The sequence below is a fragment of the Aquimarina ulvae genome, from assembly GCF_053613295.3.
In genome coordinates this window covers 346,029-403,699 of the sequence record NZ_JBSIBP030000004.1, presented here as the reverse complement: position 1 = coordinate 403,699, position 57,671 = coordinate 346,029, and the positions used below count along the sequence as shown (strand labels likewise).

Annotated in this window: 55 protein-coding genes (1 of these 55 only partly in view); 24 read left to right on the top strand and 31 right to left on the bottom strand. The window is 32.7% G+C overall.

What is annotated here, in order from left to right; all coding sequences use genetic code 11:
- Nucleotides 1-86: 86 nt before the first annotated feature.
- The 4 genes from ACWGOQ_RS11540 to ACWGOQ_RS11525 all read left to right on the top strand — a co-directional run bounded on the left by ACWGOQ_RS11540 (nt 87) and on the right by ACWGOQ_RS11525 (nt 2,330).
- Nucleotides 87-488, top strand: coding sequence for a TerB family tellurite resistance protein (locus ACWGOQ_RS11540; protein ID WP_452058046.1), 402 nt, complete (start codon nt 87-89; stop codon nt 486-488).
- Between the two features lie 210 nt (nt 489-698).
- Nucleotides 699-1,130, top strand: coding sequence for an Hsp20/alpha crystallin family protein (locus ACWGOQ_RS11535; protein WP_452058047.1), 432 nt, complete (start codon nt 699-701; stop codon nt 1,128-1,130).
- A 165-nt stretch (nt 1,131-1,295) separates the two neighbouring features.
- Nucleotides 1,296-2,150 (top strand): SPFH domain-containing protein, encoded by an 855-nt coding sequence (locus tag ACWGOQ_RS11530; RefSeq protein WP_452058048.1) that lies wholly within the window; start codon nt 1,296-1,298, stop codon nt 2,148-2,150.
- Nucleotides 2,151-2,153: 3 nt separating this feature from the next.
- On the top strand, nt 2,154-2,330 hold the full coding sequence (locus ACWGOQ_RS11525) for a type II toxin-antitoxin system antitoxin (RefSeq protein ID WP_452058049.1): 177 nt from the start codon (nt 2,154-2,156) through the stop codon (nt 2,328-2,330).
- 67 nt (nt 2,331-2,397) lie between these two features.
- Here ACWGOQ_RS11525 and ACWGOQ_RS11520 read toward each other — a convergent pair whose 3' ends face one another.
- On the bottom strand, nt 2,398-2,868 hold the full coding sequence (locus ACWGOQ_RS11520; protein WP_452058050.1) for a hypothetical protein: 471 nt from the start codon (nt 2,866-2,868) through the stop codon (nt 2,398-2,400).
- Between the two features lie 382 nt (nt 2,869-3,250).
- Between ACWGOQ_RS11520 and ACWGOQ_RS11515 the strand changes: the two genes are divergently transcribed.
- Nucleotides 3,251-3,703: a DUF1569 domain-containing protein gene (locus ACWGOQ_RS11515; RefSeq protein WP_452058051.1), complete on the top strand. Its 453-nt coding sequence runs from the start codon at nt 3,251-3,253 to the stop codon at nt 3,701-3,703.
- 73 nt (nt 3,704-3,776) lie between these two features.
- Here ACWGOQ_RS11515 and ACWGOQ_RS11510 read toward each other — a convergent pair whose 3' ends face one another.
- The 5 genes from ACWGOQ_RS11510 to ACWGOQ_RS11490 form a co-directional block, all read right to left on the bottom strand.
- Nucleotides 3,777-4,280 carry a DUF7079 family protein gene (locus ACWGOQ_RS11510; RefSeq protein WP_452058052.1) on the bottom strand — a complete coding sequence of 168 codons (504 nt, stop codon included), beginning with the start codon at nt 4,278-4,280 and terminating at the stop codon, nt 3,777-3,779.
- 745 nt (nt 4,281-5,025) lie between these two features.
- The gene (locus ACWGOQ_RS11505; protein WP_452058053.1) at nt 5,026-5,952 is read right to left on the bottom strand and encodes a M28 family metallopeptidase; all 927 of its coding nucleotides are present in this window, start codon (nt 5,950-5,952) and stop codon (nt 5,026-5,028) included.
- A 152-nt stretch (nt 5,953-6,104) separates the two neighbouring features.
- The gene (locus ACWGOQ_RS11500) at nt 6,105-6,254 is read right to left on the bottom strand and encodes a GNAT family protein (RefSeq protein ID WP_452058054.1); all 150 of its coding nucleotides are present in this window, start codon (nt 6,252-6,254) and stop codon (nt 6,105-6,107) included.
- Nucleotides 6,241-7,317, bottom strand: a complete 1,077-nt coding sequence (locus tag ACWGOQ_RS11495) for a ligand-binding sensor domain-containing protein (protein WP_452058055.1) — start codon at nt 7,315-7,317, stop codon at nt 6,241-6,243. Before ACWGOQ_RS11495 ends, ACWGOQ_RS11500 begins: the two co-directional genes overlap by 14 nt.
- An 89-nt stretch (nt 7,318-7,406) precedes the next feature.
- Nucleotides 7,407-8,627, bottom strand: coding sequence for a permease (locus ACWGOQ_RS11490; protein ID WP_452058056.1), 1,221 nt, complete (start codon nt 8,625-8,627; stop codon nt 7,407-7,409).
- A gap of 293 nt (nt 8,628-8,920) precedes the next feature.
- Between ACWGOQ_RS11490 and ACWGOQ_RS11485 the strand changes: the two genes are divergently transcribed.
- Both ACWGOQ_RS11485 and ACWGOQ_RS11480 read left to right on the top strand, forming a co-directional pair.
- Nucleotides 8,921-9,676, top strand: coding sequence for an SDR family oxidoreductase (locus tag ACWGOQ_RS11485; RefSeq protein WP_452058057.1), 756 nt, complete (start codon nt 8,921-8,923; stop codon nt 9,674-9,676).
- A gap of 81 nt (nt 9,677-9,757) precedes the next feature.
- The gene (locus ACWGOQ_RS11480; RefSeq protein WP_452058058.1) at nt 9,758-10,339 is read left to right on the top strand and encodes a TetR/AcrR family transcriptional regulator; all 582 of its coding nucleotides are present in this window, start codon (nt 9,758-9,760) and stop codon (nt 10,337-10,339) included.
- Nucleotides 10,340-10,664: 325 nt separating this feature from the next.
- Here ACWGOQ_RS11480 and ACWGOQ_RS11475 read toward each other — a convergent pair whose 3' ends face one another.
- The 12 genes from ACWGOQ_RS11475 to ACWGOQ_RS11420 form a co-directional block, all read right to left on the bottom strand.
- Entirely contained in the window at nt 10,665-11,072 is a 408-nt protein-coding gene (locus ACWGOQ_RS11475; protein WP_452058059.1) for a DUF6326 family protein, read from the bottom strand.
- 72 nt (nt 11,073-11,144) lie between these two features.
- Complete coding sequence (locus ACWGOQ_RS11470) at nt 11,145-11,996, bottom strand: helix-turn-helix domain-containing protein (RefSeq protein WP_452058060.1); 852 nt, start codon at nt 11,994-11,996, stop codon at nt 11,145-11,147.
- A 204-nt stretch (nt 11,997-12,200) separates the two neighbouring features.
- Complete coding sequence (locus ACWGOQ_RS11465) at nt 12,201-12,782, bottom strand: pyridoxine/pyridoxamine 5'-phosphate oxidase (RefSeq protein WP_452058061.1); 582 nt, start codon at nt 12,780-12,782, stop codon at nt 12,201-12,203.
- Nucleotides 12,783-13,052: 270 nt separating this feature from the next.
- Nucleotides 13,053-14,537, bottom strand: coding sequence for an alpha/beta fold hydrolase (locus ACWGOQ_RS11460; protein ID WP_452058062.1), 1,485 nt, complete (start codon nt 14,535-14,537; stop codon nt 13,053-13,055).
- Between the two features lie 5 nt (nt 14,538-14,542).
- Nucleotides 14,543-14,935: a hypothetical protein gene (locus ACWGOQ_RS11455; protein ID WP_452058063.1), complete on the bottom strand. Its 393-nt coding sequence runs from the start codon at nt 14,933-14,935 to the stop codon at nt 14,543-14,545.
- Between the two features lie 117 nt (nt 14,936-15,052).
- Nucleotides 15,053-16,015, bottom strand: coding sequence for a helix-turn-helix domain-containing protein (locus ACWGOQ_RS11450; RefSeq protein ID WP_452058064.1), 963 nt, complete (start codon nt 16,013-16,015; stop codon nt 15,053-15,055).
- Nucleotides 16,016-16,370: 355 nt separating this feature from the next.
- The gene (locus ACWGOQ_RS11445; RefSeq protein WP_452058065.1) at nt 16,371-17,780 is read right to left on the bottom strand and encodes a hypothetical protein; all 1,410 of its coding nucleotides are present in this window, start codon (nt 17,778-17,780) and stop codon (nt 16,371-16,373) included.
- Nucleotides 17,781-17,987: 207 nt separating this feature from the next.
- A complete protein-coding gene (locus tag ACWGOQ_RS11440) occupies nt 17,988-19,004 on the bottom strand; it encodes an adenosine deaminase (protein WP_452058066.1) in 1,017 nt (338 codons plus the stop codon).
- 99 nt (nt 19,005-19,103) lie between these two features.
- Entirely contained in the window at nt 19,104-21,110 is a 2,007-nt protein-coding gene (gene uvrB / locus ACWGOQ_RS11435; protein ID WP_452058067.1) for an excinuclease ABC subunit UvrB, read from the bottom strand.
- 79 nt (nt 21,111-21,189) lie between these two features.
- Nucleotides 21,190-24,642: a T9SS type B sorting domain-containing protein gene (locus ACWGOQ_RS11430; RefSeq protein ID WP_452058068.1), complete on the bottom strand. Its 3,453-nt coding sequence runs from the start codon at nt 24,640-24,642 to the stop codon at nt 21,190-21,192.
- 26 nt (nt 24,643-24,668) lie between these two features.
- Nucleotides 24,669-25,508 carry an ABC transporter permease gene (locus tag ACWGOQ_RS11425; RefSeq protein ID WP_452058069.1) on the bottom strand — a complete coding sequence of 280 codons (840 nt, stop codon included), beginning with the start codon at nt 25,506-25,508 and terminating at the stop codon, nt 24,669-24,671.
- A gap of 4 nt (nt 25,509-25,512) precedes the next feature.
- Nucleotides 25,513-26,412 (bottom strand): ABC transporter ATP-binding protein, encoded by a 900-nt coding sequence (locus ACWGOQ_RS11420; protein WP_452058070.1) that lies wholly within the window; start codon nt 26,410-26,412, stop codon nt 25,513-25,515.
- A gap of 255 nt (nt 26,413-26,667) precedes the next feature.
- On the opposite strand from ACWGOQ_RS11420, the gene ACWGOQ_RS11415 reads away from it, so the two are divergent.
- Nucleotides 26,668-27,735 carry a hypothetical protein gene (locus ACWGOQ_RS11415; protein WP_452058071.1) on the top strand — a complete coding sequence of 356 codons (1,068 nt, stop codon included), beginning with the start codon at nt 26,668-26,670 and terminating at the stop codon, nt 27,733-27,735.
- 66 nt (nt 27,736-27,801) lie between these two features.
- Here ACWGOQ_RS11415 and ACWGOQ_RS11410 read toward each other — a convergent pair whose 3' ends face one another.
- The 7 genes from ACWGOQ_RS11410 to ACWGOQ_RS11380 all read right to left on the bottom strand — a co-directional run bounded on the left by ACWGOQ_RS11410 (nt 27,802) and on the right by ACWGOQ_RS11380 (nt 34,721).
- Nucleotides 27,802-28,860: a nucleoid-associated protein gene (locus ACWGOQ_RS11410; protein ID WP_452058072.1), complete on the bottom strand. Its 1,059-nt coding sequence runs from the start codon at nt 28,858-28,860 to the stop codon at nt 27,802-27,804.
- Nucleotides 28,861-28,950: 90 nt separating this feature from the next.
- Nucleotides 28,951-29,460, bottom strand: a complete 510-nt coding sequence (locus tag ACWGOQ_RS11405) for an IS1096 element passenger TnpR family protein (RefSeq protein ID WP_452058073.1) — start codon at nt 29,458-29,460, stop codon at nt 28,951-28,953.
- A 56-nt stretch (nt 29,461-29,516) separates the two neighbouring features.
- Nucleotides 29,517-30,545, bottom strand: coding sequence for a COX15/CtaA family protein (locus tag ACWGOQ_RS11400; protein WP_452058074.1), 1,029 nt, complete (start codon nt 30,543-30,545; stop codon nt 29,517-29,519).
- 27 nt (nt 30,546-30,572) lie between these two features.
- On the bottom strand, nt 30,573-31,997 hold the full coding sequence (locus ACWGOQ_RS11395; RefSeq protein WP_452058075.1) for a CCA tRNA nucleotidyltransferase: 1,425 nt from the start codon (nt 31,995-31,997) through the stop codon (nt 30,573-30,575).
- An 8-nt stretch (nt 31,998-32,005) separates the two neighbouring features.
- Nucleotides 32,006-32,575: an L-threonylcarbamoyladenylate synthase gene (locus ACWGOQ_RS11390; protein ID WP_452058076.1), complete on the bottom strand. Its 570-nt coding sequence runs from the start codon at nt 32,573-32,575 to the stop codon at nt 32,006-32,008.
- 105 nt (nt 32,576-32,680) lie between these two features.
- On the bottom strand, nt 32,681-33,790 hold the full coding sequence (locus ACWGOQ_RS11385) for a glycosyltransferase family 4 protein (RefSeq protein WP_452058077.1): 1,110 nt from the start codon (nt 33,788-33,790) through the stop codon (nt 32,681-32,683).
- 1 nt (nt 33,791) lies between these two features.
- The gene (locus ACWGOQ_RS11380; protein ID WP_452058078.1) at nt 33,792-34,721 is read right to left on the bottom strand and encodes a glycosyltransferase family 2 protein; all 930 of its coding nucleotides are present in this window, start codon (nt 34,719-34,721) and stop codon (nt 33,792-33,794) included.
- A 210-nt stretch (nt 34,722-34,931) separates the two neighbouring features.
- Between ACWGOQ_RS11380 and ACWGOQ_RS11375 the strand changes: the two genes are divergently transcribed.
- The 3 genes from ACWGOQ_RS11375 to ACWGOQ_RS11365 all read left to right on the top strand — a co-directional run bounded on the left by ACWGOQ_RS11375 (nt 34,932) and on the right by ACWGOQ_RS11365 (nt 37,469).
- On the top strand, nt 34,932-35,582 hold the full coding sequence (locus ACWGOQ_RS11375) for a class I SAM-dependent methyltransferase (protein ID WP_452058079.1): 651 nt from the start codon (nt 34,932-34,934) through the stop codon (nt 35,580-35,582).
- A gap of 5 nt (nt 35,583-35,587) precedes the next feature.
- Nucleotides 35,588-36,385: a lipopolysaccharide kinase InaA family protein gene (locus tag ACWGOQ_RS11370; protein ID WP_452058080.1), complete on the top strand. Its 798-nt coding sequence runs from the start codon at nt 35,588-35,590 to the stop codon at nt 36,383-36,385.
- A 61-nt stretch (nt 36,386-36,446) separates the two neighbouring features.
- On the top strand, nt 36,447-37,469 hold the full coding sequence (locus tag ACWGOQ_RS11365; protein WP_452058081.1) for a glycosyltransferase family 4 protein: 1,023 nt from the start codon (nt 36,447-36,449) through the stop codon (nt 37,467-37,469).
- Nucleotides 37,470-37,828: 359 nt separating this feature from the next.
- Here ACWGOQ_RS11365 and ACWGOQ_RS11360 read toward each other — a convergent pair whose 3' ends face one another.
- On the bottom strand, nt 37,829-38,605 hold the full coding sequence (locus ACWGOQ_RS11360) for a glycosyltransferase family 2 protein (RefSeq protein WP_452058082.1): 777 nt from the start codon (nt 38,603-38,605) through the stop codon (nt 37,829-37,831).
- Nucleotides 38,606-38,672: 67 nt separating this feature from the next.
- On the opposite strand from ACWGOQ_RS11360, the gene ACWGOQ_RS11355 reads away from it, so the two are divergent.
- Nucleotides 38,673-39,494, top strand: a complete 822-nt coding sequence (locus ACWGOQ_RS11355; RefSeq protein WP_452058382.1) for a glycosyltransferase family 2 protein — start codon at nt 38,673-38,675, stop codon at nt 39,492-39,494.
- Here the strand turns inward: ACWGOQ_RS11355 and ACWGOQ_RS11350 are convergent.
- The 3 genes from ACWGOQ_RS11350 to ACWGOQ_RS24105 all read right to left on the bottom strand — a co-directional run bounded on the left by ACWGOQ_RS11350 (nt 39,491) and on the right by ACWGOQ_RS24105 (nt 41,925).
- On the bottom strand, nt 39,491-40,555 hold the full coding sequence (locus tag ACWGOQ_RS11350) for a glycosyltransferase family 9 protein (protein WP_452058083.1): 1,065 nt from the start codon (nt 40,553-40,555) through the stop codon (nt 39,491-39,493). The genes ACWGOQ_RS11355 and ACWGOQ_RS11350 overlap by 4 nt on opposite strands.
- Nucleotides 40,556-40,640: 85 nt before the next feature.
- Nucleotides 40,641-41,456, bottom strand: a complete 816-nt coding sequence (locus tag ACWGOQ_RS11345; protein ID WP_452058084.1) for a 2,3,4,5-tetrahydropyridine-2,6-dicarboxylate N-succinyltransferase — start codon at nt 41,454-41,456, stop codon at nt 40,641-40,643.
- A 250-nt stretch (nt 41,457-41,706) separates the two neighbouring features.
- Nucleotides 41,707-41,925, bottom strand: a complete 219-nt coding sequence (locus ACWGOQ_RS24105; protein ID WP_518515942.1) for a hypothetical protein — start codon at nt 41,923-41,925, stop codon at nt 41,707-41,709.
- A 432-nt stretch (nt 41,926-42,357) separates the two neighbouring features.
- Here ACWGOQ_RS24105 and ruvX point away from each other — a divergent pair, with 432 nt between their 5' ends.
- The 5 genes from ruvX to yidC all read left to right on the top strand — a co-directional run bounded on the left by ruvX (nt 42,358) and on the right by yidC (nt 47,759).
- Nucleotides 42,358-42,768 carry a Holliday junction resolvase RuvX gene (gene ruvX / locus ACWGOQ_RS11335; RefSeq protein WP_452058086.1) on the top strand — a complete coding sequence of 137 codons (411 nt, stop codon included), beginning with the start codon at nt 42,358-42,360 and terminating at the stop codon, nt 42,766-42,768.
- Between the two features lie 46 nt (nt 42,769-42,814).
- Complete coding sequence (gene def, locus ACWGOQ_RS11330; protein WP_452058087.1) at nt 42,815-43,405, top strand: peptide deformylase; 591 nt, start codon at nt 42,815-42,817, stop codon at nt 43,403-43,405.
- Between the two features lie 112 nt (nt 43,406-43,517).
- Nucleotides 43,518-43,937: a DUF5606 family protein gene (locus ACWGOQ_RS11325; protein ID WP_452058088.1), complete on the top strand. Its 420-nt coding sequence runs from the start codon at nt 43,518-43,520 to the stop codon at nt 43,935-43,937.
- Between the two features lie 205 nt (nt 43,938-44,142).
- Nucleotides 44,143-45,786: a CTP synthase gene (pyrG, locus tag ACWGOQ_RS11320; protein WP_452058089.1), complete on the top strand. Its 1,644-nt coding sequence runs from the start codon at nt 44,143-44,145 to the stop codon at nt 45,784-45,786.
- Between the two features lie 89 nt (nt 45,787-45,875).
- Nucleotides 45,876-47,759, top strand: a complete 1,884-nt coding sequence (gene yidC, locus ACWGOQ_RS11315; protein ID WP_452058090.1) for a membrane protein insertase YidC — start codon at nt 45,876-45,878, stop codon at nt 47,757-47,759.
- A gap of 73 nt (nt 47,760-47,832) precedes the next feature.
- Here the strand turns inward: yidC and ACWGOQ_RS11310 are convergent, their stop codons facing one another.
- Nucleotides 47,833-48,825: a fasciclin domain-containing protein gene (locus ACWGOQ_RS11310; RefSeq protein WP_452058091.1), complete on the bottom strand. Its 993-nt coding sequence runs from the start codon at nt 48,823-48,825 to the stop codon at nt 47,833-47,835.
- Nucleotides 48,826-49,081: 256 nt separating this feature from the next.
- On the opposite strand from ACWGOQ_RS11310, the gene ACWGOQ_RS11305 reads away from it, so the two are divergent.
- The 3 genes from ACWGOQ_RS11305 to ACWGOQ_RS11295 all read left to right on the top strand — a co-directional run bounded on the left by ACWGOQ_RS11305 (nt 49,082) and on the right by ACWGOQ_RS11295 (nt 52,105).
- Nucleotides 49,082-49,768, top strand: a complete 687-nt coding sequence (locus tag ACWGOQ_RS11305) for a toxin-antitoxin system YwqK family antitoxin (RefSeq protein ID WP_452058092.1) — start codon at nt 49,082-49,084, stop codon at nt 49,766-49,768.
- Nucleotides 49,769-49,918: 150 nt separating this feature from the next.
- Nucleotides 49,919-51,106 carry a tRNA 2-thiouridine(34) synthase MnmA gene (gene mnmA / locus ACWGOQ_RS11300; RefSeq protein WP_452058093.1) on the top strand — a complete coding sequence of 396 codons (1,188 nt, stop codon included), beginning with the start codon at nt 49,919-49,921 and terminating at the stop codon, nt 51,104-51,106.
- Nucleotides 51,107-51,160: 54 nt separating this feature from the next.
- Complete coding sequence (locus ACWGOQ_RS11295; protein WP_452058094.1) at nt 51,161-52,105, top strand: NAD(P)H-dependent flavin oxidoreductase; 945 nt, start codon at nt 51,161-51,163, stop codon at nt 52,103-52,105.
- Here ACWGOQ_RS11295 and ACWGOQ_RS11290 read toward each other — a convergent pair.
- The gene (locus ACWGOQ_RS11290; protein WP_452058095.1) at nt 52,102-53,400 is read right to left on the bottom strand and encodes a glycosyltransferase; all 1,299 of its coding nucleotides are present in this window, start codon (nt 53,398-53,400) and stop codon (nt 52,102-52,104) included. The genes ACWGOQ_RS11295 and ACWGOQ_RS11290 overlap by 4 nt on opposite strands.
- 120 nt (nt 53,401-53,520) lie before the next feature.
- Between ACWGOQ_RS11290 and mazG the strand changes: the two genes are divergently transcribed.
- From mazG to ACWGOQ_RS11270, 4 genes are all read left to right on the top strand, one after another.
- Nucleotides 53,521-54,294 carry a nucleoside triphosphate pyrophosphohydrolase gene (gene mazG, locus ACWGOQ_RS11285; RefSeq protein ID WP_452058096.1) on the top strand — a complete coding sequence of 258 codons (774 nt, stop codon included), beginning with the start codon at nt 53,521-53,523 and terminating at the stop codon, nt 54,292-54,294.
- A gap of 273 nt (nt 54,295-54,567) precedes the next feature.
- Nucleotides 54,568-56,085, top strand: coding sequence for a helix-turn-helix domain-containing protein (locus tag ACWGOQ_RS11280; protein ID WP_452058097.1), 1,518 nt, complete (start codon nt 54,568-54,570; stop codon nt 56,083-56,085).
- A 338-nt stretch (nt 56,086-56,423) separates the two neighbouring features.
- A complete protein-coding gene (locus tag ACWGOQ_RS11275) occupies nt 56,424-56,636 on the top strand; it encodes a hypothetical protein (RefSeq protein WP_452058098.1) in 213 nt (70 codons plus the stop codon).
- A gap of 656 nt (nt 56,637-57,292) precedes the next feature.
- A protein-coding gene (locus tag ACWGOQ_RS11270) for a hypothetical protein (protein WP_458202772.1) crosses the window boundary here: on the top strand, nt 57,293-57,671 show its 5' portion. 77 nt of this gene lie beyond the right edge of the window; the window shows 379 of its 456 coding nt (coding positions 1-379); its start codon is at nt 57,293-57,295; its stop codon lies off the right edge, out of view.

The window sequence follows — 57,671 nt, the reverse complement described above, 5'->3', positions numbered from 1 at the left end:
TTAAATGACATGAGGAAAAAAATATCGTTTCTGTTCCATAACAAATATGTTTATATGATATTTGTAAATGTTAAATTGAATAATTAATGTATAGTAAGGAAGAGAAATTGAGTTTGTTATCCGAAATGATCGAATTTGCAAAGGCTGATAAGAAGATAAAAGATGAAGAGTATAATTTTATTTTGGCAGTAGCTTCGCAATTAGGAATAACAGAACAAGAGATCGGTCATCTTGTACGCAACGAAGCAGAGAAGAAAAGCCTGAAATCAGAATCGGAAAGAATATTACAGTTTCATAGGTTGGTTCTTTTAATGAATGTCGATCAGGAAAACACACCATCTGAATTACATAAAATTAAAGAAATGGGATTACGTATGGGCTTGCGGTCAGAAGCAATAGATGCAGTGTTAAAAGAAATGCATAATCACCCGAATAGAGTAATTCCACCACAGGAATTGATTGCTATCTTCACCAGGTTTTACAATTAAGGTGTTAAAGCCCAGCGAATAAACATGTAGCCTTCAGAATTTTATCGAAGGTTTTTTTATGCGATTTTGTCATTAAAACAAAGAATTTTTGACAAAATGTCATTTATTCAACTCGTAAAAATGACAAAATGTCTCATAAGTAGTAATGGAACTTTAATTGCTATATACTCATTGAATTTGAATTATAGAATAACTTAAAAATATAAAACAATGAGTTTAGTAAAAAAAACAGACAGATTACCATTTATTTTTGAAGACATTTTTAACACGGATTGGTTTGGTGGAATTACAAACGAGAACAAGTTAGGTTTTAGTACTCCAGCTGTAAATGTAAAAGAAAATGACAATAATTTTGTTATCGAACTTGCTGCACCTGGATTGGTAAAAGAAGATTTTAATATAGAATTGGATAATGATGTATTAATAATTTCTTCTGAAGCTAAAAATGAAACCACAGAAGAAAAGGATAGTTACACCAGAAAAGAATTTAGTTACAGTACGTTTAAGCGTTCATTTACCTTGCCGGATACTGTAAACAGCGGTGATATTCAAGCTTCTTATGATAACGGAATTTTATCCGTTACACTTCCGAAAAAGGAAGAGGCTAAAGTACAACCCAAACGATTAATAGAGATTTCATAAGTTGATTTGAAGTTAGAGTTAGTTAATGTTACGAAAACGCCCTTATTAAGAGGGCGTTTTTTTTAGGAATCAATGGTATCAAAATATTTTTTTGATTTATTTTTTAAATACTGTATGAAATTTAATTTTTATTTTGTATCATTATGATATCAAAATGATATTATTATGAATAAAGAAAAAAATATTAAATCGATTAATGGATATGTAATGCTATTGTTTCTTTTATTGTTATTAGTAGGTACAGTTGGGGGAGTTATAATCACAAAGAACTTTCTATTCTTGATCTTTATAATAGCTGTGATTTTTATTATGAAAGGTTTTTTTATAGTAAATCCAAATGGTTCTAAGGTGCTTGTGCTTTTTGGAGATTACAAAGGAACTGTTAGAGAAAATGGATTCTTCTGGGCAAATCCTTTTTACACTAAACAACGAGTTTCATTAAGAGCACGAAATTTCTATAGTGAACGTGTAAAAGTAAACGATAAAATTGGTAATCCAATATTGATTAATGTAATTTTGGTTTGGAAAGTTAGCAATACCTATAAAGCGGCATTTGATGTAGATCTTTATGAGGATTTTGTAAGAGTACAAACAGATGCAGCTGTTAGAAAATTAGCAGGTTCGTATCCTTATGATAATTTCAATGAAGGAGAAGCAGAAGTAACATTACTCTCTGGTTTGGATGAAGTTAATGAAGCATTAGAAACTGAAATAACAGAACGGTTGGCAATCGCCGGAATAGAAGTTATGGAGGCCAGAATAGGATATCTAGCGTATGCACCAGAAATTGCGAATGCCATGCTAAAAAGACAACAGGCAACTGCTATCGTTGCCGCGCGTAAGAAAATAGTCGAAGGAGCTGTAGGAATGGTTGAAGATGCTTTAATTCAGCTTTCTGAAGATAAAATAATTGATTTTGATGACGATAAAAAAGCTTCTATGATAAGTAATTTAATGGTCGTTTTATGTGGAGATAAAGATGTAACTCCCGTAATCAATACAGGAACTTTACATTCTTAATTTATGAGTAAAAAAAAATCATTTGTGCTACGATTATCTCCAGAAACTTTCAAATTGATTGAAAAATGGGCAGATGATGAGTTTCGTAGTGTGAATGGTCAGTTAGAGTGGATGATCCATAAAAGTCTTAAAGATGCCAAGCGACTTAAGCCTAAGCATAAACTTGATAATACAGAATAAAAGATAACAATATTAAAATTAATCATCTTTTGAAAAACATCCTTTTGCTAAGGTTGATTTATAAGTGTTACAGTGTATTTCCGTAATAACAATCTTCCGAAAGTGCTTTAGAATAACTAGTTTTAGTTTTTAGATCCATAATAAGATATGTTTCTTTTTTGAGTTTGATCTCTATACTATTTTGTTTCCAGAATACTTTTATATCTTTTGATTTAAGGTTTTTGATATAACTATACTTGTTTGCAAAAGCAGTGGTAAGCGGTGGTGCATTTCCATTTTTGGTAGCTTCTTTTGGGCTGATTGTAATGGATTCAGGATCAACAACAGAACAAAGAAATCCATCAAAATCAATACCTTGCATATCCTTATTTAAAACATATACCCATATAGAATATTCATCCTCTTCGATCATTAAAGTTCTTCCTGATACAGGGTCAGTAGAGGTAATAAAAATACCATCTACAGTTCTTGGAGATCTTGTTTTTGGTGTGCCAATAGCAAACACACTAGTGAATAGTGATAATAATATTATTTTCATTTGGACGTATTTCATATTTAATTATGACTATTTCAAGTGATATACTTGTAAGTCATAAATCTATAAGCCCAAAAAAATAATGAAAATCCGGATGGCGAGTTTTTTATATTAACAACATATCCGGATGAAATGTGATAATGTGCGAAAATAAGAAATTAATGTACAAGTTCCCTCAATTATCATCTTAAAAATTTGTGAGATTTCCCCTTCGTTTCTTGTCAAAGCTTACAGTATTTTTGAGAAAAGTAATTAATGTGGTGTTTTTTTTAGTTAAAATTTTGAGCGGATACAATGAAAACAGTTTTTTAGCGTTGTTTGTTATTTGTAACTTGACTTTCTGGGGTATGGACAAGGAGATAATAAGGATGATACGAAAGTGTTTATGGATACCCAATTATACGATATTGCTTATTTGATTCAGTTTAGAGACCATTTAAATATGAAGGTGTCCAGCGTATCGGTGGCTTGGCATCTGGATCATAGTCTTAAGGTTATTAATAAAATTCATAATGTGCTTGAGAATTCTGATCCTTCTTTATATGAGAAAAATTTTAGTATAGCACGTATTTTTTCATTTACTTTTAACTACATTCCCAGAAGTCGTGCAAAGTCTCCGGCAGCAGTATTGCCGCCTAAAGTGATTAAAACGGAAGATTTATTAACGCAATTAGAAAATGCAAGAAAAAACTTGTCTAATTTATCAAGTTTAGGTGCTAATGTTAATTTCCTTCATCCTGTTTTTGGCCAGCTGAATAAAAAACAAACTAAACGTTTTTTACAAATACATACCAAACACCATTTGAAAATTATTCGTGATATTTTGGGAAAGGAATAATTTGTAAATTTTCAACGCGAATTAAAGTCGTATTTGTGCAGAGAAACTCTTGGTTTATAAATGACTTTTTTTATCATTTTTCAAGTTTTTTGGTACGTTTTTCTATTTCGATTGCGTGCTTATAAAAATTTCTAAATTTTTCTTGGTTATATTTTGCACGCATTGCCGATAAAACATCAAAAAGAGACAAGCTACACCACTCCCATAGCATAGTATCAAAGTTATACTTGTGCATCTGTTTTTTAACTTCATTTCTAATGTTATAAACCTCTGTTTCCTCGAAACCGTTTTGAAGAAGCCTATCCATAGTCAAAGCATCGTTTTCTTTTGTAAATTCGGTATCAAGATATGGTTCCAGAATCCAATCCCAATTCCAACAATATTCGGATAAAGGGATATTATTTCTTTCTGCAAATATTTTTAACGCTTCTTTTTTGTCGGCTGACATTAAAACAATATCGTTTTTTAAGTGAATTTTTAGGGTACCAACATCAATACAGATAGTATTAATTTCTGTAGCTTTAATTAGTTTTGTTGGATAAACGGTAGAAGGCTCAAAGGGGTAATTAAATATCAATATGGTATTTTCAAGGATTTTTGAATCACCAAGTTTGCAGAGTAGACTACGGCACCTTGGGAGATTATTCTTGAATTTAAATATGTTTTTGAAATACATCAAAATGTGTTATTGGTTTAAAAAAGTAATTGATGAAAACAATCTAGTAATTTCTAAGTTTTCATATATATTGTCTTCGTCTGCTGTTTTATACTCTGGTGATCGCTATGATAATATAACATCTTCCTATCAAATAGTTCCCGCGAGTAATTACCTTCTGTAGTGTTGGCTTTGATACTAAAAACAGAAATAAGAGTAGGTTTTCTTAATAACACTGTTGTTTTTTTAATATTATAAAACATTCTTTTTAGTTTGTTCTAAAACCCAGTTATCTCTTTGCGTTTTCTTCAGGAGAAAAAATCCCAAAAATAAGATAAACACACTAATTAGTATTCCGAGACCTCCCAAGTTTTCTTGTAGATGGTTTTCCATTAACTCTTTTCCAAAAGTATCAGTAATTAGGATAAGGAATCTAATGAGAGACCAACAAATAAGCAATATCGCCCAGGTTTTTAGCACTAGTTTTAAGAGTTTTTCTATTTTTCGTATAAAATATAAAATGAGAATTATTGAGATGGATAGTATTAATGGTACATAACTACCTAATATTGCATATTGAATACCTTTAAACAAAAACAGGGATAAAGACCATGCTAGTATGATAAAATATATTCGACTATTTTTATATAGTTTGGTGCCTTCCATATTAATTATCGGTTACTAATTGTTGTATGACTTCAAAAACAAGTTGCGTAGTGGATGCTATATATTCAAAATTCACTGTGTCAAAAGTATCCTCTTTAGTGTCTTTAAATGGTGAAGTGTCTCCATGTGCATATTCTTCTGTAATTCCGACTGCGGTAAATCCCAAGTCCCTGAATGATTGATGATCTGTAGAGTTTACTTTGGTAATGTGAATCGGAATATTCAATTGATCCGCCTGAATTTTGTACAATTCTTCTATTGCTAAGGTTGGTAGTTCTAGTTCTACTGCTTTGTCGCCATCTTTGTCCCACCCGATTTGATCAAAAGTATGTACAGAATGCACATTAAAATTGTTTTTTGCTAAGTATTTAGCAAATGCACTGCTGCCAACCAGATCTTCTTCTTCCTGATCAAAAAACACAATGATCAAATTTTTATTTCTGGACGGGATCTCTGTTAACTTTTTTATAACTCCATAAAGTACTGCAATGGCAGCCGCATTATCATTGGCTCCCGGACAATTACGAGCGGTGTCATAATGCGCTCCCAATACTATGTATTCGTCAGAGCCTGTTTCGGAAGGTACGATAGTAAATAGGTTCGTTCCATTAAATGGACTGACTAATAAATCAATAAATGGATTTGTATTTGGTTCTTGGTAATGATGTTCTACTGGAGTTAAATTTAATTGTTTGATAATCTCAGAAATATACACTCTTGCGATTAGCTTTTCTTTTTGGGTTGTTCTGCTGTTTATGAAATACTTGGTATTACCTACATTTTCATTTCCGGTAAGAACTGAAACTATGTTGATTTGCGCATCTATCGTTTTTAAGGGTAATTTATTAGCGGTAAGCTCTATTTGGGGAGTAGTATTACAACCAAATAAGATAATTAAAAGAATCTGGAAATAAATTGGCTTTATCATAAAGGTTTATATTATTTCTTGTCGTTATTCGTAAAGATCCATGCAGCGGTTAAAAATAATTAATTACAATTGAAATCTGAACACTATAATTAGATTAGGGACAGTTTTTGATTGGTTAATTTTCTGTATCAACTTTTATTTAGCTGCTCCATTTAATATAAGTCAAAACCATCTACCCAAAAGTCTTTTTCAATTTTTACAAGCGCAAATCCCATTTTTTCATAGAACTTACTTGCAAATTGAGAGGTTCTTACCACGTGCGTTTTTTGTTCTACAACCGTATACCATTTACCAAGGTCCATTCTTAGTAATATTTAGAAACTTTCCATTTTCTAAGCGATATGCACCTCCAAAGCCAACGAACCAGAGTCTATTTACTTGATCTTTATAGATTTTGAAAATTGTGGGTCCTTTATTTTCTTTAGACGTTTGATATTCGATTAATTTTTCTCTATTGAAGGTGTATAAAAAATGTTGATCGGAAACAAACCATATGTTTCCATCTTTATCCTCCGCAATACTTCCTATACCTTTTCCATCTTTAATTCTACCTTCAGTTATATTACTCGTCTTATTTCCTCTTAGATTATATAATCCTTTTTTTGTTGAAACCCACAAATCGCCTTGTTTATCTTCAAATACTTCATTGATGAAATTAGTTTGAATACCAGCTTTAGCAGAGATGTTGATAAGCTTATTATTTGCATATGAAAAGAGACCTGCATTAGTGCTAAACCACATATTCCCGTTATTATCTTCCATAATGTCGTGAACTATCTTTGTACTGGAAACCCCACGAGTTGTATCTATTTTGCCTTCAGGAATTTCAAAAGATGTAAAATGGCTTCCATCAAATACACAAACTCCGTCTATGGTACCAAACCAAATATTCTCCTTAGTATCGGAAGTGATGCACCAAACATCGTGGCTTATTAAACCATCTGATTCGTAATAATTTGTAACGAGTTCTCCATCGATACTACTAACACCTCCTGTATGTGCAAACCATATTTTACCGTCTTTACTTTCTGCAATATCTTTTATTGTTACTCCTTTCCCTGATGTACTCTTAATGCTATTGATTTGAATCAATGATTTACCATCAAATTTCAATAGTCCACTTTCAGTTCCAAACCAAAAATTTCTTTTACTGTCTTGAAAAATAGTTCTTACTACTTGATCAATCTGATTATCAAAATCCAAAAATAGCGATGAGTTTTTAAAACTATTTTTATTTGATTGGATGTGCTCCAAATCTTTTTCTGGAGTTATATTTTGTAATGTATCCTTGCTTCTTTGTCTACTACAAGAATATATGACAAGAGATAGAATAATTACTATTAATAGTTTAATTTTAATTATCATTTTTTTGGACATAACAATTATATAAAAGATGATTTTAATACATATTATGCTTTATTGATAGATTATATTTTGGTCAATCCTCAGAAATCTTAAAACTTATATTTCAAAATGATTCCTATTAACAACCATAAATAACACGTAATAGCTGCCCATTTTAATACTTTTTCAAGTATTGGACTTTTTGGTGCCATCTCTTTATGATGTTTTACATTTTTTCCTTTAAAGAAACCTAAGTAGACTAGAATTCCGGATAAAGCAAAGAGTACAAGATTTAGAAAGAAGGTATAATCTATCTTAAAATGTTCTTTTTCAGTTATATTTTTTGAAGCTACCTCAGGAATCAGGTTTAGTAAATCAAATCCATAGTGTAGCAACAATGAAGTGGCAATAAGTGAGGTAAATAATAAAAACAGTATAAAGAGAGACATTCTCCAGCCGTAATATTTAGCATTTATACGTAAAACAGGGAAGATTACAAGATCACTAAATATAAATGCCATTACTCCTGCAAAACTAACTCCTTTTCCTAAAAGTAATGCAGCAAGGGGGATATTACCCATCGAACCAATAAAGGTTAAAAATGCGGCTATAGGCCCTACAACGACGTGTTCGAGTAATGTTAAAAAATCAAAAGATTCCTGTCCACTGCCTGTATTAATGAATAGTGTTCGAAAGAATGAGTTTGGTACAAAAACGGTTACAATTCCTGCTATTGTAAATCCTACTGTTATATCTTTCCATACCATTTTCCACTCCATAACATACTGTTTTCCAACTTTAGCCCAATTCTCATTTGACTTCAACTTTTCACTTAATGGTGTATGTGTATGCTGCTTTTCTTGTTCAATTTCATTCAATCTGTTTCGAGCATTTTTTATGAGTTTATGTGGGTTAAGGATTCGAATAAGAAACCAGCTTATGAGAATGAGTAGCATTCCGCCGACATATTCACCAACAACAAATTGCCAACCTAAAAATATTGAAATTATAATACCCAGTTCAATAACCAGATTAGTCGAAGCCAGTAAAAATGAAATAGATGAAACGAAACTAGCACCTTTTTGAAATAGTGACTTTGAGGTAGCTAGCGCGGAAAAACTACAGGAACTACTTATAAAGCCAAAAAAAGTACCCAGCAAAACACTTTTCCCATCTTTATCACCCATAATTTTTTGCATCCGTTTTTCAGTAACAAAAATCTGTATTAGGGAGCTCACAATATAACCCAAAATAAAAGCCCAGGTAGCCATCCAGAAAAACCCTAAACTGGTATAAGCGGCTTCACTCCATTTTTGTAGAAATTGATCCATTTAATTCTTATTTATTTTGGATATAGATTTTTCCTTATCTATCCTACAGATCATGTAGAGATAACATATTGGCCGTTAATTTTTATTTTTTGTAAGTATTGAGCTGTTATAAAAATACACAAACTATTTGATTAAAACTCTAACTGCTTGCTGTGATTATGTAGGGCATCTTCATTGATGTACTTTTTTATTTGAAATTAACATAATATTTTTTGGAATGTTCGTTCTGTTATTTTTATATTTGAAAACGGAACGAACGTTCTGTTATTATTAATAATTTAAAAATTTGAAGAATGACTAAATTAAATGGCAAAATAGCCATAGTTACAGGCGGTAATAGTGGTATTGGTTTTGCATCTGCCAAGGAATTTAAAGACCAAGGCGCAAAAGTGATCATTACAGGAAGAAATCCAGAAAAGGTAAAATTAGCAGAACAGGCACTTGGTGTAAAAGGTATTGTAGCAGATGTTAAGAATATTTATGCCATAGAAGACTTGGTTAAACAGGTGAAAAGTGATTATGGAAACGTTGACATTTTATTTGTAAATGCAGGGGTTTTCCAACCTGCTCCAATAGGTCAAATTAGCGAAGAATTGTTTGACAATCAGATTGCAATTAATTTTAAAGGTGCGGTTTTTACGACAGAAAAATTCCTTCCCATTTTAAATGATGGTGCATCAATTATTAATCTATCCTCTATTAATGCGTACACAGGAATGCCTAATACGGCAGTTTATGCTGCCACAAAAGCTGCATTAAATTCCTATACACGTACTGCAGCCACAGAATTAGCTCCAAGAAAAATTCGAATTAATTCTGTAAATCCAGGTCCGATTGCTACACCAATATTTGAAAAAACGGGTTTGGGTGAAGAACAATTGAAAGGTCTTGGTGACGCTATGCAAAATCGTATTCCTTTGAAACGTTATGGAAAACCTGAAGAAATTGCTAAATTGGTTTCTTTTTTAGCATCTGATGATGCTTCTTTTATAACAGGAAGTGAGTACAACATAGATGGAGGTACTAACATTAATCCACTTTTGACTTAATTTTTTTGTAAATATTTGGAATGATAATTCCGAAAAGATATTTTTGTGGAAGCGTATTTTTACGCTTCCATATTTTTTATTATGCCAAGAGTAAAATTATTTGATGAAAATGAAGTGCTAACCAAAGCAATGAATTTATTTTGGAAGCAAGGATATTCAGCAACATCTATACAAGATTTGGTTGTTCATTTAGGTATAAATAGAGCGAGTTTGTATGATACTTTTGGGGATAAGGAAAAACTTTTTAAAAAATCCTTTGCGCTTTACCGTAAGCAAAGTATTGATAAGATTGGTCAATTATTTCAAAAACAGTCAAATGTTAAAGAAGGGTTCTCTGAACTTTTTAATAAAGCAGTAAATGAAGCTTTAATCGATAAGGATAGAAAAGGTTGTTTTGCTGTAAATAATACGACAGAACTTATCCCTAATAATCAAAATTGTCTAGAGGTTTTGTCAAACAATAAGCGTGATTTTGAAAATCTATTTTACGAATATCTAAAAAAAGGCCATAAGAATGGTCAATTAAAGGAATGCATAGATTTACAGTCATTAGCATCTTTTTTATATATAATCTATAATGGTATTCTAGTAGTTGCTAAAATCCAAACTAGTAAAAAAGAACTAATGGCTTCTGTCAATTTAGCCCTGTCTTTATTAAAGTGACAAAATATGATGCAATAGGAATAGTAGTTTAATCAGTACGACTACTTTTATGAGAGAGAGATACTGAATTAAATATTGAAACGGTTCGAGTTTAAACCCGAACCGCTGTTATTTATTCTTTTTTCCATATGTCACAGTACCAAACTATAAACAGTATGGTCAAAGCTCCAATAGTTGAAAAGAATATATATGATAGAGAATATTATTCCTAGCATTGGTTTTTATTAATAACTTGTGCTATATAAACTGCTGTAGTAAAGAAGTTTAGATACAGTTATGTTATCTACTCAGAATCCCAGAATGTTATATATAAGTTTTATAATAACTATATTTTTGTATCCTTTTTCCAGTTAAAGCTTGTTGTGACAATTGATATAAGTGCTAATATCTCTATCGTTAGATGGAAAATATCGTCCATATCTGTTGGAGTTGTGGTGAGTAGGATTAACGGCATAAGACTACCTGCTATTATGTTGATTCTTTTATTGATATGCTGTTTGGTAAAAAGAGATACCAAAAGCATACTAATCGGGATATTGACAATAACAGCACCCAAAAGCATAATTGTTTCCGTAACTTCCATGCCATTGTAGTAGCCTGTAAGTAGCATTTCAAGATGCGATTTTAGAGTCATTTGATGGATATCTCTAAAAATGATATTGAATATGATAAATAACCATAAAGAGAAAAGTTTATATCTTTCATTTTTCCAACTGAGCGTGATTTGTTCCATAATTAAATTTTAAATTGTTTATGTAACAAAATTGCCAAAACGAGCAGAGAGAACCTTGACGCCAATAGTCAATTACTTGACTAAAAAGTTCAATCTATATTGAGAAGGAGAAAGTTTATGTTGCTTTTTAAACGCACGGCTAAGATGTTCCGGAGACTCAAAACCACATTCATAACCAATACTACTTATTGATTTATCTGTAGTTTTAAGAAGATCGGCTACTTTTTTTAATTTGACTTCAAGTCGATATTTGGCAGGAGTTGTATTGAAAGATTCCTTAAACTTTCGCTTAAAGGTAGAAACAGAACAGTTGGTGACAATTGCAAGGTTTTCTATAGATTCAGTCTGTTCAATATGAGCCTCTACCAATTCTTTAAAAGAGAATGCTCTTTCTGAAAACAAGCTCTTGATTATTTGTCGTACATAATCTGAATTGTCAGTTTGAAGAAGAAAAAGAATAATCTCCTTCAATTTTATTTTAAGGATGGACTCTGTAAGCGCATCCTTATTTTCAAAAAACTTTATAATCGTATCAAAATAATGCCTTATAAGTTCTGAAGCGGCAGACTGCACCACAAATTGAGTTATTGGTTTTTCTAATTCTTCCCAAAGCTCAGGTTTTTCATTTTCAAAAACGTTATTCAAAACTTCCCTATTGAAATGCACTATAATTGAACTTAAATTGCCAATGGGTTGATTAGAGAGCATACTTCCCAAGGTTAGTCCACATAAAGAGGTAATGGTATGACCGGTTTTGGCTATAATATTTTCAGATTCAGAAAACACCTGATTATCTCCTTCAATGATATACGCTACACAAGCATCAGAAGGCATGTTTAAGTTTTCTTCTACAGGAGTTTCTAAATTCACCATAGTGAACAATGGGTACTCAAATAGTAATATGCTGTCTTTTCTTTTTATCATTTTTACACGTAACATTTGAAACTATGTTGCCTTTATTCAAGAAAAGGGTAAATTAGTATTAACGTTCTGTTGTAACGGTTATTTATGAGTCTAAAGTTACTCTTTTTCGATTTGATAGAGGCTTTAACAATTTCAGGTAAATTTGTATATCATCAACTCTGTTATAATTATAGTTACGTATTATTTGTTGGCTGACTTTTCATCTCAGGGCTGTATTTGTTTCATATTCCACCTACCATTTTCAAATTCAAAAAGTTTTCTATCGTGAAACCTTGTTTCTCTAAATTCCATGAATTCAATTCGTATAGGGTTAATTGAAAATCCACTCCAGTTTCTCGGTTTGCTTATTTTTTCGTTCTCAGTGATTTTGTCTAGTACTTTTTTGTTGAGTAACTCCAAATCATTAGTTTCTTCACCTTGTTCACAAATTGATGAAACGGCTTTTGAATTTATATTTCTACTGTCAAAATATTTTTTTGCCAGTTTTTCTGAAATTTTACTTGCTGTTCCTTGAATTCTAATTTGACGTTCAGTCGCTGTCCACCAAAAAGTCAATGCAACTCTATGGTTTTTGCTTATTTCTATGCCTTTTCTTGAGTTTAATGGCCCAGTTATAATGAACGAGTCATTTATTATTTCCTTAAAAGAAACAAATCTGGCATTTGGAAAGTTATCAATTCCAATAGTTGATAAACAGACTGCTGTTGGAATCTGAACCTTAGTCAAATTCAACTCTTTATCAAACCATTTTTTGAAAAGCATTATTGGTTGTTCAGTTTTATTCATTTCTTTTATTCAAATAGCCTTAAAAAATTTAATGCAAAATGCGTTTTTCTTATCGTTTGTAGTGTATCATTAGTACGTACTCAATTTAGCAATCAGGTTTTCCAAATGCTGTTTCCACTTATTATAAGAATCTAATTCTTCCAACAATTCTACAATTTCTCTTTTTCCGTTTTATTTGGTTTTTCAATTTCTGCCAGCCTAAAAAGTAAGAAAAAATCTTCAGATTAATCGCTTAGCATAATGAATAATACACACATTGTCTCAAGTTATTTATTCAGTTTTAAACTCAGGACTTTTTATTTGTCTAAAACAAACAGGATTTGGTTTCTGTTTTGGATCGTTAAAAAAATCGTTCACTGCTTGCATTGCACAAGGATTGCTCCAATTTACGGTAGGACCGTGTTTCCAGCCTCTAAAGATTAAATGATGACTATTTTCTAAGTTATTGTTCATTAATGAGGCCCATTTTACTGGCGTTAGTTCGTCATATTCTCCATTTATTAGTAATACAGGAATAATACTTTTTACCGGCAGATTTTCAATATCAGAGACTTTTTTGACACCCCAAATGTTACAAATCTCTTTATCATAAACAGCTGGTGATAATCCTATTACTTGAGGATACCTTAGTGTTTCTGTTTCTATTTTATTTTGAGAGTTGAATGGATATTCTTCTGCGCACCAGACAGATAGTCGCATACCAATACCAGCACCAATACCAGGTTTCTGGAATAGATACGATAGTTGCTCTTTTATGGATGTCAAATCATTGTTCAATAGCTTATTTATTTCAAAAGGAACAGTAGGAATATCGTTAGTTGATGAAGAAGAGAAAACTGTTATCAAATCTGACCCATCTAGATAGAATGTTTCGGTTTTACCATTATTTGGATTTTTCACATCAACTTTAAGCGGATTTTTGGTCTTTTCTGTCAGGTAATCAAAAAATCGATTCTTTATATTAGGGAAAGCACTGTTGCACTTTTGATCATACGCACAATCAGAAAGTAATTTGTTTACTGCTTCCAAAAGGTTTTGCACACTTTCTTCATCATAACTCGCTTCCAAAGGCAGTGGAGAATCCATGACGACGCTTCTAATTTTTTCAGGATAATCGCGCAGCAAAACCTGTCCTATTTTGGTGCTGTAAGACATGGTTAATAAATTGTACTCTTTTATTTTCAGAACTTGGATCAGATCATCGATGTCCGCAGCAACTTCATTAGTGTTATAACGATTGAGGTCTATCCCTTTTTTTACCAGTTTTTCTTTACATTTTGTAGCGGCTTCTTCAAAAATTGAATCGTAGTTTTGTGAATCGAAGCTTGGTAGGTTTGATTTGTAAATTGCACTTGACCATTCTGGGCAATCTAAACTTGGTTTCGCATATTGAGTGCCACGCTGCTCAAACAAAATGAAATCCCGATCGTCAAGATATTTGTAGTATTCCATATACTGAGATGCTCTCATAGAGGTGTAGCCTGGCCCGCCAACAGTGTATAAAATTGGATCGGGTTTTGGATTTTTACTTCTACTTTTAAAAATGTAAACAGGTAATTTTATGGTTTTACCATTTGGTTTGTCTCTGTTCTCCAGAACTTCTAAATAACCAAAAGTAAATTCTTGTTCTTTTGAAATTTTATGAGTTGTTTTCTTGGAAACTGAAAAGGATGGAACAAATTCCTGTAGTGTGTTTTGTGCAGATGTACAGCCAAACACGATACATATTGCAATTGCTAATAGGTTAATTCTCATTATATTTAATTGCTTTTGGTTGCTGTCCAAACAGATAAAAAGTTTCTGTTTAGTGCGTGAGTGGTGCCGTGTATAATACCATCATCATAATAGAAAGTAGTATTATAAGTTCCCGTTCCATCACCTGAAATTAAAGCACCGTAAATAATCCCTAATTGTGTGTTGATATTTGCATTTTTGATATTAACACCTTCACGATAAAAATAACCTTCAAATGAATTATCGGTTGCTTTTGTTATCTCCATGAACGCAAAATTGTCATCTGTTTTATCTTGTGGACTCATATCTAATTTCCACTTTCCAACTAATACGTTTACATCTAAATTCGATGATTTTTTTTGAATATCACTTGAAAGTAATGTTATTAGACAACACGATAGTAAGTATAAAGTTTTCATTTTTTAATATTTTTAAATTTTGAAGTAAACTTATATTTTTGAGTTGAAAAATTCGCTTCAATTAGGAAGTTGACACCAGTTTTTTAAAAATAAGTAGTTCAATTTTGAAACTGACTCTTATATATTTTTTAATTCGTTAGGAGAAATACCAAGTTGTTTTTTTATTGCCCGGTTAAAGGAAGACTTTGAATTAAACCCAGCTTCAAAAGCTAAACTAAGTAACGTATATTTTGAATTATCTGAATCTTTAAGCAATGCCTGAATTTCTTTTACACGATACTCATTTACATAATCATTAAAGCGCTTGTTAAAAACTTCACTAAGAGTTCGCGAAATGAGGTATGGCTTACTATTTACTTCTTCTGCTAAACTATGAAGTGAAAGCTCTGGGTTTTTATAGAGTTTACTATTTTCCATAGTATCTTCTAGTGTTTTGGCGATGCGCTTAAGACGTTGTAAGTCATCCGAACTGGGAACCTGTTTTATTGAGGTTTCCGGGTCATTTCTTCTGGAAAAACCTTCTATTCCTATCCAGTATGTTAAAATTGCCATACCGATAAAGAATGGATAATAATAAAACCTAGTAAAGTAAAAATACGAGCTTTCATTTACCGATTTGTATAGTATTAAGTCAACTAGAAGTACTAATAAAACCAAAGAGAAATAAACTAAAAAGGAATTAATTATTTGCTTGATCCATTTCAGTTTGATGTCGGTGATTTTATACGATTCCTGTATGGAATTTAGCATACTTCGGGATTTATACGCATAATAAATAATAAGAATGCTTGCGATGATATAAATCGTTGCATTGTTCATCCAAACTACATAACCATAATATCCCAACCACGACAAGCTTTCTCTTGTGCCATCCCAATATAAATTTTGAAGTCTTACAAAGACACTAACAAGAATTTGAACAACTACCGGAAGGAAATGAAACCAGTCTTTCTTCTTAAGTTTTAAAGAGGGTTGTGTTTGTGCTTTTGTGTAAAAATATAGTAGTGCACCGTGAATCCAACTTAAATCGATCATGATATAATACCAACCATCATAATAGCCCAGGCCAAATAATCTCATGATTTGTACTAAAAGACGGTAAGAAAGTAGAATTAAAATGGTTGCTAAAATTCGATTAGCGACCTTATTATATTCAGTAGATCTAAATAAAGTAAAACTATAAATAATGCCTTGAATTGAACCAATAGACAAAAGAAGTATGATGAAAACCGTACCTACCTCCATGAAATTTTAAATATTCTGTATGTCATGATAATTAAAGTATTAATAAGGTCGGAGCCGATGTGACAACTTTTTTTGTACCGACGTAGTGAGGAATTTGTAAACCTGTAGCCTCAATAACTTCTGTAAATACAAAAATAGCTTTAGTTCAAGGCTTAGAACCTTAGTATGTTGATAGGTTGTAGCTTTGCTATTACTCTTCTTTTTTTTTCATTATTTCAATTCTTACATTATTTTTTTTAAAGGATTTTAAAGGATAATAATTTTTATCTAATTCTTGTAATTCCATATCACTTAAATTGTAAACATTAGAATAAAACACATAAATTTCATTACCTGAAAAATTCTTAAAAGTCCGCATGTCTCCATTAAGGTCAATATGATCGATTGATGTATCATTTGGAAAAAAGGATGCCGTTTTTATAATAGGTAATTTATGTTGATCCATATAATGAATAGCTTCTTTACGAATTCCCCAATATGATAAATGAGCCAAAGAGGAATCCCACCCTTGTGCAAATGAATCAGGATATACAATAAAGTTACCTAACACTAAACTACCTAACATACCTGAAAAAATAATTTTTTTCATTTTATATTCTTTAATAAGAATAAATGATAATAGCGCAAAAGAAAGATATGAGATTATGTAGTATCTATGTCCCATTGTATTTCTAAGTATTAAACTAGTTGAATAAATTGTGATAGTTGAAAAAATAGAAATAATTAATAAATAATTATATTCTGCCCAATTTATTTTTTTCCTTTTAATGTAAAATGTGATAAGTATAAAAAGCAATAAAACAATTCTTCCAAAATCAGTAAATTGATATCCTAATACGAGAATATTTCTTCCAAAATTTCTCAAAAAATCATTAATTGAGGAGAATTCTAGCGCATTGCCCCATATTTCCAAAGGATGGGAAATTATCCAGCCCTTCGTAAGATATCTCCAAAAGATATACACACAAGCAGGTATCGATGCGATTAAATATGTCAAGATGATTTCTTTTGAAAAAAAATGTTTAAGTTTTTGTTTCTTTATCAAAGTAAATAGTAATATATCAATAATAAACAAACCTGAACAAAGCATCATCCCCCTAAATGTTATAATCCCTAAAAAGGAAAGACCAATTATTTTTAGATAAGTATTATTCCTCATTATTGAATTTAAAGCTAAAAAAAAGAAAAATAATTGAATTATTTCAGGACCTACTAATACAAATTGAGATAATAATGTTGGGTCAGCAATGACAAATATGAAGGCTATTAATTTTAAATATTTTCCTTTAATGAAAAAACAAATAAAATAATATAGTTGAGATAATAATCCAAAAATAAATGGTAACATGATCCAATGAGAAGTGGCTAATGATTTCCCAAATAATTCCCAACTAATTGCTAGTAAGGTTGCAAGAAAAGGAGGATGCCCATTATCAATATAAAGTGGAATAGACTCCCAATTAAATGGGCTCTCTTGAAATAAATGGTCACCTATTTTAGAGCCATAAAGTACATTATCCCAAAACATGCCTATGTCAAGGCTAAATAAAACTATGAAGACACTTAAAGTTAATAAAAAACCTAATTCTCTATATTTCATTTTCTATTTAATTGCCCACGAATTGGTTATATTTGAATTGGTATTCATCCTTCTACTATGTATTCAACTACAACCATTTATAAATGTCTAATTAACGTTTAATTTTACGGTTATTAAATTAAAATTTAAATATAAGAGAAAAATCCTTTAAATAACTGATAGGTCAATGCACTTTATTAAAGAAAAAGTAATACTTACAAAAGTAAATTATGAGTAGTTTAAGAAGTAGCGATCAATTTCAAGGATATTGTTTTCTTTTTCCCGATCTGATAGCCAACTTGCTTTAAAACTGTTTTTTACTAAAGTGGTGATCTGTTTTTTTGAAAGGTGAAGAGCCTTAGCAATTTTCACGTAATTTTCGTTCATATATCCACCAAAATAAGCTGGGTCATCAGAATTAACAGTGACCAACAGATTTTTATCCATCATTTTTACGATAGGGTGCTCTTTTAAATCCTGTATTACTTTTAATTCTAGATTGGACAAAGGACATAGGGTAAGTGGTATTTGTAAATCAACGAGTCTTACCACTAATTTTGGATCATCCAGGCAACGATTCCCATGGTCAATTCGCGTAATTTTTAGTAAATTTAAAGCTTCCCAAATATATTCCGCAGGACCTTCTTCACCAGCATGTGCTACGGTTAGAAATCCTTCTTCGATCGATTTTGTAAAAACCCGTTCAAACTTTGATGGGGGATTGCCCACTTCTGAAGAATCGAGCCCCACAGCACTTATCCAGTCTCTATAAGGTAGTGCTTCTTCTAATGTTTTAAAGGCCGAAACTTCATCCAAATGCCTTAAGAAAGACATAATTAATTTATAGGTGATACCCAGTTTCGATTGTCCATCTTCTAGGGCAGCATGAATTCCGTTGATAACCGTATCAAAAGCGATACCTCGATCTGTATGTGTTTGTGGATCAAAAAATATCTCAACATGTATTACGTTTTGTTCGTGTACTTTAGTAAGATAAGCCCAGGTAAGATCATAAAAGTCCTGTTCTGTGATCAGTACATTAGCTCCTGCATAATAAATATCCAGAAATTCCTGAAGGTTATTAAATTTATAAGCATTTTTTATTTCTGTAATAGAATTATATGGAATCTCTTTTTTATTTCTTTTGGCAATTTCGAACATCAATTCAGGTTCAAAAGTTCCTTCTATATGTAAATGAAGTTCTGCTTTGGGAATGCCTTCTATGAATTTCTCTATGGATATCATATATATTAATTTTGCGTTCTTTTTTATCTGGAAAATACCTCAATAAGCCAGGTGTGTGACTGTTGGAAGTGATTATACGTCTTAAGTCTTTTATAAGAGTTACACTTTCTGATCTTGTACTTTAGCCTGTAACATTTTGATTTCATCGCGTAATCTGGCAGCAGTCATAAAATCAAGTTCTTTTGCTGCTTTCTCCATTTCTTTTCGTACGTTGCGGATACGAGTTTCTAACTGATCTTTAGTGAAATAAGCTGTTTCTTCTTCGGCTGCTTTTAGTGTCGGAGCCGTTTCAAACTGATAAGGCTCTACTTTTTTACCAGCCAACGCATTATCTAAGGATTTTTTGATGGCCTTAGGGGTAATTCCGTGTTTGGTATTATACGCTATTTGTTTTTCGCGACGATAATCAGTTTGATCAATCGTCTCTTGCATACTTCGAGTAACTTTATCTGCATACAATATGGCCAATCCATTTACGTTTCTTGCAGCTCTACCAATAGTTTGTGTTAGAGATCTATTATTTCGTAAAAAACCTTCCTTGTCAGCGTCCAAAATAGCTACTAGAGATACCTCAGGTAAATCAAGTCCTTCACGAAGTAAGTTAACTCCGATCAATACATCAAAAAGCCCTTTCCGTAAATCTTGCATAATCTCCACGCGCTCCAGTGTATCTACATCACTATGGATATATCTACATCTGATATCAATTCTGGTTAGGTATTTGGTCAACTCTTCTGCCATTCGTTTGGTAAGTGTCGTTACGAGTATACGCTCATCTTTTTCGATACGCTTCTGCATTTCTTCAATCAAATCATCGATCTGATTAAGACTGGGTCGCACCTCTATGATAGGGTCCAGTAGTCCTGTTGGACGAATGATTTGTTCCACATACGTCCCTTCACTTTTCTGTAATTCGTAATCTGCTGGTGTAGCACTGATATAGATGATCTGGTTTTGAAGCGCTTCAAACTCTTCAAATTTTAATGGCCTGTTATCCATTGCTGCGGGTAACCTGAAACCATATTCTACCAGATTTTCTTTTCTGGAGCGGTCACCTCCATACATCGCGTGGGTTTGTGGAATGGTTACGTGACTTTCATCTACAATCATCAGGTAATCATCAGGAAAGTAGTCTAATAAGCAGAAAGGCCTGGTTCCTGGTTCTCTCCCATCCAGGTATCGCGAATAATTTTCTATTCCCGAACAATACCCCAATTCCTTGATCATTTCCAGATCAAAGTTAGTACGCTCTTCTAGTCTTTTGGCTTCCAGGAATTTCCCTATTTCTTTAAAATATTCGACTTGTTTTCCTAAGTCCAAAGCAATTTGATCAATAGCTCCGTGTAATACATCAGGAGAAGTTACAAACATGTTAGCGGGATAGATATTTAGACGATCATATTTTTCTAAAATTTCGTTAGTTTGAACATCAAATGCCTCTATTTCTTCGATTTCATCACCAAAAAAATGAACCCTAAAGGCATCGTCCGCATAACTAGGATAAATATCAACTGTATCTCCTTTAATTCTAAAGTTACCGTGATGGAATTCTGCTTCAGTTCTTGAATACAAACTTTGTACCAATTTTTGAAGTAACGCGGTTCTGGATACAAACTGCCCTTGCTGGATGGAGATAACATTCTTCTGAAACTCAACTGGATTTCCTATACCATATAAACAGGACACGGAAGCTACGACTAATACATCCCTGCGTCCCGAAAGTAGCGAAGAGGTGGCACTTAACCTTAATTTTTCAATCTCATCGTTAATCGACAAATCTTTTTCTATATAGGTTCCTGTATTAGGTATATAGGCTTCAGGTTGATAATAATCGTAATAAGAAACAAAATATTCTATAGCGTTTTCCGGGAAAAACTGCTTAAACTCTGAATATAGCTGGGCTGCGAGGGTTTTGTTATGTGCTAATACTAATGTGGGGCGTTGCACCTGCGAAATCACATTAGCCGCTGTAAATGTTTTACCTGACCCTGTAACCCCTAAAAGTGTTTGATATTTTTCTCCGGCTTCTATAGCATGAACAAGTTGTTTTATAGCTTCAGGTTGGTCTCCGGTAGGTTTAAAATCTGACTTGAGTTCGAACTTCATTGTATGCGGTATCTTTTCTGAATAAAGATACTGAATACTGATATGATTTTTAATAATAGATATAACTTTTAGGGAAAGTTTATCGTATTAAAGAAAAGCTTCCTGTACGAATTCTACCATCACTTAGTTCTACACGAAACCAATATTCACTGGATGGCATTAGATTTCCTCCATAGGTTCCATCCCAACCGGTTCCTGATGGAATTAATTGTTTTAACAATTTACCGCTCCTGTCAAAAATATAAATGGTAGAATTACCAAGTACCTGAGCTGATATTCCTTTTACATTCCAGGTTTCGTGAAAACCATCTCCGTTAGGCGTAAAATATTTAGGAAAACCTACCACAGAAATATCTTGAGTAGTTTCTGGACCACATCCATTTATATCTCTTACGTACACCGTATGGAATCCAGGAGGGATATTGGTAAATGTTGAGTTATCTTGGTACGTTCTGATATTACTTCCGTTAAAGGCGATGGCATATTCGTAATCGCCAGCTCCGGTTACATTAATAGTAACCGTATTATTATCTGAAGCGTCCATAATCTCTATAGGTTGTATAATTGTTGCTGGTGAAGAAGAAATCACTGTAATTGTGCGGTCTTTAATACAGTCAGTTATTTGATTTGTTACTGTTACCGTATAAACCCCTTCTTGTAACACAGTGATACTCTCTGTAGTTTCGCCATTAGGCGACCACAAATAATCAAAATTATTAGAGTTACCGGATTGTAAATCGGTGCTGATCACAACACTACTGCCTTCACATAAAAAAGCTTCGGCTTGTTCCTCTATATCCGGCAATGGATTTACAAATAGTGCTACCTGGTTGATGCCATAACATTGATTTAAATTGTCTTCAACACGCGCATATACCACATCTTGCCCCTGTGTGCCAACGATAGTATTCGTGTAAGCTGTAATTGGGTTGATTTCGCTAAGTGCATTTTCGATAGTTTCATAATAAGAAACAGAAAGGTTTGGACTTACAATTCCTAATAAAACCTGATTGTCTGCTTGAGCAAGATCAAACTCTCTAAAACCATCCTCAATACCATCATCATCACAGGCTTCTAAAACTGCATCGCTAGCAGATGTTGTACTTACCAATAAATCCAGGCTAGAGATTCTAAAACAGCCTGTTAGATCATCCGTTACACGAACTAAAAGTTGTTGATTGGATGCTGTATTTTGATAGGCGTCAGTATTAGAGATCGAAGGGGTTCCTGCGTCTGCAGAAATCATATTTTCGAAAAATAAAACCGAACGATCGGTTGTTCCTCCTGTAATTTGGTCTATCGCTTCATCGAGGTTGAACAAAGTAATACCGTCATTGGTATTCATAAATTCATCACACTGGGATAAAGATGTATCGTTAGCTACTGGCAGTAAATTAATGGTTACAGGAATTTCTACGGTGTCAAAGCAATCCGTATTTAGGTTGTTTTCGAGTCTTGCAAACACTGCGGTCATTGTATTGGATACTATTGCATTTGTAGGATCCACAATTGCATTCGTATTGTTTTGGGCATCCAGAAGTGTTGTATGATATGTAATTGAATAATCAGCCATATTCTGACCGTTATAAATATCAGCATTAGCCAATGTTAAATCATAGGTTATCATACCATTAGTATCATCTCCATCATCCGCATTATCACATGAGGCTATTGGGGTTGTTGGAAAAGCAGTAGGATTATCAAAAACTTCTATTTGAAAACTAGTCGTATCATAGCAATTGATGTTTCCTGTGTTTTCAATTCTTGCTGCAATAGTTTGTGGATTGCTTTCAGTAGTGAAATTTTGAGGTAAATCATTGATAGCTGCATTTGCATCCGCAATTGATCTAAAATATCGTACCTGAAATTGAGTTGGATTTTGTGTTCCTAATATTAGCGCATCATATATGGAAAGATCCAGATCTGTATTTCCATCATTATTATCATCACAAATGATTTGATTGAAAGGAGTGCTTTGAACCGTAGGCACTTCAAAAAAAGTTACATTGGCAACACCAATCAAAGGGCAACTACCGTCATTAAGATCTACTTCTAATCTATAATTTCCGTTTGTAGTAATATCCAGAAAAAAAGAATTGTCAGTAATCTGTACATCATCTACGTACCAGATATAGGTAGCCGTTGGGATATCTTGATATTCTAACCTATAACTATCGCCTTCACATAATACAAGATTCACATTATTTGGGTCTCCACTATTAATAATATCAATAGTCTGAGCAAAAATAGATTGTATGAATGGAGGTAAACCGATCCGGGAGCCTCTTCTTCCGTCTACATTAATGGACAATGCTCTATCACTGTAATTGATATTTGCTACTAGCGCCTCTGGGTTTTCTATAACTCCAAGAAAGTTCCCCGTATTTGAATTAAAGTCGAATAACGCTCTATAAATTTTTCCATCTGGGCCAAGTTGCAATGCGCCTGCACTAAATATTGAAGTGTCTTCCCCATTTTCATTCATAATCCTTGTTCCACTGGCAGCAATCTGATTATCTGGTAATGAAAGGTCAAATTGCATTAAAAAACCATTGCCTTGACCGCCAACCCCTAGACCTACTGTGGTATATAAACGTTCACCACTTTGGGAGAATTCAATTCCGTAAGGTGCATCACCATTATATAACTCTATTTCATTACTTACAATACCTGTACTATTATCAAAATCATACAACAGCACTTTTCCAGGGCCATCGCCTCCAGTTACATTGGTTAACCCAAAATGCACTACAGCCAATTTATCACCTTCTGGAGATGCCTTTAAGTACCCCAATGCATTTCGTCTATAGCCAGAAACAGGAACGGTAACACCAACTTGAGAAGTTACCGGAGTGGTATTTACGCCCGTTTGATCTACACTAAATGCATAATAAGTATCTATAAAATGGGTAATAACCCAAAAGGAATCACAATCATCACTTTTTACAGCTGTTATTTTTTCAGAGCATTTGTAAGAACTTTCAGTATTATCCGAGGTGTTGTATGTGATTAGTGGAATATTTTTTTCACTAACGACAACATCTCCTAAGCCTCCATTTAAAGTCATATCTACAACAGAATAGGTAAAGCCGTTATTAAAACCATCATCTTGGCTGACAGGAAATCCGGTATTTTGATTAGGATATGTAGCTGCGTTTTCATGATGAGGTTCATCTACTGCAAAGATGAAGTACCTATTAGGAACATTGGGTTGGGGTACAATCAGCGCACTCGATGTACTTGATGGATCTCCTAAAAGGCCAGTCCCTGAATCATAGTCCGCATTGGGCATAACCTGACCGTTTCGATTCCATGCAGTTCTTCCGTCAGTGTAGAATAACAAAGCACCCGTAGCATCCGATATTGTAGTACAGCCCTCTAGTGTATTTATTCTTCCATCTGTAAGCGGAGTAGGAGGTGTTGTGCTAAAATTTATTCCGGCATTTTGACCAAAATACCAATTGTTAGCTTCTCCTTGGGCAAATAATGAATAGCCTAATAGGAATACAATGAGGATTGATGTGTATTTCATGAGTTGAGTTCAAAAACTCAAAGATATCATAAATCTCTCTTTTTAAGAAGATAATATGAAAGTCTCACAAATATTGCGGTCCAAATTAAAACAATCAGTATCTCATACCAGTGTACAGCATAATCCCTTTGGAAGTTTTCTCCTAATTGATTAGCAGCGGATTGAATAACATTTAATCTGCTTACAGGCTCATTAATTAAATTGGCCATACTGTCCAAAGGTAAAAATGGTATTATTTTATCTATAACATCTGAGTCGAACTTCCACTTTATTAATCCAGAAAATAACCTAAAAGCCCCTTCTATAAGTTGCCAAAAAATTAAAAAACCAAGAGCGAAAGCAGAACGTTTTATGAGTATGCCCAGAAACATACAGAACGAAAAGAATCCAACAAGCTTTATAAAATACGCTAGAATAAATTCCAAATCAGAAAATATTATAGAAACCTCGTTATAGTCAGAAAAAACAAGACCAAGTATTAAAGAAACTATAAATAAAAAGAGGGTCGATACTAATGAGAAAACGATGACGGTAAGAAATTTAGAAGCTAGGAACTCTTTTTTACTTAAACCATCTATAAGATTTTGTTTCAATGTTCTGTTAGAGTATTCATTGGCCATCATAGAAACGATGACAATAGCCAAAAATAATTTTAGCCAAGCAGCTATCCATGAGTTTACATGCCATATATACGGGAAATTGAAAATCCCTTGATCTGCTAATCTAAAATTAACTCCACCAAAACTAAATTCGTAAGAAGCGATGAGTGATATAAGGAGAATTAGTACAAAGTATGTAATTGTAAGTACTTTGGCAGATTTATTATATCGTAATTTCTGAAATTCTATATTGAGTAATCGTAACATTGCTTTAGTTTAAATTGTTGGTTAATTGTAAGAACTGTTCCTCTAGGCTTTCTTTTCGTTTTACCAGATGGGTGAGTGTAATGCCAGCTTCATACAAATGTTTGTTTAAACTTTCTGCATCTAACTCACTATTTAAAAAAGCAATTAGTTTTCCTTCTTCTTCTTTGATCATACCAAAAGTGCTCTGTTCTGACAACCACTTTTTAAGTACACTATTTTGATTACTTTTTAATTCAAAGAAACCGTGACTAGCATTCATCTCATCAACTGGTCCCGAATATAGCTTTACACCTTTACGGATGATCACGACATGGCTACATACTTTTTCAACTTCATCTAGTAAATGAGAAGCCAGAAGAATGGTAGTTCCCTGAGAAGCAATAACTTTGATGATTTCTCTAATTTGATGGATCCCTTGTGGATCTAAACCATTGGTGGGTTCATCCAGAATTAAAATTTCCGGGTCATTTAATAAGGCAGAAGCAATGGCCAACCGTTGTTTCATGCCCAGAGAGAAGGTTCTGAATTTACTATCTTTTCTGTCTAAAAGTCCTACCAGCTTTAGTTTTTCATCAATTTTCTCTGTAGACACACCTTTAATCTGACAAACAAGTTTCAGATTTTGAGCAGCAGTCATATAAGGATAAAAATTAGGACGTTCTATAATAGCACCTACTTTTTTCAAAGCTTCGTGGGTAGAAGTTGCTCCATCAAACCAAGTAAAATCTCCCGTAGTTTTATTTACTACATTGAGGACAATACCAAGCGTTGTTGACTTACCACTTCCGTTGGGGCCTAAAATACCATATACATTACCTTTTTTTATAGTAAAGGAAAGATCGCTGACAGCGGTTATGGGTCCGAATCTTTTAGTAAGATTTTTAAGGGTTAGAATGGTTTCCAATTGTTATTATTTTTGGCGGTTATAATATAGTAGACGACTGGACTCAATTTTTGTTACATAATAAACCTGAAGATTGGAGTTTGTTTAAAAAAGTATTCTACTACAGACAATCAACATAGGATATTGAGCAGAAAGTGAAGAATATTATATTAAAAGCATCATATTTTTAAGAAATGAAGCTTGGTAATAAGCTGTTGTCTTCTAATACAACTTCCAGCATTGTTTTGTAACTTACCAACCGAAAAGCTGATGAATATGGAAGAAAAGTTAATGTCCAAAAAAAAACCTACATATCCGATTAATGATGGTTTGGATAGTTATTTAAAAGGATGTAATCGTAAAATTAAAATCCCCGTATTTTATGATGATTTGTTGAGGTTTTCTGGTTCCATAGTTGTATATGATAGTAACGATGAAGATACATTATGGGTTCGGGTGTATTATGAAGAACACGAACGGCCAGAATTAGAGTCGAGCTTAAAGAAAGTGTATACTATATTACATTCTGATGGTAATGAGGATGCTATAGAATTTCTTAACATTGATGCGATCGATTACTGTACCTTTGGAAATTCAAAACCATTTAGGGTTAGAGTTAGAAATATTCTGAATGATAATTACACCTATATATATATTAAGAAAGCAGATGCTTCTCGAATCTATGGGTTGGAGTTAGAGCACATGTTCTCACCCAATAGAATCAATTTTTTAGTTTATAAAAATACATTGATAGAGGAACATATTGCTGGAATTCCGGGAGATGTATTTATTAAGGATTTTCTACCTGATTTAAGTGATCAAGCAAAATCTCAGATAGCTAAAGAATTTGTAAAGTTTAACGAACGCTGTCAGATGCGCCTATTAGGAGACATGCGTTCTTATAATTATGTGATTATTCCGATTCATGATTTTGATCATGTAGAGTATAAAATAAGGGCCATAGATTTTGATCAACAATGTTTTGAGGGAAAATTAAAAGTATACCAACCTCAATTTTTTAAAGAGAATTTTGATATGGTTGATATTGTTATGCATAAGTTACAATCTAGTTCTATAGAGCAATATAAAAAAGAAGAACGCTCTGTATTGGCAAAGCGAATGTTAAATTCTAGAGCTCGATATGAGACCTTGATAAGGTGTATGTGTAAGGATACTATTTCTACAGAAGAAAATCTTCAGGAATTAAGAGAACATTTATATAATTTCACTTTAGACTTAAAATTTAGGAGAAGCCGATCAATGGGAGAAGTATTAAAAACCGCATTGGATTTTGTTCGAAGAAACTACGAAAATGTTAATATGAAACGATTATTGGAAGGATAGCACGTGAATGGGTGAGTTTTCGTTAGCTCAAAACACTTACATAACCAATAGATAACCAGTCACTTACTAATCTTTCTGCTCCTTGTTGAAATATACCAGATAATAATACATCTGTTTCTCTTCATCCCAGCCTTTCTCTACAAATTTTTCTGCAGATTCAGGATTGATAAAATCCATTTTAATCTGAATGTTTGTATCTAAGTTAATAGTGTTTTTCATCTTTTTTCTGGCAGCAGATACAGCAGTATTGGCAATAGGAAACTCGGTCAGATCCTCTATATGGTATTTCGGAGCTTTTTCTGTTTTGTAGTGTTTAAACTCAGGAATTAGATCAGGATTATCGATAACTTCATTTAGAAAAGCAGATTCTTCGAAGTTGTCATTTTTAGCAAAGTGGTTTACAGCACGATTCATAAACATCACTTGTTCTTTTTTATCTTCTGCCGGCAGTACTACATCTTTGGCAAAGTCCTGACAGAACTTCATGTACTTTTTAGTATAAAAATTCTCATCTTCAAAAGCTTCAACTCCTAAAAAATGTTCTAACCAGTATTTCGTATCATAACGGTTAGAATCTACAGAAAGAATTTTATATCCTTCTTCTTTTTTATGATTAAAAATCAGACAGCCTTTATCTAGCTTGTTAAGATTTACTCCTTGTTGGTGTAGTAATTCTAAATTCGTTCCTTTTTCTTCAAACTGAAGGAAATCATATTTTAATTCTGATTTAAAAATTCCTATAGCAGCAGTCTTTTCGTTATCGATTGTTAGGTTATCTAAATATGTTATATAAACTTCACCACTTTTAATATGAGGATGTTGCGACTGTTCGTACAATAAAGAAGCAATTCTTTTGGATTTTTCGTGAGCAGAAGATGGATTGTTAAAAATTTCTGTTACAATTTTATACAGTGGATTAAACTCTACATCCACTTCATTTACAAACTGAAAATAATTTTCTTCTTTTTCTCTAAATGGTTTAAAAAAGTATTCTTTTAGCAATGCTGTTAATTCGTCATTCAATGCATAAGGAGTGTCCGAAAGAAATATATTTTCGTTTCTACTTTTATTTCCTATTCTGTGAATGGAAAGAGATTCTATTTGGGTACTGTATAAGTTGATCATAACATGTGGGTCATCCTGACGCAGGCCGGAATCGATTTAATTTTAGTTATAATTATATTTTTGTGTTTTAGAAACTTAGATTCTATGAAATCAATTCCAGTTTTCGTCAAACCCTAGTTCATCATAATCATCCAGATCCAGAAAACCTTCTTCATCATCGTTTTCCTCTGGATCGTCAGCTTTAAACTCTTTATCGGGAGCATCATCCGGTATCTGACCGTGTGTATACATTACATTAGGGTATTCTCTTCCGGTTTCATATTCGGCAATTTCTGCTAGTTCTACCAAAAAAGTCCACATACTAAGAAAATCATATATGTAAATCAATCGAGGAGAGGCTTCATGTACAACGTCATTCAGCGATGTTTCATTCATCAGTCTCACAGGCTGATTACCATCACTCATATCGAAAAGAGAAATTTCTTCTCCTTGATTCCATTGCTCATTACTTGTGTAAAAAGAAGCCATTTCCATCCCATCAAAGCCAAACGATTGATTGATAACGTTGTGAAATTGCTCTAAGGTAGCATCTTGTTCGATTTCTATATCTCTAAAAACATCTTCTTCTGTATCCAGGATAATTCTGAAGCGGTAAATCATTCTTGATTAATTTGGATTGGCAAAGATACGAACTTGTTCGTGACTATTTTAAATTTTCAGACTTCAATAGCTTTATTTTTAAATACCTCCAATACAATATAAAATTGTACTCCAAACAAGAGCGAGGACACGACTAAGTGTAATGGTTGTGATAAAAAAGGAAAATCCAAATAGTACATTAGGATACCTGTAAGTACTTCTAAGCCAATTAAAAATAAAACCCAATTTAGTTTCGTCACTCCTAATTGCATTTTTTTATTGTACCATAGAAGCCAAACATTGATCAAGACCACTACAATAGAAAAGGATCTGTGGATATAAAACGAAACAGTAGGAGGATGTAACCACACTGATTTGGCGATCCCCCCCATTATTTTTATCTGCTCATCTATATATTGTCGAACCTGAGTTCCTAATGCTACCTGAATTAAGGTAAGAATGACAGAAAAAAGTATTATGTTTTTGAATGCGGCTCCAGATATGACAGGTTTTGCTTTATCCCTAGTTAAGAATAGGATATAAAGTAATATAGCCAGAATAATAAAAGCTACCAACATGTGTACTGTAATTCTTAGCGGAAGCAAATTAGAATCTACCACAATTTTACCCAACCAGGCCTGAAAGCCCATAGCCAGAATCGTAAAACCTGCTAATATGGTAATCGTTCGTTTTTCTTTCCAGAACCAAAATGATAAGATAAACATTAATAAAATTGGTATTCCAGAAAGAACTGTAACCAATCTGTTGATATATTCGATCCAGGTATGCCATACATTAAATTCGGCATAATCGTGTTTGGTATACGACTTCCAATTACTTTGGTCGTATTTTGCTGAAGATGTGAAATCTCTAGTCGCGATTCTCAATTCTTTATTTAAAATAACAATAAAACCTTCCCGATACTCGTGATTGGGTTTCCATTGAATTTGAGCTTCTTCTGTAGGAGGGATATAGTATCCAAAGCACTTTGGCCAATCAGGGCACCCCATTCCGGATCCTGTCATTCTCACTATAGCTCCCGCGATAATAATTAAATATATCAATACTATAGATGTGATAACCAGTGGCCTGAAGTATTTTTTCATTTATTTAATTTTCAAAGTCTTTGTTACTTAACAACTCTTTAAGCCCAGTTCTTCCCCTTTATGGATCATAAATTGATATGCGGCTTCATGTTCATTGGGTATTTCTCCTTCTAAAATAGCTTCTTTAATAGCTTCCTTAATAATTCCAATTTCGCGAGAGGGTTGAATGTTAAAAGTTTTCATAATTTCTTCTCCACTTACAGGTGGTTGAAAATTTCGAATATGATCACGTTCTTCTACTTCTACCATTTTCTGACGAACTATTTTAAAATTATTGTGATATTTTTTAAAGCGTTTAGGGTTTTTGGTAGTAATATCTGCTTCGCATAGTGTCATTAACTCTTCAATATAATCACCGGCATCAAAAACTAATCTTCTTACTGCAGCATCTGTGACATCAGATGCAATAACGATTGGTCTTGAACTCATTAATACCATTTTTTGAACAAACTTCATCTTGTCATTCAATGGCATTTTTAAACGTTTAAATAACTTAAATACCATTTTGGAACCTACAAACTCGTGACCATGGAATGTCCATCCTACTTTTTTGCTAAACCGTTTGGTAGGTGCCTTACCGATATCGTGTAATAATGCTGCCCAGCGCAGCCATACATCATTTGTGTTTTCTGAAATATTATCGACAACCTCTAGGGTGTGATAAAAGTTATCTTTGTGTTTTTGACCTTCTACTTCGTCGATTCCTTTTAATGCTACTAATTCAGGTAATATATACGATAATAAACCTGTTTTTTCTAACAGTAGAAAGCCTATTGATGGTTTTTCACTCAATAAGATTTTATTCAGTTCATCTACAATACGTTCTTTAGTGATGATCTTAATGCGGCTTTTATTTTTAGTAATTGCTTTTAGCGATTTTTCTTCAATTTTAAATTTAAGTTGCGTAGCAAATCTAATAGCACGCATCATCCTAAGTGGATCATCAGAATACGTGATATCTGGATCTAGCGGAGTACGAATAATTTTAGATTTAAGGTCTTCAAGTCCGTTAAAAGGGTCTAGAATCTCCCCAAAAGCATTCTTAGAAAGATTTAACGCCAGTGCATTAATTGTAAAATCTCTTCGGTTCTGATCATCCTGCAGGCTGCCATTTTCTACCACTGGATTTCTGCTATCTTCGCTATAGGATTCTTTTCTGGCTCCAACAAATTCTACTTCGATATCATCAGCCTTTAGCATGGCCGTCCCATATGTTTTGAATACTTGAATTTTTGGATTTCCCGGCAATAGTTTTGAAACTTCTTTTGCCAATTCAATCCCACTACCAACAGCTACAATATCAATATCCTTGGCGGTACCTCTTTGTAATATATGATCTCTTACAAAACCTCCTATTACATAGCTGTCTAATTGGAGGTTTGCTGCAGCTTTGGATATGATTTTAAAAACAACGTGTTGTAAGGCTTCTTTGTAATTTTTAGCTTCCGACATGAATCAATTTACTTCCTGATAATTTTTACAGTGCTATCCCCGCCAATTTTAATGATGGAAGAGGGTTTCGCATCTTTATTTTTGAGCGGTAAATTTACAACATAGTCAACGCCTTCCAAAATCTCTTTGCTTATTTCTTTTAAGTTTCGAGGAGTAGATTTTCCGCTGATATTAGAAGAAGTAGAGACAATCGGTCGTTTAAATTTTCGAATCAGTTTACTGCAGAATGGATCACGAGCTACTCGAATTCCTAACGTATTGTCTTCGGCAATTAGATTTTCTGCTACTCGCAATGGTCTGTCATAAATAATCGTGGTAGCTTTTTTAGCATATTTTAATATATCGTAAGCAACTTCTGGTACCTCCTCTACGTATTGCTGAAGCATTTTAAAATCACTTACCAGACACAGCATCGCTTTGCTATCTGCTCTTTGTTTTAAAGCGTATATTTTATCAACAGCCTCTGCATTGGTAGCATCACAGCCAATTCCCCAAACGGTGTCTGTTGGGTATAGGATAAGTCCACCTTTTTTAAGTACCGTTATTGTTTTTTGTATTTCTTCTCTATGATCTTCCATTCTAGTTGAATTTTAGAATTGTATTTTCTACATCAATACATTAAGTTAATTCTTGTTTATAAATATTTTAGTCTTACTGTATTAACAATTATAATTAGATGACACTTATTTATCCAGCATCATATCTTTATAAACTTCTAAAGTTTGCTTAGCCATATTAGCTGTTGTGAATTTTGTAATAAGTTTTTCATACCCTTTATCAACAAAACTCTTTTGCTTTAAAGGGTTTTTCGAAAGACCTGTAATATGCTTTGAAATACTTTCAGGAGTATGCATAGGACTTAATAGGCCATTAATGTCATGGTCAACAATTTCTGGAATGCCACCGACATCGGTACTTATTACTGGAGTTTTATGATAAAAAGATTCGTATATTACTTGAGGGACACCTTCACTTTGAGAAGTTACAAGGCTAATATCAAATTGTGGTAAAAAATTAGAAGCGTTAGGAGTATATCCTAAAAACCTTATATGGTTCTCTAAGTTTAGTATTTTAATTCGCTCTTTTAAAGCTTCAGTTCTGTCAGTAAACGTTCCAATTTGTACAAAGAAAAACTCTTTTCTCTTGTATTTGTTAATAATGATATCTATAACATCTACTAGGGTGTCTAAATGTTTCGCTCTAATATGATTGGCTATATTTCCTATGATAATTTTGTCACTTGCTAGATTGTATTTCTCCCTCAGTAAGAAAGGTGTTTCTGTACTTTTAGTTTTTAGATTGGTCCCGTGATAGATGGTAATCAATTTGTTTTGATCCTGAATTCCTTTAGCACATACATTTTGAGTTTCCTTAGATACACATAATATTTTTTTTATTTTAGGGTAGTTGTACTTGAATAGCGTTTTTTTGCGCTGTTTAATAGGAAAGGAAGTTTTTTTACTAAATACGAAAGGGGGTAATTTATAAAACTTGTCGGCTAAAATGGCTAGCAGTATGGCGCTAGGATCATGAATGTGGATAAGGTCTATTTTTTGTTTTTTGCAAATCCGACCTAGTTTTATAAAAAACCTAGGATCAAATTTTGGCCATAAAGTAGCAGGGATAAAACTTAATTTAGTTTTTTTTAATCTTTTATGGAAAGCACCGTTTCTTACACAAAAAATCGTATTCTTAACTTCAGGATTTGATAAAGCTAGTTCAGAGCATAAGTTTTCTATATGGTTTTCACCACCACCCCAGTTTTTAACAGCAGATAAATGTAGAATATGCATACTATTTCCTTGCAATTGTTTGTTTTAATTTTAATGATTTCGACAAAGGAGCGCCTTTCCAAAAAAGTATAAAAAGAGACCAGTTTTTGGGTTTTATAAGAGATTTAAAAAAGAATTTGCAGGTCAACCAACATCGTAATATTTGATAAGCTAGGTATCCTGAATTTTTTCTAAGAACATATAATAATGAGATTTTCAGTTCTTTTTTTATGGCTATACTTTTTTGGGTACTTTGTCCCTTAAAATGAGTGTAGCGACCTTGTGGAACTAGATAACAAAGACCTTTAGATGTGCTTTTTGAAATTCTATAGCAAAGATCTGTTTCTTCGTAATATAAAAATATGTTAGTATCAAAGCCTCCTACTTTTTCAAAAGCATCTGCCGAAATCACCAAAAATGATCCAGGAACACTTTGTACTTTAATGGGCGTGTCGTAGATTTTTTTTCTTTTAGGATATTTTTTCGGATTAGTTTTTTCTAATATCTTTCTTCCAAACAATTCTCTGCGTAAAGAAAGAAAATGATCAAATGATTTTTGTACTTCTCCTTGTTCATTATATTGTTGAGGTGCACATATTGATGCATCCTCAGTTTTTTCTAAAAAATCAATAACAATATTTAGGCAATCATTCTGTAAAAGAGTATCATTATTTATAAAAGCATAATATTTTGCATTAGAAAATTGTATTCCATGCATATTTCCTCCTCCAAAACCAGTATTATACTTACTCCGTATTAGTTTCAAATTTGAAACTTGTAATTCTTTAATTTTTTTATCCAGTAATAAGTAATCGTCTAATTCAGAAGCGTTATCAACTACAATAAATTCATAAGATAAATCATTTGATGTCTTCTCTATAATAGATTTAATACAATTTATAGTAAAAGAAGAAGAGTTGTAATTGATCAGTATAACCGAAATGTCCTTCATAATAATTTATGCGCTTATGGATCAAAAGTAAAGGTTGCATTTCGATAAAACAAACAATTGGAATTTGTTAAATTTTTATTTTCAGAATGTTCTTACTAATTAGTATAACAAGTGGTCGCGATAATACCATTAACAATAATCGTTAAATAGGTTTTTTTGATCGAAATTTTATCTTTTAATTTTAAATACCTTTGCAAAATAACTTGACAAATGGATTACGAAAATAAACCGAGTGGTTACTACGACAATATTAGATATGAAATGATTCAATATTTGTCGAAAAACCCCAAAACTATTATTGATGTTGGTTGTGGAAACGGAGCTTTTGCAGAAGTATTAAAAGAAACTACAGGAGCTGAGGTGTGGGGCATAGAATATATGGATAAAGAAGCTCAGGTAGCCAAAAGCAAATTACATAAAGTTTATTCTGGCAGATGCGAGGATTATATAGATGAATTACCAGATGGATATTTTGATGCAATTTATTTTAATGATGTGTTAGAGCATTTGGTAGATCCTTATTCAGTTTTGGATAGGATTAAGTATAAATTGACTGCAAAAGGTGTATTAATTAGTTCTATTCCTAATGTTAGATATCACAATACTTTTATGAAAGTTCTTATTCAGAAAGATTGGAGGTATGAAGATTTTGGTGTTATGGATAGAACACATTTACGTTTTTTTACAAGAAAGAGTATTAAAAGAATGTATGAAGATTTAGGCTATAAGGTTTTGGTGCATAAGGGTATTAATCGAAGTAGATCGATTAAGCCATACCTGTATAATATTCCAGTATTATTTACTCAGCTTGATATTAGATATCCTCAATATGCTACTGTGGTAAAATTTGAAAACACCTAATGACTATGAAAAAAAAATTGGTTGTACATCCAGGTCATAAAAATTTGACTCCAGATATTGAAAAGGTAATTGTTGAGTTTGATGATCATAAAGAAATATTAGGAGCAGCTGAGCGAAATGTCATAAAAATAGTTGCAATAGGAGATAAAAAATACGCTATTAAATCTTTTAAAATCCCTAATATTGTTAACCAAGTTGTCTATAGGTTTTTTAGAAAATCAAAGGCAGAACGTTCATATAGCTATGCTAATAGATTATTAGAACTAGAGATTAAAACCCCTTTCCCGATTGCCTATGAAATAAGGAACACTTCCTTTTTATTTAAAAAGAGCTTTTATATCAGTGAATTGGTAGAAGCTGATCTTACATATAGGGAATTAACTACTGATTTTAATATTTCCGATCATGAAGAAATATTAAGAGCATTTACTAGATTTACGTATACTTTGCATATGAGTGGAGTGAATTTTTTGGATCATTCTCCTGGAAATACACTAATTAAGAGAAAGGAAAACGGTTATGATTTTTATTTAGTAGATCTTAATCGCATGGAGTTTGGTACTATGAATTTTGAAACTCGTATTAAAAATTTTGCACGTTTAACAATTCATAAATCCATGATAGAAGTTATGAGTGATGAATATGCAAAATGTGCAGGAGAGGATAAGGAAAAGGTGTTCCATCTTATGTGGGGATATACTAAAGATTTTCAACACCGGTTTTATCGTAAAATACGTATTAAAAAGAGAATGTTTTTTTGGAAAAAAAAATATAAAGAAAGGGTGTCTAAGAGTCCTATTTAATTGATTCATAGTATAGAAATAGTTGTTTTTTTGAAGTGAACAGAAGATTAAAAAAGTAGTTATGGCGGGGAAAAGAGACCTAAAAGAACAATTGTATTTTTCATTAATCCATAAATGGAAATATAGTATCGTCATATTACTTTCTGTTTTAAGAAAAAGCAAATCTGGACGGGTAATAAACAAAGTAGCCTATATTGCTAGAGAAAAGGATAAAGATTGGATTTTTGGAGCCAAAGTAAGACGTTTGTCCAAGTACTCATCTTTAAATGCAACAGCATTCTATCATAATAAGTTGAAGAATTTGCCAAAAGCAGATGCATATTATTTTATTTATCAAAACTATTTTTGTCGATGCTTGCGAAGTACTCCAAGTATTTTGTTTAAAAAAAATATAGTGATGTTTACCCATCCTACTTGGTCTAAAAAATATTCTAAAGTCCATGTAGTTTGGTGCCTAAATAAAGCGGACTATGTTATTTGTCTAAATTCTGAAATTAAGAAGTATTTGATAGATTTGGGAGTAAAACCTGATATTCTTAAAGTTATGCATATAGCTACCTCATCTTCGTTCTTTTATTCACACAAAAGGGGTTTTGGAGGTATAGGTTTTTGCTCAACATTTAGTGCTCGTAAAAATCCGGACTTGATTCTTGATTTAGTAAAAAACATGCCTGACAGACAATTTTATCTAATTGGTCGTAATTGGCAACAATATGATAGGTTTTATGAGATCTCTGATTTGCCTAATTTTAAGTATTTTGAAGAAGAACCTTATGATTCTTATCCAGAGTTGTATAGTAAAATAGATGTTTTTGTATCTCCATCTTTGATTGAAGGAGGTCCTGTGCCTGTGCTAGAAGCAATGATGTCTAATTGTGTCCCCGTGGCATCAAGAACCGGTTTTTGTCCAGATCTTATCACAGAAGGCGAAAATGGTTTCTTGTTTGATGTGAATGCCGATTATAAAGAAGTTATTCCATTAATAGAAAAGGCATTTTTAATTGAAACGGATGTTAGAGAAACTGTATTGCCTTACACTTGGGAGAATTGTTCAAGAAAAATAGATAATTTATTTATTGATTAATCCGATCTTCTTCAGTTAGATCCAAAATCTGCTTTTTTTGATTATTTGTAATTTGAATTTTTCTATGAATACTTTTATATCCTAAATAATTGATTTCTATTTGATGGTTTCCTATTACTATGTTTAGGGAATAAAAATCATAATCATTAGTTGTAGTTCTTATTCAATTATCAATAATGATATTAACTCCTAGTAATTTCTCTCCAGAGCTAACATCTTATATATATATATTCACTTATGGCAAATTATTTTTTTCAAAATGTTCCAAGTATACATAAAAAGAGGCGGTATGAAGTTCTTTTGATTATATGTATACAGTTTCAAATAAGTTTTATTCAAAACTACGAGAGAAGCTTGAATTAGGAATGCTGGTTTATTGTTTTTTTTTGTTTTATCAATTCTCTAAGTTTAGAATACTTAAGAAATGTGATATTGGCGGTTTGTATACAAATCATAAAACCATTAAATCCATCCATAAATCCAAACCTTAAAATATATGCTTTGAAAAACGCCCAGGTTGGATTCAAAATAATTTTCCAAATAGGTGCTTTCTTTCCTAATTTGTGATATGATTGTGCAGAGATTGTGGAGAATTTGTCTGTCTTAAGATTGAATTCCTGATAGGTGGCATAGTTCCAGTGTAAAATATCCCCTTGCAGTTTTGATGCAGCTTTAGGGTTATGAAGTTTAAAAGAATCATGTGGGTTAATACCCTGCCATTCTCCTTTTCCTTTTATAAATACTCGAAGTTTTTTATCAGGATACCAATCCGAATATTTTATCCACTGTCCGCAAAAGTTATTATATCTATTCATATAATATCCATCGCATTTCCAATTGGATTTTAATTCGATCAAAGAATGCTGAAGTTCAGAAGACAAGGCTTCATCACCATCTAAGGATAGAATATAATCATGAGAAGTTTGGGATATCGCAAAGTTCTTTTGCTCTATGTATCCTAAAAATCGTTGCTTTACAAATTTGACATCAAATTGTTTGCAAATCTCTTCTGTTCTATCTGTAGAAAAAGAATCAATCACTACAATCTCATCAACAACGTCAACTAACGAGGATAAACATCGTTCTATTTTTTTTTCTTCATTGTACGTTATGATTACAGCAGAGAGTTTTACCATTTGGTTTTTTTATGATCGATGTTTTTTATTTCTATGGTATCGTGCAAAAATAGTTATTTTTGCGGCAATGCAATCACCAATTGTCACAGTAATCATAAGTACTTATAATCAACCTCAATGGTTGCAAAAGGTGCTTTTTGGTTATGAATGTCAGCGTATGAATAACTTTGAAGTGATTATTGCAGATGATGGTTCTGGCGAAGACACTAAAAAAATTATCTCAGCATTTTCTAAAACTTCCAAATATTCCATAAAACATATCTGGCATGAGGATCAAGGATTTAGGAAGACAGTAATTTTGAACAAAGCAGTTTCTGCAGCAGCAGCAGATTACCTGTTATTTACAGATGGTGATTGTATTCCAAGAAAAGATTTTATTGAAACCCATTTGCGATTGAGAAAAAAAGGTTGGTTTCTGTCAGGAGGTTATTTTAAACTGCCAAAAGATATCTCTCAGACAATTTCGATAGATGATATAAAAAATCAACGTTGTTTTGATGTACATTGGTTAAAAAATCAAGGGCTCCTGTCTTCATTTAAGCTAAATAAGTTGACCTCTTCCGGTAATAAGGAACGCTTTCTGAATTTTATAACACCAACCAAAGCTACCTGGGATGGAATGAATGTCTCTGGCTGGAAAAAAGATGTTTTGCAAGTAAACGGTTTTGATGAGCGGATGCAGTATGGGGGAGAAGATAGGGAGATAGGAGAGCGATTATTTAATCTTGGAATTAAAGCAAAACAGATACGCTACAGTGCAATTTGTTTACATCTTTATCATGATAGAGGATATGTACAACCCGAAATGATCACCAAAAATAATGCAATCCGAAAGGTTACTAAACGAGATAAGATCATAAGAACTCCATTCGGAATTGAAAAAGATTAGAATTTTAGGTTTTCTAAATATGCTTTTAACTTAGGAATAATTAATTCTGAAGAAAAGCTTTTGTATAATTCCAGTGCTTTGTCTTTCATTTCTTTTGGAGTTTTATCACCATATAATTCGGGTTTAAAATCATAAAGATGTACCGAATCGTGCCATACACCATCTTCAAACATGTTCCAGTCTTTTTTGATAATCCACGGAGAGAAAATTGTAAATGTTGGTTTGCCCAGTGCTTTTGCCATATTGACGGCGCCACCTTCATTTCCAATCAAAACATCGCAATGGTATAGAATTACTATAAAATCACGTAAACTTTTTCCGAAAACATCAAGATGAATATGCTTTTGAGTGCTTTCTGATGTTGCTTCGTAAATTGCTCTAGCATCTTTCTCCTGATTGGGGATATAATTGAATAGAATGTCAGCATCTGTAGTTGTTACAATCTCATCAATAACGTTAGCCATGAAGTTAAAAGGTAATGTTTTTCTCATTTCACTACCCAAAACACTGATCATAATAAGTGGTTTTTTCTTGGCAATCTGGTTCGTCTCTAAAAATAATGTAGCGCTTTTTTTTTCCTCTTCAGTTAAGAATATTTTTGGTTGGATGATGTTAGAAGTAATCTGATCCTCGGGATATACTAATCGAAGGCGATTTTCGATAGCAATAGAAGCATTGGTAATAGGTTCTGGTCTTCTCTTAATGACTTTAGAGTATAGAAACTTAGTATACCATTTGTAAAAGGATACTTTCTCTGGAGCTCTAGAGAAGTAGGAGATGAGGTTGCTTTCTAATTTTCCGTAAGCGTCAATTACAAGATCATATCTTGATTTTTTAATTTCTTTTAAAAAAAAGTAAAATGATTTCTTGCTATTACGATAATCATTCTTAAATTCAATAATGTGATCAAAGAAAGGATTTTCAAGAATAACAGGTTTTGTACTAGAGTTTACTAAATAATGAATAGTAGCATCTGGATGTTCTTTTCGTAATGCTTCGCAAATAATAGTGCTTGTGAGCACATCACCTATCATTTTTTGTTGAATGACTAATACTTTCATTTGCGGAGCGATTATATCAATTTAATAATAAAAATGAGCTTGCCTAAAATAGACAAGCTCACAAGTATACATATTTTATTTTTAATTATACAGCTACATCGTGCTCTCTCAGAGCATCGTTAAGAGAGGTCTTTTTATTAGTACTTTCTTTTCGTTTTCCAATAATCAAAGCACAAGGTACATTATATTCTCCAGCGGCAAATTTTTTAGAATAACTTCCTGGGATTACTACTGATCTCGCCGGGACTACTCCTTTGCTTTCCACAGGAGTATCTCCAGTAACATCAATAATTTTAGTCGATGCAGTTAACACCACATTTGCACCAAGTACTGCTTCAGTTTCTACACGAACACCTTCTACTACAATACATCTGGATCCAATAAATGCATTGTCTTCAATGATTACAGGAGCCGCTTGTAATGGTTCTAAGACACCACCAATTCCAACTCCACCACTGAGATGTACATTTTTACCAATTTGAGCACAACTACCTACAGTTGCCCAGGTGTCAACCATAGTTCCTTCATCAACGTAGGCTCCAATATTTACATAACTAGGCATCAAAATAGTTCCTGGAGAAATATAGGCTCCGTGACGTGCAACTGCATTTGGCACCACTCGAATCCCTTTAGCTTCATATCCTTTTTTTAGTGGAATTTTATCGTGGTACTCAAAAATACCAGCTTCAAGCGTTTTCATTTTTTGGATAGGGAAATAGAGGACCACTCCTTTTTTTACCCATTCATTTACTTGCCATCCCTCTGCAACTGGTTCTGCAACTCGAAGCTCTCCTGCATCTAATAAGTCTATAACTTTTCTAATAGCGTCTTGAGTACTTGATTCTTTTAAAAGCTCTCTGTTATCCCAAGCTTTTTCTATGGTTTCTTTTAGTTGGTTCATTTTATTTATTTTCGAGAAATATATTAATTTGTTTTCAAGTTACACATAATTAATAGCGATGTATTTTTTAATCATTATACATCCTGAAAACTGTATTTGTTTTTAAATCTCCAAAGTTCATAAATAAAAAGACTTATACCAAGCATTTCGAAAAGTTCTTCGAATGTGTAAAGAGCAAATAAGGGAATGGTATAATGTTATTCTTCAGGAGTGATTTTATACTCCGTCCAATACCAGCCCGAAGCCATTTCTAACCCAACAGCACCTGCAAGGAAAATACTTCCTGCCAAAATAAAATTGATAATCGTTTTTTTGGTAAACTTAATAAAGGTTTTAAATATAATACGCCAATTACTATAACTGCGATTCCATATGGGATTACCCAACCAAAAAGGAATGCACCCTCCATAGGATGCTTTTTTGACATAAAGCGCGCTATGGATTCGTGTATTCTAAATAATTCATCCAAACTAAGAAATAAGAAGCGTATACTTAAGCTTAACCAAAAGGAAGTTCGCAGTTAAATGTAGTGATCCTTAAAATAAAGAAGGAATATTCTTTTCTTTGGATAATTAAATTTTCTAAAAAAAAATCTTCACTATCTAGATGATTAGTATAAAAATTAATATAGCTAACGATATGTAGAAGTAGCAATAAACTAATGCAAGAGAACAGTTTTAAAGCCACTTGTTTCGCTGTTAAATCCCCCATGTTTTTTATTAAAATAATTACGATTAAAAAAACACTAGTGCGTTATTTGATTTTTTTTTTAACCAAAATGATCAATGATAGCTATAAAGATGTCGAGAAAGTTATAATAGAGGTTCATTTTATTATGTAATCAAATTAAAAAGTTTTCACGATTTAATTCATAATATCATACTTTTGCAGAAAATAAAATATGGCAAGGATTTTGGCAATAGATTATGGAGGAAAGCGATGCGGGATTGCAGTTACAGACGAATCTAAGATCATTGCTTCTGGATTGACCACGGTAGAGACTAAAAACTTGCTAAATTGGTTAACAGCGTATGTGACAAAAGAAGAGGTAGAATTGTTTATTGTTGGAGAGCCAAAACGATTGCATGGAGAAGCTTCAGAGAGTGAAAAATTGATTCAGCCCTTTTTAGAAAAATTAGCTAAGTTATTGCCTGAGATTCCTGTAAAAAGGATAGATGAAAGATTTACGTCCAAAATGGCTTTCGATACTATGATCGCTAGCGGAATATCAAAGAAAAAAAGGAGGGATAAAGCATTAGTGGATCAGATTAGTGCTACGATCATACTTCAGGATTACCTTTATAATTTATAAAGAAATTCAATAAAACAAAGAATAGAAAATTGAGAATACTTATCATATGATTTTACCTATTGTAGCATACGGTGACCCGGTATTGAAGAAAAAAGCGAAGGAAATAAATAAAGACTATCCTAAGCTACCAGAATTACTTAAAAATATGTTTGAAACCATGTATAATGCGCATGGTGTTGGGTTGGCAGCTCCTCAAATTGGACTTCCGATACGGTTATTTTTGGTTGATGCAGAACCTTTTGCTGATGATGAAGAACTTTCTGAAGAGGAAAGAGCGGTCTTAAAAGGGTTTAAAAAAGTATTTATAAACGCTAACATTCTTGAGGAGACAGGAGAAGAATGGTCTTTTTGTGAAGGGTGTTTAAGTATTCCTGAAGTTAGAGAGGATGTGTTTCGAAAAGAAACAATTAAGATTAATTATTTTGATGAAAACTTTGTAGCGCATACAGAAACATTTAGTGGTCTTGCAGCTAGGGTGATACAGCACGAATATGATCATATTGAAGGAGTTTTGTTTACGGATAAACTATCCAGCCTTAAAAAACGTTTGATCAAAGGAAAACTAACGAATATTTCAAAAGGAAAGATTGATCCGGATTATCGAATGAGGTTTCCTTTAGCCAAAAAAGGGCGTTAATGAAATTGAAGATAGACATTACAAGATAAAAGATACGGTAATAATATAAATTGGTTAATGTTTGATTTTTTAAAATGAACTGCTGATATTTGCCAACTTTGAAAAGAAATTTATGAGCTTAGACAAAATATTATCAATTTCTGGAAAACCAGGTTTGTTCGAACTAAAGGCGCAGACACGTAGTGGATTTGTAGCAGAATCATTGGCTGATGGAAAAAAACTATCGGTAAGTATACAAAACAATGTTAGCATCCTAAGTGAAATTGCTATTTACACATTTACAGAAGAAGTACCTTTAAGAGAGATTTTTAAAAGGATTCAGGAAAAAGAGAATGGAGAAAAAGCCATTAATCATAAAGAGTCTAAAAATAAAATAGAAGCATATTTTAGTGAAGTATTACCAGACTATGATGAGGATCGAGTGTATGTTAGTGATATGAAAAAAGTAATACAATGGTATAATATTCTTCAGGAAAAAGGAATAACAGATTTTACAGAACCAGAAGATGTTACTCCTGAAGAGGAAGAATAAAAATTAGTTTATAAAATTATAGTCCTGTTTTTTTTAAGACAGGATTTTTTTTTAGCATATTGTTGATTCATTTTCAGTTTTTTATACTGTTAAAGAATTATGAATAAGTTATATGAATATTGCATTGTTTTCAATGTCCTGTTTGGGTTCTTCTTCGTATTTTTGCGCAAAATTTAAACACAACCGAACTAATAGTTAAGTTTACATGGCGAATACCAAATATGTTTTTGTAACCGGAGGCGTATCTTCTTCATTAGGAAAGGGAATCATAGCAGCTTCTTTGGCAAAATTGCTACAGGCGAGAGGATATCGAGTTACAATTCAGAAACTGGATCCGTATATCAACGTTGATCCGGGAACATTAAACCCCTATGAACACGGAGAATGCTATGTAACTGATGATGGAGCAGAAACAGATCTTGATTTAGGACATTATGAGCGTTTTCTAAACACCCCTACCTCACAAGCCAATAATGTAACCACTGGTAGAATTTATCAGAGTGTTATCCAAAAAGAACGTCGAGGCGAATTTCTGGGAAAAACAGTTCAGGTGGTACCACATATTACCAATGAGATTAAAGAGAGAATTCAAATTCTTGAAAAAAGCGGTGATTATGATATTGTTATTACTGAGATCGGTGGTACGGTGGGTGATATTGAATCACTACCGTATATTGAAGCTGTTCGTCAGTTAAAATGGGAACTGGGTGACACCAATGCCCTAGTAATTCATCTTACCTTGATACCTTATCTTTCTGCGGCAGGAGAATTAAAAACGAAACCAACACAGCACAGTGTAAAGACACTTATGGAAAGTGGTATTAAAGCTGATATTTTGGTATGTAGAACAGAGCATGAATTATCAGAAGATCTTCGAGTAAAGCTGGCACTGTTTTGTAATGTGAGGCAAGAAGCCGTTATAGAGTCTATAGATGCGTCTACAATATACGACGTTCCTAATTTAATGTTAGAAGAAGGTCTGGATAAAGTAGTTTTAAAGCAATTGCTATTGAGAGATGATAATGTTCCTAATTTAGATAAATGGAATGATTTTCTCAAACGTCATAAAAATCCAAAATGTGAAGTAACTATTGGACTTATAGGTAAATATGTAGAGTTACAGGATTCTTATAAATCTATTTTAGAAGCTTTCATTCATGCAGGTGCGGAAAATGAAGTAAAGGTAAATGTAGAAAGCATCCACTCAGAATACATCGATGACAAAACCATTAAACATAAAATTGCACACTTAGATGGTGTATTGGTTGCTCCGGGATTCGGAGAACGAGGTATTGAAGGAAAAATCAAAGCCGTACAATATGCGAGAGAACATAAATTACCTTTTTTTGGTATCTGTTTGGGTATGCAAATGGCAGTGATAGAATATTCGCGCAATGTTTTGAATCTAAAAGATGCATGTTCTGTAGAAGTTGATGCGAATGCTGCAAATCCTGTTATTAGTTTGATGGAAGAGCAAAAGAGCATCACGGATATGGGAGGTACTATGAGGCTAGGTGCATGGGATTGTGAATTGTCTGAAAATAGTAAAGTCTCCGAAGCTTATGGAACATCCTTCATAGCCGAACGTCATCGTCATCGGTATGAATACAATGATCAATATAAAGAACAATTAGAAAAAGCAGGGCTGAGAACTACCGGAATTAATCCTAAAACAGGGTTAGTAGAGATTATAGAAATCCCGAAACATCCCTGGTTTGTGGGTGTACAGTACCACCCAGAATATAAAAGTACTGTAGCAAATCCACACCCTCTTTTTGTTGCTTTTGTAAAAGCAGCAGTAGAATATTCTAATTGTAAGAAAGATGCCAAAGTGGCACAGCGATCGTAAGTGGCTAGATAATTGACAATAAAAGAAGTAATATAATTTTGGAAAGCCTTCTTGATTAATCACACAAAGGCTTTTTTATACACATATCAATGGAAGAAAAGAAATTTGACCTCAATACCGTAATTGGATTTGTACTGATATTTGGAATTTTTGCGTGGATGTTTTACATAAATAAGCCTACACAAGAAGAGATGGAGGCAGAAAAAGCAAAACAAGAACAGGTTGAAGCAGAACAACAAACAGAAGAAAATCAAACAATTGATTTTGTAAAGCCCAGTAAAGCTATTGTAGTTAATCCAAAGGATTCATTAGCTTTAGTTGCAGCGCAATCCCAATTAGGAGCTTTTGCGTATTCCGCACGTTTACCTTCTGCCAAAGAAAATATTACTAAAATAGAGAATGAGGTACTGAGCTTAAAAATTAGTAACAGAGGAGGGTATATTGAAGAGGCTTTGCTCAAAAATTTCAAAACGTACGATTCTGTCCCTTTATATTTAATAAAAGATGGTAAAAATGCTTCTTTCAATCTTAATTTTGGAACAACAGACAACAGGATTTTAAATACCAAAGATCTGTTTTTCGAACCATCAGTTACAAAAAATGGGGAGAATACAGTTTTGTCTATGAAACTTAAAGTTTCTGAAACTAAATACCTGGAATATAGATATGAGTTAAAACCAAATGATTATATGTTGGATTTCTCTATAAAATCTGAAGGTTTACAACAGGTTATTAATAGTGGTCAAACGATTAATTTAGATTGGAAACTACAAGCAATAAGACAGGCTAAAAGTGCTTCTTATGAAAATAGATATACGGATATTCACTATGAGTACGAAGGTGATAAAGATGATTTTACAGGACAAGGCGATTTTGACGAGGATCAGGAAGAACAAGTTAGTTGGATTGGTTTTAAACAACATTTCTTTACATCTATACTACTAACTGATACTCCTTTTCAAACGGCAACCTTAGCATCTAAAAATATCGCGAATACAAGCGAATTAGATGATAAAGATATAAATGTTACAAAGGAATTTGCTGCATCTGTGCCTTTAGAACTTCAAGGAGGAGAACTAGATTATAATATGAATTGGTATTATGGTCCTACGGATTATAAAATTTTAAGTTCTTACGATCGTAATCTTGACGAAATTGTACCCTTAGGTTGGGGGATTTTTGGAGTGATCAACCGATATATTTTTATTCCATTTTTTAGTTTCCTTAGTGGTTTCCTTCCCTACGGGATTGCCATTGTTGTAATGACTATTGTGGTAAGGATTGTATTGTCTCCTGTTACTTACAAATCCTATGTTTCTCAGGCTAAAATGAAAATTCTAAAACCAGAAATAGCGGAGATTAGTGAGAAATACAAAGATAATGCGATGAAAAAGCAACAGGAAACCATGGCACTGTATAGCAAAGCTGGTGCGAGTCCAATGAGTGGTTGCTTGCCGGCTTTAATGCAGATTCCGGTTTTTTATGCATTATTTAACTTCTTCCCAAGCGCTTTTGATTTAAGACAAAAGAGTTTTTTGTGGGCAGACGATTTATCCAGTTATGATACGATTGCAAAATTGCCTTTTGAAATACCATTTTATGGGGATCACATTAGTTTGTTCCCTATTCTAGCCTCTGTAGCGATATTTATCTATATGATGATGACTACTGGTCAGACAATGCAACAGCAACAACCAGGGATGCCTAATATGAAATTTATTATGTATTTATCTCCATTGATGATGTTGATTTTCTTCAATAACTATGCCAGTGGATTGTCATTATACTATTTTATTTCTAACTTAATTACTATTGGTATTATGTTAGTCATAAAGAATGTGATTATTGATGAAGATAAAATTCATGCTAAAATCCAGGAGAACAAGAAAAAGCCTAAAAAGCAAGGTAAATTTCAGAAGAAGATGAAGGAGTTAATGGAACAAGCAGAGAAACAGCAGAAAGCGAAGAAATAAAAACAGAATAAATTTCGTATTAAAAATCCCCGTTTTCGATTGGAAACGGGGATTTTTTTGATTTTGATAAGTGTTACTTTCCTGGAATAATGATTTCTATAGGAGTAAGTAAAACACCGTCTATCATGTGTATTATTCCATTCGTGGCTTGTATGTCAGTAACTGTTATTGTACTTACATTAGGTGGGTTAGCTCCATCTGCTACTGTCCTTGCTGTGGCATCTATGGTAACTTGTCCAGAGACAGTGGTAACATTACCATTAGTTAAATCTGCTTCTCTAACATTCAAATTAGGTATCACGTGTAGATTCAAAGCTGTTTCTAATGTCATTTCAGGAATGTCACCAGGAACATTCCAAGTGTCGTCTGTAGTCAATAATGCATCAAAAGCAGTATTGTTTGGTGCAAATACTGTAAAAGGACCAGGTCCTTGCAGCGTGTTTGCATAATCAAAAGTGTAAGCTGTTAATCCCTCTACAAGTCTGGAAAAGTTTGGATCCGCAGTAGCAAAGGTAGTTATATCTGGTAACCCAATTACGGCATCTATTTTATGTATAATACCATTTGAGGCAAGAATATCTGGCGTGGTTACCTCAGCTCTTCCATTAAAAACTACTCCGTCAGTCGTGTTGTAATATATACTAATCGTACTTTCGTTAGGGCCAGCGGTAGAAGCTGTTTCCGCATACCCAGCTCCATTATTTGTAAGCGCTGTAGAAGTGACTTCGCCAGGAATTACATGATTCAATAAAAGCTGTTCTAACTCGTCTGTTGGAACTGCGTTAATATCTGCATAATTGTTAGCAGTAAGATACGCCTGAACCGCTTCATTTGTTGGTGCCAATACTGTAAAAGGCCCTGCTCCGTTAAGAAGTGATACTAGATCACCATCAGCAAGACCAAGAGCAGTTACCAATAATGACAATTCTGTATCTGCTGTCGCTGCTACCACTATGCTGTCAGTTGGAATAATAATGTTTCCATCATCATCACTACTACAAGAGAAAATCCCAAGTACAAATGTAGCAATAAGTACTACGTTAGTGATTTTTAAAATAATTTTCATGTTTTTGAGTTTTAAAAGTTATTATTTGTTCAGATTATTAACGCGATTAGTGTTTTACATATTTTTAAAAATTAGTTAAACAAAAGTTAACGGTAGGTGATTTTGTTGTTTCATAATTCCTTTTTTGGAAATTTTAATGTTTTTTTTGTAATATTTTTTGTGTAAAATAGATTTGAAATTTTATTTTGATTGTATTTTTTAAGAATATTGGTATACTTTTTGAACTGTAGAAGTAACTAAATAATTTGGGTAAACTATGCGAAATAGATTTTTGTTTTTCTTTTTAGTTTGTGGGATCACAATGATCAATGGTCAACAGTTTAATAAGTTTGATGCTGAAGGAAAAAGACACGGAAAGTGGCAAAAGAAGTATCCCAATAGTGACCAACTTCGCTATGAAGGAGCTTTTGAACATGGAAAAGAAATAGGTGAATTTAAATTTTATAAGCCTAGTAGCGGAAAATCCCCTACAGCTATTAAGATGTTTTCCAGTACAACAGATACCGTTATTGTAAAGTACTTTACTGAGAAAGGTAAAGTAATTAGTAAAGGTAATATGATTGGTAAAGAAAGAGTAGGTACATGGACATACTATCATAATGGATCATCTAAAATAATGATGACCGAAGAATATAGTTTAGGGAAACTACACGGAGAACAAAAAACGTATTTCAAAAATGGGCAATTAACAGAAAAGACAACATATAGAGAAGGTATGAAAGAAGGGAAACGATTTATGTATTCTGATAAAGGTGTTGTTATTAAGGAGTTTACATACCAAAATGATCAATTACACGGAATTACAAAATACTATGACGCTGAAGGAGCTGTAAAAATCGAAGGTAATTACATAAAAGACCGAAAAGATGGAATGTGGAAGTATTATGAAAATGGTGAGTTAATAGAGCAAAAACAATTTCCTGTTAGCAAAAGAGGTTCTTAGTATCAAAATAAAATAGTAACGGATAGAGAAAACCTTAAAGTAATGCGATAGCATTACTTTTTTTATTTGTTATTTTTGTACACGGTTTAAAAAATAGTAATAATGCTTTTTTTAAAATCCATAGTCAGAATTACGGATAAAATAATAGTAATGAAAAGAGTTGTTGTAGGCTTATCAGGAGGAGTAGATTCTAGTGTGGCAGCATATTTGTTAAAAAAACAAGGATATGAGGTGATAGGCCTTTTTATGAAAAACTGGCACGATGATTCTGTAACAATTTCTGATGAATGCCCTTGGTTGGATGATAGTAATGATGCTTTGCTAGTTGCTGAAAAATTAGGGATTCCATTTCAGACAGTAGATCTGAGTACAGAGTATAAAGAACGAATCGTAGATTACATGTTTCGTGAGTACGAAAGAGGGAGAACGCCCAATCCCGATGTTTTATGTAATCGAGAAATTAAGTTTGATGTTTTTTTAAAAATTGCATTGTCTTTGGGTGCAGATTATGTAGCAACAGGACATTATTGTAGAAAAGATACAGTTGTTGAAGATGGCAAAGAAAAACATCGTTTGCTTGCAGGAAAAGATCTTAATAAAGATCAATCTTATTTCTTATGTCAGTTATCGCAGGATCAACTGGCCAAAACACTTTTTCCTGTCGGGGAGTTGTTAAAACCAGAAGTGAGAGAGATTGCAAAACAGCAAGATTTGGTTACAGCAGATAAAAAAGATTCTCAGGGATTATGCTTCATAGGAAAAGTAAGACTACCAGAATTTCTTCAACAAAAATTGCAACCAAAGAAAGGAGATATTATTGAGATTTCTTCAACCAAAGAAATCTACACGAAAAGGATTCCTAGTTTTACTTCTAAAACAGAAGAGTTAGCATTTTTATCTTCAAAACATATGTATAAGAGGAATGATGGTAAAGTCGTTGGTAAACATCAAGGAGCACATTATTACACAAAAGGTCAGAGAAAAGGGCTTGCTGTAGGAGGAACACCAGAACCTCTTTTTGTTATTGAAACAGATGTGGACACAAACGTTATTTATACGGGACAAGGTAAAAGCCATCCAGGTTTGTATCGAAAAGCACTTTTTATAAGTAATGAAGAATTGCATTGGGTTCGACCAGATCTGAAATTAGATGTTGATAAAGAATTAACTGTTATGGCTAGAATACGGTATAGGCAACCCTTGGATAAAGCAACCTTGCACCAGACTGTTTCAGGTATGTATGTTGTTTTCGAAAATCCCCAGAGTGCTATTACTGAAGGTCAGTTCGTGGCTTGGTATATACACGATGAATTAGTAGGGTCAGGAGTAATTTCATAACTTTAGAATCTACTTTTACCTTCAGCAAATAAAGTTAATAGATCAATATAACTAATGAATACAATCAAAGAGCTTTTTAAAATTCAATATCCTATTGTTCAAGGTGGGATGATTTGGGCAAGTGGATGGAAACTAGCCAGTGCAGTCAGCAATTCAGGCGGTCTCGGACTTATAGGAGCTGGTTCTATGTATCCGGATGTATTAAGAACACATATTCAGAAATGTAAAAAAGCGACTAGTAAGCCTTTTGGTGTAAATGTTCCTATGTTATACCCCAATCTTCAGGAAATTATTGAGATCATTATAGAGGAAGGAGTAAAAATCGTTTTTACATCCGCGGGTAACCCAAAAACATACACTTCTTACCTAAAAGATAAAGGTATTACCGTTGTTCATGTGGTTAGTAGTCTAAAATTTGCTCTTAAAGCACAAGATGCAGGTGTAGATGCAGTGGTAGCCGAAGGTTTTGAAGCAGGAGGACATAACGGACGGGATGAAACAACAACACTAACCTTGATCCCAATGGTTAAAGAAAAAATGAACATACCCCTAATTGCAGCTGGTGGTATTGCAACCGGGGCGTCTATGTTTGCTGTTATAGCCTTAGGAGCTGATGGAGTACAGATTGGTAGTAGATTTGTAGCAAGCGAAGAAGCCTCTTCACATAAAGATTTTAAGCAGATGGTAGTACAAGCGAAGGAGGGAGATACACAACTAACGTTAAAAGAATTAGCTCCCGTGAGAATGCTTAAAAATAAATTCTATCAGGATGTGCTAGCATTGTATGCCAAGGGTTCATCTGTAGAAGAACTTAAAACGTTGTTAGGACGTGCAAGAGCCAAACGAGGGATGTTCGAGGGAGATCTGATAGAAGGGGAATTAGAAATCGGACAAGTTTCTGGTTTAATTCACGATATTAAACCTGTAGCAGAAATAATAAAAGATTTAATCGATGATTTTGAAGTGACCCAACAAAAGATGAATGCCATCAGGTTCTAATGCTTTGCCCGTGGTGGTACCAAGTCGATAATATGTTTTTCACAAATGGCTAAGGAATCATAAGAAGTAAGCTGTTTCTGTATTTTTTTTACTTTTTGGTAATATCTATCTGAACTTAATATTTCTGCTACTGCGTTTTGAATTGAGATTACCCGTGGACTTTCTGTTTTTAAATCTATTCCTAAACCACAATAGTCGATTCGTGCACAGATTTCGTTTTTCCCTTCATTAATACCCGCAGCAATCATTGGAACTCCGTGTTTGAGACTTATCATACTGCTTCCATATCCACCATTAAATATGAAAACATCTGTGAATGGCATTATTGTTTCAAAAGAGACAAAATCTTCAATATAAATATGTTTCTGGGGAAACTCTTTTTTCAAAATTTCTGTTTCATTATATCCAGTAACGACCAAAATATTATAATCAGAATCTTTAAATGCTTCTAATGTTGGAAGTATAAGCTTTCTGTTGTTTTTCTCTACTGTTCCTTGAGAAACTAATATAGTTATTTTAGAAAAATCTAATATTTTCCTCCAATCTCTGTTATTTCCACTCCTAGTATCAGACCAGGTTTCCAATGCTCCAATATATTTTATAGTTTCAGGGATAGAATGTCTGGGGTAATCCATCTCTGGTATTCCGTTCTGCAAAAAGATAGAAGAATTTAATGGGGCGATATCAAAAATATTGTGATTTTCTCTGGGGAGATCGAGTTGTTCTAATAGTTGGTTATATGCTTCTTTTGTTTCTTTAAAAATAAGCTTTTCAGCCATTAACTTGATAAAGTTCTGTTTTCGCTTGCTTAGAAAATTTGTAGCTGGTTGTTGCCCTAAACCATATTGCGGAATGTCTGGTGCGCTAAGTGCTAAAGGGACTACCCCAATACCGACTGCAGGAATATGTAGCTTATCTTTGATAATAGTACCAGGAAATGTATTATCAAAAACTAGAATATCAAATGGAAAAGACGGATACAAATTGTCTATATCTTCATAGTAGTCTTTCATGCGATTGATGAATAAATTAATAATATCAAATTTAATATGTGATATTCCTTTTAATTTTTTTCGTCCTGGATAAGCCTGGTCTAGTTCTGAAATTTTAATTTCTTTAGCTTTTCTGAAAGGTACGTAAGGGATCCCCATTTGGTTTAATTTGCTTTTGTATGCATTGCCAGTGTACCATCTAACATCATGCCCTTTCTTCTTGAGGTATACAGCCAACTTTGTCATTGGATTAAAGTGCCCATCAGCCGGAATACTTGCAAAAAGAATTTTTAGTGGATCCATGTAAGAAACTTGTTTTATTTTATTTAGAAAAGTCAAAGCTATACTTTTTTCTAATAAAATTGTTTTTTTTATCAAATTATAGGTTGCATCTTGTTACTTAATTTTATACGAACAATGACTATGAACTCAAGAGAAAATCAACTGAATGCTTTTGATCGATTACTAACTATAATGGATGAATTGCGTGCCCAATGTCCTTGGGATAAAAAGCAAACTCTACAGTCATTACGCCATCTCACTATAGAGGAAACTTATGAATTGGGAGACGCTATTCTGGATAATGATCTTGATGAAGTTAAGAAAGAACTGGGCGATTTACTATTACATATTGTTTTTTACGCCAAAATTGGAAGCGAAACTAAAGATTTTGATATAGCAGATGTGGCTAATGGTATATGCGAAAAACTAATAAGTCGTCATCCACATATTTATGGTGATATTCAGGTATCTGATGAAGAAGAAGTAAAAAGAAATTGGGAAAACCTTAAACTAAAAGAGGGCAAGAAAAGCGTTTTGGGAGGGGTTCCAAAATCTCTACCAGCTTTGGTAAAAGCTAGTAGAATACAGGATAAAGTTGCAGGAGTCGGATTTGATTGGGAAGAACCGCAACAAGTGTTTGAAAAATTGCAAGAAGAACTGGCAGAATTACAACATGAAATAAATGAGAATAATCAAGATAAAATAGAATCAGAATTTGGAGATGTTTTATTCTCAATGATCAATTATGCACGTTTTTTAAAAATCAATCCTGAGGATGCATTAGAACGAACCAATAAGAAGTTTATTAAACGATTTCAATATTTAGAAGAAAGGGCAAAAGAAAAAAGCAAAAGTTTAAAGGAAATGACATTGGCAGAAATGGATATTTTTTGGGAAGAGGCTAAAAAGTTATAAGAAATCATTACATACATTTCCAATAGTTTTTAATATAAAATCTTTATCACACACTATTTTCCGCAGCTTTTAAATATAAAAAAAGGCTCTATATTGTTGATTTTTTACATAAATTTTACGGGTAAACCATATATTATTCAAATTATTTACCACTTGGAACACCCTAATTTTATTAAGGTTTTGGGTAAGATATTATCGGGAAATCCTTTACAGTAAAAAAAATATGAAAAAGTTATCGTAAATTAGGAAGTATAATTATTTATAGATAATTGTGTGGCTAACTCAAAAAAAAACATAATAACTACATTATTTGGTACCATTGTTTTCTTATTTATTTCATTATCATTGTACAGTAAGCCTGATAAAATAAATAATATAAATACTGGGAGTACCAGTTTTAATGAACCCATAATTTCTGTAAAGAAACCTTATGATGATCATCAGTATACGCCAGCTATTGAGAATTATAAAAAAGCGCTAGAAGCACGAACAGGTGATTCTCTACCTATTTTTAAAAAGCTGGCATTTTCTTATGCTAAGAATAATCAACCCGAACTCGCTAGTGAATTCATACATAAATATGTCATTACTAGCCTCAACCCCTCTTTTGTGAGGCATAGTAACTTTGATGCCATTCGTGATGCAGATTCCTATCAATTATTAGCAAAAAAGTATCTTGTACAAGTTGGACTATGGTCAATCTTCTGCTTTTATGTTGCCTTTATAGGTTTGTTCATATCTATAGTTTTAAATTTTAGGGAAAAGTCAGATAGAGTTGCTAATCTACTCATGAGTGCTTTCATACTGATACATTCGGTTTTTATAATTCATATAGGTTTGTATTTTTCTAACTATCAATATTATTTACCACATATACTATATATGTCCACATTGTTTTCATTTTTATATGGACCTTTCATTTATTTTTATTTTAAAAGAGCTACTGTAGCGTATAGGTTTCAGCGTGCAGATCTATTCCATTTAATCCCATCGGTTTTATTATTTGTATTGTTATTTCCAATATATATTCTACCTGCAGACGAAAAATTAAGAATAATTCTAAATGAGGAGAGACCTTATGTAAATCTTATATCTATCTCTAAACTACTATCATTATTAGTTTATGGTGGTTTGGTTATCAAGATGTATGTATGTTCTATTAGAGTAAATAAACATCTTTCTAGGGTAGTTTTTAAATGGCAAAGAAATATTGTTATTTTTTGTTCTGTGTACATTGTTTCATATGGGATATATTCGGTACTCATTATAAAAAACGTTTTTAATGGTTTTTTGTTTTATATTCAGGTAGTATCCATGGCTCTTCTGGTCTTATATGTAAGTTATACGGCTTTTGTTCAACCAAGTGTCTTCGGAAGTTTACGATTAATTAAAAATAGTATAGTACCCGAAATTGATAAGTATAAGAAATCGGGTCTTACAGAAAGTCTTTCACTGGAGTTGAAAGAAAAGCTACAATATCTACTCAATGAAAAGAAAATTTATAAGCAAAATGATATTACTCTTCAGAAATTAGCACAGTATTTAGATACTACAAGACATAATACTTCTCAAATTATAAATGAGCATTTTAACCTAAACTTTTTCGAATTGATCAATAAGTATAGAATTGAAGAGGCAAAGGAATTATTAAAAGGAGAGAAACATAAAAACTTTAATATTATAGATGTTGCCTACGAAGTAGGATTTAATAACAAAGTTACCTTTAATAAGTCTTTTAAGAAATACAATCAGATTACCCCATCTGAATATGTTAAATCATTAGTTGCTTAATCCATAAAAAGAATTTGCTTTTTATGAAATGATAAGTGTGGGTTTTTCTATGATATTAACATAAGGATTTGTAAAAATGTTTGAATAAACTATAAATTTTGTTAATTAACATTTGACCAGTGTCAAGTTTTAAACTTCAATAATCTTAACGTGATTCATACAATGTATAGAAATCGTTTTTTTAAGTATTTGAATATATGAAGTTTGTGTTTATTGATTGAAGTAGGTTTGAATGAAATTAGAAGCAATGTTATACTCAATATGAGCATTAGGCATATAATCCAGAAAAATAAAAAACATATTGTAAATTTATTGAAGAGGTATTTGTTTAAATAGTTATGCGGCTAACTCAAGTAAACATTACCATAGCGTCACTATTTAGGACTTTATTATTTGTGTTTTTTTTTACTTCTATATCGATTTATGCTTCGGAAGAAAATATAGTAAGTATAGAAGATATCGATTCTAAAATCGATAGTTTGTTTTATTCTGCAGAAGCCAATTTTCAGAATGAACGATATCTTATGGCTATTTCTGAATATAAAAAGTAGTAACAGGTGGAACTACTGACTCATCACTCGTTTATAAGAAAATAGCGTTTGCATATACCAAATTGGATAAACCCAAATATGCCTGTGAATTTATAGAGAAGTATATAAAAGCAAGCTTAGATGTTAACTTTATAGAACATACTTATTTTAAGGAAATAAGCGATTCTAAATCATATAAAGCCTTATCAGATAAATACACCAAAAAAATAAATTTTGGTCTTTGTTTTGTTTGTATGTAGGGTTTATAGTGGTTTTTATATATACTGTATTGAATTTAAGAAAGGGACCGGATAAGATTGCAAACTTTTTGATAAGTACTTTTTTGTTAATCCATTCTTTTTTAATTATTCGTGTGAGCATATTAGTTGCCAATTATGAGTATCGTGTACCTCATGCTCTATATTTATCAGCATCTTTTTCATTTTTATATGGACCTCTTATCTATTTTTATTTTAAAAGAATCGCAGAAAATCACCAATGTGGGTCACTGGATATATTTTATTTAATACCAACTGTCATTTTTCTCATACCTATCTCCTGGTTACCTGAAGAGGAAAAATTAAGAATGATCTGAAATAATGAAAGCCCCTACTTAAGTGCAATAGTAGTTTTTTAAATTGACACCACTCATCGTATACCTGATGTTGATTATTATAATGTACATAACTTCAATTCGACGTAACGAGAATTTAACTAAAAAAGGACGTAATTGGTTACGGAATATACTAATACTTTGTACCGTTTATATTGTTTCATATGCCATTTATGCTGTTCTTATAAATCAATTCATCATAAGAGGCTTCTTATTTTACTTGCAGATTATTTCTATGTCTTTACTGGTATTATTTACTACAGTCATTAACTATCCAATAATCTGTTCTCCTGATTTAACAGATACATATTTGGTAGCAAGTACCGTCACTGGATCTTGTAAAGCCGCTCCAATTACTGATTACGAGTATGTGGTAACCGTCACAGATAATGGTGGAGGTTCTTATAGTTTATCTGGTTTTTCTGGTGGAATGTATGATGGAT

Excerpts from the sequence above, each read along its gene's own strand:
- ACWGOQ_RS11540 (WP_452058046.1), top strand. The coding sequence starts at position 87 with ATGTATAGTAAGGAAGAGAAATTGAGTTTGTTATCCGAAATGATCGAA.
- ACWGOQ_RS11535 (WP_452058047.1), top strand. The coding sequence starts at position 699 with ATGAGTTTAGTAAAAAAAACAGACAGATTACCATTTATTTTTGAAGAC.
- ACWGOQ_RS11530 (WP_452058048.1), top strand. The coding sequence starts at position 1,296 with ATGAATAAAGAAAAAAATATTAAATCGATTAATGGATATGTAATGCTA.
- ACWGOQ_RS11525 (WP_452058049.1), top strand. The coding sequence starts at position 2,154 with ATGAGTAAAAAAAAATCATTTGTGCTACGATTATCTCCAGAAACTTTC.
- ACWGOQ_RS11520 (WP_452058050.1), bottom strand. The coding sequence starts at position 2,868 with ATGAAAATAATATTATTATCACTATTCACTAGTGTGTTTGCTATTGGC.
- ACWGOQ_RS11515 (WP_452058051.1), top strand. The coding sequence starts at position 3,251 with ATGGATACCCAATTATACGATATTGCTTATTTGATTCAGTTTAGAGAC.
- ACWGOQ_RS11505 (WP_452058053.1), bottom strand. The coding sequence starts at position 5,952 with ATGATAAAGCCAATTTATTTCCAGATTCTTTTAATTATCTTATTTGGT.
- ACWGOQ_RS11500 (WP_452058054.1), bottom strand. The coding sequence starts at position 6,254 with ATGGACCTTGGTAAATGGTATACGGTTGTAGAACAAAAAACGCACGTG.
- ACWGOQ_RS11495 (WP_452058055.1), bottom strand. The coding sequence starts at position 7,317 with ATGATAATTAAAATTAAACTATTAATAGTAATTATTCTATCTCTTGTC.
- ACWGOQ_RS11490 (WP_452058056.1), bottom strand. The coding sequence starts at position 8,627 with ATGGATCAATTTCTACAAAAATGGAGTGAAGCCGCTTATACCAGTTTA.
- ACWGOQ_RS11485 (WP_452058057.1), top strand. The coding sequence starts at position 8,921 with ATGACTAAATTAAATGGCAAAATAGCCATAGTTACAGGCGGTAATAGT.
- ACWGOQ_RS11480 (WP_452058058.1), top strand. The coding sequence starts at position 9,758 with ATGCCAAGAGTAAAATTATTTGATGAAAATGAAGTGCTAACCAAAGCA.
- ACWGOQ_RS11475 (WP_452058059.1), bottom strand. The coding sequence starts at position 11,072 with ATGGAACAAATCACGCTCAGTTGGAAAAATGAAAGATATAAACTTTTC.
- ACWGOQ_RS11470 (WP_452058060.1), bottom strand. The coding sequence starts at position 11,996 with ATGATAAAAAGAAAAGACAGCATATTACTATTTGAGTACCCATTGTTC.
- ACWGOQ_RS11465 (WP_452058061.1), bottom strand. The coding sequence starts at position 12,782 with ATGAATAAAACTGAACAACCAATAATGCTTTTCAAAAAATGGTTTGAT.
- ACWGOQ_RS11460 (WP_452058062.1), bottom strand. The coding sequence starts at position 14,537 with ATGAGAATTAACCTATTAGCAATTGCAATATGTATCGTGTTTGGCTGT.
- ACWGOQ_RS11455 (WP_452058063.1), bottom strand. The coding sequence starts at position 14,935 with ATGAAAACTTTATACTTACTATCGTGTTGTCTAATAACATTACTTTCA.
- ACWGOQ_RS11450 (WP_452058064.1), bottom strand. The coding sequence starts at position 16,015 with ATGAGATTATTTGGCCTGGGCTATTATGATGGTTGGTATTATATCATG.
- ACWGOQ_RS11445 (WP_452058065.1), bottom strand. The coding sequence starts at position 17,780 with ATGAAATATAGAGAATTAGGTTTTTTATTAACTTTAAGTGTCTTCATA.
- ACWGOQ_RS11440 (WP_452058066.1), bottom strand. The coding sequence starts at position 19,004 with ATGATATCCATAGAGAAATTCATAGAAGGCATTCCCAAAGCAGAACTT.
- uvrB (WP_452058067.1), bottom strand. The coding sequence starts at position 21,110 with ATGAAGTTCGAACTCAAGTCAGATTTTAAACCTACCGGAGACCAACCT.
- ACWGOQ_RS11430 (WP_452058068.1), bottom strand. The coding sequence starts at position 24,642 with ATGAAATACACATCAATCCTCATTGTATTCCTATTAGGCTATTCATTA.
- ACWGOQ_RS11425 (WP_452058069.1), bottom strand. The coding sequence starts at position 25,508 with ATGTTACGATTACTCAATATAGAATTTCAGAAATTACGATATAATAAA.
- ACWGOQ_RS11415 (WP_452058071.1), top strand. The coding sequence starts at position 26,668 with ATGGAAGAAAAGTTAATGTCCAAAAAAAAACCTACATATCCGATTAAT.
- ACWGOQ_RS11410 (WP_452058072.1), bottom strand. The coding sequence starts at position 28,860 with ATGATCAACTTATACAGTACCCAAATAGAATCTCTTTCCATTCACAGA.
- ACWGOQ_RS11405 (WP_452058073.1), bottom strand. The coding sequence starts at position 29,460 with ATGATTTACCGCTTCAGAATTATCCTGGATACAGAAGAAGATGTTTTT.
- ACWGOQ_RS11400 (WP_452058074.1), bottom strand. The coding sequence starts at position 30,545 with ATGAAAAAATACTTCAGGCCACTGGTTATCACATCTATAGTATTGATA.
- ACWGOQ_RS11395 (WP_452058075.1), bottom strand. The coding sequence starts at position 31,997 with ATGTCGGAAGCTAAAAATTACAAAGAAGCCTTACAACACGTTGTTTTT.
- ACWGOQ_RS11390 (WP_452058076.1), bottom strand. The coding sequence starts at position 32,575 with ATGGAAGATCATAGAGAAGAAATACAAAAAACAATAACGGTACTTAAA.
- ACWGOQ_RS11385 (WP_452058077.1), bottom strand. The coding sequence starts at position 33,790 with ATGCATATTCTACATTTATCTGCTGTTAAAAACTGGGGTGGTGGTGAA.
- ACWGOQ_RS11380 (WP_452058078.1), bottom strand. The coding sequence starts at position 34,721 with ATGAAGGACATTTCGGTTATACTGATCAATTACAACTCTTCTTCTTTT.
- ACWGOQ_RS11375 (WP_452058079.1), top strand. The coding sequence starts at position 34,932 with ATGGATTACGAAAATAAACCGAGTGGTTACTACGACAATATTAGATAT.
- ACWGOQ_RS11370 (WP_452058080.1), top strand. The coding sequence starts at position 35,588 with ATGAAAAAAAAATTGGTTGTACATCCAGGTCATAAAAATTTGACTCCA.
- ACWGOQ_RS11365 (WP_452058081.1), top strand. The coding sequence starts at position 36,447 with ATGGCGGGGAAAAGAGACCTAAAAGAACAATTGTATTTTTCATTAATC.
- ACWGOQ_RS11360 (WP_452058082.1), bottom strand. The coding sequence starts at position 38,605 with ATGGTAAAACTCTCTGCTGTAATCATAACGTACAATGAAGAAAAAAAA.
- ACWGOQ_RS11355 (WP_452058382.1), top strand. The coding sequence starts at position 38,673 with ATGCAATCACCAATTGTCACAGTAATCATAAGTACTTATAATCAACCT.
- ACWGOQ_RS11350 (WP_452058083.1), bottom strand. The coding sequence starts at position 40,555 with ATGAAAGTATTAGTCATTCAACAAAAAATGATAGGTGATGTGCTCACA.
- ACWGOQ_RS11345 (WP_452058084.1), bottom strand. The coding sequence starts at position 41,456 with ATGAACCAACTAAAAGAAACCATAGAAAAAGCTTGGGATAACAGAGAG.
- ruvX (WP_452058086.1), top strand. The coding sequence starts at position 42,358 with ATGGCAAGGATTTTGGCAATAGATTATGGAGGAAAGCGATGCGGGATT.
- def (WP_452058087.1), top strand. The coding sequence starts at position 42,815 with ATGATTTTACCTATTGTAGCATACGGTGACCCGGTATTGAAGAAAAAA.
- ACWGOQ_RS11325 (WP_452058088.1), top strand. The coding sequence starts at position 43,518 with ATGAGCTTAGACAAAATATTATCAATTTCTGGAAAACCAGGTTTGTTC.
- pyrG (WP_452058089.1), top strand. The coding sequence starts at position 44,143 with ATGGCGAATACCAAATATGTTTTTGTAACCGGAGGCGTATCTTCTTCA.
- yidC (WP_452058090.1), top strand. The coding sequence starts at position 45,876 with ATGGAAGAAAAGAAATTTGACCTCAATACCGTAATTGGATTTGTACTG.
- ACWGOQ_RS11310 (WP_452058091.1), bottom strand. The coding sequence starts at position 48,825 with ATGAAAATTATTTTAAAAATCACTAACGTAGTACTTATTGCTACATTT.
- ACWGOQ_RS11305 (WP_452058092.1), top strand. The coding sequence starts at position 49,082 with ATGCGAAATAGATTTTTGTTTTTCTTTTTAGTTTGTGGGATCACAATG.
- mnmA (WP_452058093.1), top strand. The coding sequence starts at position 49,919 with ATGAAAAGAGTTGTTGTAGGCTTATCAGGAGGAGTAGATTCTAGTGTG.
- ACWGOQ_RS11295 (WP_452058094.1), top strand. The coding sequence starts at position 51,161 with ATGAATACAATCAAAGAGCTTTTTAAAATTCAATATCCTATTGTTCAA.
- ACWGOQ_RS11290 (WP_452058095.1), bottom strand. The coding sequence starts at position 53,400 with ATGGATCCACTAAAAATTCTTTTTGCAAGTATTCCGGCTGATGGGCAC.
- mazG (WP_452058096.1), top strand. The coding sequence starts at position 53,521 with ATGAACTCAAGAGAAAATCAACTGAATGCTTTTGATCGATTACTAACT.
- ACWGOQ_RS11275 (WP_452058098.1), top strand. The coding sequence starts at position 56,424 with ATGCGGCTAACTCAAGTAAACATTACCATAGCGTCACTATTTAGGACT.